Below are 57,671 nucleotides of genomic sequence, written 5' to 3' on the forward strand. Positions count from 1 at the left end.
TCAGCAAATTTACCTAAACCTGATCCCAATACCACACCTATGGTTGGCTTAAACGAAGGATATAATTTTTTAATATAATTTGCCGCTAAATGGGCATAACTCTGCTTGGGTGCAGTATCTGTCATACAAGTATTCCTTATTATTTAAGGGTTAAAATCAAATTTAAAAGCCAATGGCAGGAGTTCATCAATTTTAAAGCTATGTAATATTGAATTTTTATCACATAGATGGATCAGGGTATCAGGCGTTGAAAATTCATAAATTCTTTGCCTACATGCCCCACAAGGCGAACATAATAAATTTGTTCCTGCCAATACAACCATACTTTTAATACGTTGCTCACCTGCAGAAACCATGGCAGAAATTGCTGAGGTTTCGGCACACACAGCCAAACCATAAGAGCTGTTTTCTACATTAATACCTGTATATAAATTATCCTTATCGGTACAAATACAGCAGGCAACGCTAAATTTGGAGTAGGGTGAGTAAGAATGAGCAAGCGCCTTATGTGCGTTTGAAATCATTTTCGCAATTGTTTGATCCATAATAAAAGCTCAATTAAAACTGAAGGGAACCAATTATAAAAGAGTCTTGCTCTGAAGACTATGCTCTCCATGATTTTCTTTAATATCAGGCAATTCAATAGTATTCGAAGGGGAATATTTGTTTGTTGGCTTGGGAAATAAACAATTGAAGAAACCTGGTTCTGGTGAGTTAGAAGGCTCTTCAGAAATTGAGGGGCCTAAGCTCTCGCCTATCTCTGTGTAACTTTCTGGAGTCTGGTCTGGTTTATTATTTCCAAAAGTGCAATTTAGCCAAAATTCAAATGCCAATGCACCAAGTCCTGCACAAATAATCAGAGAAAAAATAGTAATTGGTATTGCCATGGGGGGAAAGAAAAATATAAGGGTAGCTGCAATCGCTGCAACGAGACTTATAGAGGCTGATGTTGCCGCATAAGACACATAATTTTTTTGTCGGGCCGAAGAGTAGTTGGGATCATCTTTCGGTGGATTTTTTAATTTATGATATTCTCCAATTGCCCATATTGCATTACCAATAAGGAATAGCCATGCTGCTGGAGGAAAGAGGACCGGTACAAAAACGGCAGCGACACTGAGTACCGTTGCAGTTAACCCTACAAATGAGGATAAAAGGAATTGTTCTTTAATTTGTGCAAAACCGTACCATTTGCGGTAGTTCACTGGATGATCTGGGTGGAGAAGAGATGCTGTAAGCCAACAAAGATAAGCAAGGGAATAGATACCCAATGAAATGAATCTGAAAATAGCCGATGCGAGCGGGAAAGGAATATACTGGAGCTTTGAAAGCAAAAAGCCAGCGAAGAAAAAGATGCCACTTGCTTTATCTAATTTCTGGGCTACGGTCATATAAAAGTAATCCTAATGCTCCTATTACCCGGCATATTGTACCTTAATTAGACAGAGAAAAACAGTTCCAATTTATGTGATTTACGTATCCATAACTGAATTCAATTCAGATGCTTCATTTTTGATTTTGGGCGTTGAATGAAGAATAATTCGTACGAGTAATCCTCCACCAGGATTATTTAAAGCCGTAATTTCACCATGATGTAATTGAATTGCACGAAAAGCGATTGCTAATCCTAAACCGTATCCACCTGTTTTTTTTGCTCTTGATGTGTCCACACGATAAAATGGATTAAATATTCGCTCTAGCTGGTCTTCAGGTACACCTGGACCTTTATCACAGATATCAATATATACATGTTCTTTAGTTTCATCATACGTTAATGAAACAATAACTTGTTCGCTTGCAGGTGAATAATGCAGTGCATTGCGAACTACATTTTCAATTGCTCTGTGAATCAGGCGTTCATCAATTAATAAACAACAAGACTCAATTACTCCTGCTTTGACTCGAGGCGTTTCTTCTCCAACTTCATAATTGGCATCTTTAATGACATTGAATAAAAGAGCAGAAAGATCAATTTCGTTTAAATTAAGATCAGTTGTTGATTTTTCCAAGCGAGCAAACTCTAGTATTTCAGTGATTAAAGCACTTAATCTGGAACATTCAAGTTCCATGCGATGAAATTCAGTATCTGCTAAATGAAGTGTTTTATTGCGTCCTAGTTCAATAGCAATTTGCAGGCGAGCAAGAGGAGAGCGCAATTCATGTGAAATATCTTGTAACAATCTTTCTTTTGAGCTGATTAGTGTTTCCAGTTGCTCCGCCATACGATCAAATTCATGACTTAATTGAGCTATTTCGTCATTATGATGTCCTCTTAAATGACCAACACGTGTATTTAACTTCCCAGTAGCAATTGATTTAGCTGCCATTCCCAAAGATCGTAATGGTTGTGTTAAATATCGTGATAATAAATAACAAATAAGACCGCTAATAAATGTTGCTAAGGTGAGACGAATAGCAAGGCCGGCCCAAGGAACACCGACAAAATGATAGATGGGTTGTTCACTCACTGCAGCAAGCCGGTAAAATTTTCCTGAAGTTGATAAAATTTCATGGCTAACAATGAGTTTCTCTGATTTTAAAATACCTTCACTTAGTTGATCCTGGAGTAGATTTTCTGCAACTTTTTTTACATTTTCTGGTGCAGCTTGTGTGCCAATAATTTCACCAGTACTGGTTAACAAATAAATTGACATATGGCGTGAAATACCAATTTTATTCAGCCATTTTAATAATGCAGTTTGTCTTCCTGATTCATAGGTTGCTACCGCCGCATTTGCGTAGCTATCCATAAATAATTGCTCTTGGGCAGGTAATGATGATTTTTGTACAATATGACTGATTACCCAGGCGGTAGTGAAAATAATAAGTATTGTGGCAAGCCAAAATGAAATAAAAATTTTCCAATACAAACTACGCATTAAACATATATCCAAATCCACGAACGGTCTTAACTATAGGTTCACCTTGAGGGTTATCACCTAATTTATTTCTTAAGTTACTGATGTGAACATCGATGCTACGATTATAGGCAGTGTATTTTCTGCCAAGAGCATATTCAGTAAGTTCTTCTTTTGAAAATGCTTGCCCGGGTGATTTGATAAGCATCTCTAAAATATTAAACTCAGCATTTGTGAGTTCAAGATAATTTCCCGCCATAGTTACATGGCGCTTGGAGCAGTCAACTACAATATTATGTTGCTCGATGATAGGTCTTGATGTGGGAATTTTTTGAGTACGTCTTAAAATTGCTCGTAAACGAGCCACCAGCTCACGTGGATTACATGGTTTGGGTAAATAATCGTCTGCGCCTATTTCCAGACCTACGATTCGATCTATATCATCGCCCCGAGCGGTTAACATGAGAACAGGAGTTTCCAAATGTTCACGAATAGCTTTTAATACCTCAAAACCGTTTAGCTTAGGTAACATAACATCGAGAATAATTGCATCAAAAGGCTGGTTTAAGGCTTTTTTTACCCCGCCTTCTCCATCATGAACACAAATAGCATGGAAACCCTCAGGTTCCAGATATTGGGTTAATAAATCCGTCAGTTCTATATCGTCATCAATTATGAGAATATTACCATTCATGCTTCATTATGCCTTGCGTTTATCAATACATTCCATCAACTTGATTCTTCTAGCATCTGCATTAATAATCCTAAACTCAAAAGAATCAATTGTAATGGTTTCCCCTCGTGAAGGTAAACGACCAAAACTATTCATTACAATACCACCTATTGTATCATAAAATTCGTCACTGAAATCTGCTTGAAGTTGCTCATTAAATTCATCAATAGGCATATGGGCTTTAACAATATAGTGTCCGTCTTCATGTACTTTAATGTAGGCATCTTCATCGATATCAAATTCATCTTCAATATCGCCAATTATCTGTTCGATAATGTCTTCAATAGTTACAAAGCCTGAAACTTCGCCATATTCATCTACAACAATAGCCATGTGATTTTTGTTACTGCGGAACTCGCTGAGTAAGCTGTCTAAGCGCCTACTTTCAGGAACAAAAGTAACCTGGCGACAAATATCCAGTAAATTAAAGGCATCAAGGTTCGTAGTAGATTGATGGCGTAATAAATCTTTTGCATGCAATATTCCAATGACTTCATCGGAATCCCCAGCAATTACCGGGAATCTTGAATGTCCAGTTTGGGTTACTTTTTTAATAATATCGCCGAATTCATCATCTTGTTCAATACAAACCATCTGATTTTTGGGCAGCATGATGTCTCGGACACGCATTTTGGAGAAAGATATAGCCCCTTCGATCATTGCTAAAGTTTCAGCACTAATAAGAGAGCGAATTTGAGCATCTCTTAATAAACTTACAAGTTCCTCTTGATTTTGTGGTTCTCCTTGCAAAAACTGTTTAAACCGAGCGAACCACGTACTGCTGTCTTCCTCTTTATTCAAGTTCATTACCCTCTGCGTCATAAGGATTAGAAAATCCAAGTTCAGCTAATAATTTAATTTCAATAGCTTGCATTATGACTGCTTCATCATCCTTAATATGATCATAGCCCAACAAATGCAAGATTCCATGAATCAAAATCAATGCCCAATGTGATTCCAACGTTTTTTTAAGTTGCTTGCTTTCTTCTAACAAGACTTGCGGACAAATAATAACATCACCTAATAGAGGGCATTCTAATTGAATTTCAGGTGGTAAAGTACTAGGAAATGCCAATACATTAGTCGTTTTATTTTGCTTTCTGTACGTATTGTTTAAGTGGAGCATCTCTTCTGCCGTAACCAAACGAACAGTGAGTTCAGCTTCTTTTTGATAATCCCTTAAAGCCAGTGATGCCAAACGTGTTAACGCTTCTTCACTGACAGGTAGCGGTTCATTAGTTGCGTTTTGAATATCGATATAATAACTCATTATTTTTTTCCTGTTGATGCATTGTCATAGCAATCAACAATTTTAGATACTAACGGATGTCTCACTACTTCACGACTTGTGAACGTATGAATACTAATTTCCGGTATTTTTTTGAATAATCCTACTGCATGGGCGAGTCCGGAATCAATACCCTTTGGTAAATCAACTTGGGTCATATCTCCGGTTACTACAGCTTTTGAGCCAAAACCTATACGAGTTAAAAACATTTTCATTTGCATAATGGTTGTATTTTGTGCTTCATCAAGAATGATAAATGACTCATTTAAAGTTCTGCCCCGCATGAATGCTAATGGTAACACTTCGATAATATCTGTTTGAATCAGTTTTTGTGTTTCTTTAAAACCTATCATTTCATATAATGCATCATAAATGGGTCTTAAATAAGGCAGTACTTTTTCTACTAAGTCTCCGGGAAGAAATCCTAATTTTTCTCCAGCTTCAACTGCTGGTCTTACAAAAATCAATCTTTGAACTTCACCTTTTTCAAAACATTGTATGGCTTTAGAAACAGCCAAATAAGTTTTCCCAGTTCCAGCAGGGCCAACAGCAAAAGTTATGTCAGATCGATCAATTGCGTCGAGAAAATCAGCTTGTTTGTTATTTCGTGCTGCAATTGATTTTCGACATAATTTAACATGATGAACATTATGAATCATTATTTTTTGGTTTTCCTCAATAAAGTTATATATATTATGAGTATAGTATTTATTATACTTTTCGACCGTGCAATGATGTATAGGCACACAAGAATAGTGCAGAAAGCTCATCTTCTGCAAGATTTATGCTACAATCATTTTTTTTTGTTATAACACTAATTCATGATCGACCTTCATTGCCATAGCAATTTTTCTGATGGAGCTTTAAGTCCAACAGAGTTAATACAAAAAGCACAAAATCAAAAAATTAGGTGTCTGTCGCTTACAGATCATGATACTGTCGCGGGCTATTCTGAGTTATTACAAGCCGCCTCTTCAACATCAATAAAAATAATTAATGGTATTGAGCTTAGTGTTCGATGGAAAAAGCATGAATTACACATTTTAGGTTACCAAATTAAGCATACTGCAGACCTTCTCAAACTGATTGAGCGACAAAATCAAAGCAGGGTAGCTCGTGCGCAACAAATTGGAGAAGTATTAGCCTCAGTTGGTATTGCAGATGCTTATTTAAAAGCATGCGAATTAGCAGGCCACGATCGAGTGGGAAGGCCTCATTTTGCGAGGCTACTTGTTAATGAAGGTAAAGCTCCTGATCTTGCTACTGCATTTAAACGGTTTCTAGGTAGAGGTAAATTTGCTTATGTTCCTACTCCCTGGATTAGCATTCAGGAAGCAGTAGAGGGTATTATTGCTGCAGATGGTCAGGCAGTTATCGCTCATCCGCTTAAATACGGATTGACGCGTTCCAAATTGCATGAGTTAATTAACGAATTTAAGGCTACTGGTGGAGTAGGAATAGAAGTGGTTTCAGGTGAAATGACAGTAACTGAAGTGAATGAAATGGCCGCTACATGCCTAAGATTCCATTTGTTGGCTTCTTCTGGTTCAGATTATCATGGTGATTTTGCTTCGCGTGTGAACCTTGGAAGTCAAAAACAGCTACCAGTAAACTGTACACCTATTTGGCATGAATGGAACATCTAACAGGGGACTTTATGAGTCAGTTTTTTGCATTACATCCTGATAATCCGCAAGCTCGTTTGTTGAGGAAGGCGGTTAATATTATTGAAGAAGGTGGGTTAATTGTTTATCCTACAGACTCGGGTTATGCCTTGGGTTGTGGATTAGGTAATAAAGCAGCACTTGAGCGTATTAGAAGATTGCGCCAATTGGACAAAAATCATAATATGACTCTTGTTTGTCGTGATTTATCTCAGCTTGGTACTTATGCCAGAGTATCTAATCCAATATTCCGATTATTGAAAGCATTCACACCAGGTTCATATACTTTTATTCTTAATGCAACACATGAAGTGCCTCGTTTAATGTTGCATCCAAAAAGAAAAACTCTGGGATTACGTATTCCAGATAATATGATTACACTTTCATTGTTGGAGTGTCTTGAGGCTCCTTTAATGAGCACTACTTTAATTCTTCCAGGTGCTAAGGCTCCATTGAGTGAACCTGAAGCGATCCGTGATATTTTGGGAGATCAAATCGATTTGGTTATTGATGGTGGTCATTGTGGGCAAGAGCCTACAACAGTAGTCGATTTAACGGGTGACTATCCAGTGATTATAAGGGAGGGTAAAGGTGATCCTGAACCCTTTAGATAGGACAGTTTTCATATCTACTATCTTGGCCAAACTGAGCTGATTTTCTGTGTTCCGATGCTCACATACTTTCGTGTATGCTGCGCTTCGATGCTTGAAAATCAACTTATTATGGATCAAGCTAGCGAAACGTAAGTTGTCCATAATTAATTAATCTTTTAAAAGAGGATATTGATGTCAGCATTATTTAGTTCCAATAAACGAGTTGTTTCTGGAATGAGAGTCAGTGGCAAATTACATCTTGGCCACTACCATGGTGTAATAAAAAATTGGATTAAATTACAACATCAATATGATTGCTTCTTTTTTGCAGCTGATTGGCATGGTTTAACAACACAATATGATGAGCCTGGCTTTATAGAGAAACATCTATGGGATATGATTGTTGATTGGCTGGCTTGTGGAGTAAATCCTGGCTTATCACGAATATTTATTCAGTCATGGGTTCCTGAACATGCGGAACTGCATTTACTTTTATCTATGATTACTCCTTTGGGATGGTTAGAACGAGTACCTAGTTTCAAAGATCAGCAAGAAAAGTTAAAGGAAAAAGACTTATCAACGTATGGTTTTTTAGGCTATCCCCTTTTACAAAGCGCTGATGTACTGATTTATCATGCCGATTATGTTCCTGTTGGTGAGGATCAGGTATCGCATATTGAGCTTACCAGAGAAATTGCACGCAGGTTTAATCATATCTATGGTAAGGAACCTAATTTTGAAGAATTAGCGGCTGAAGCAATTAAAAAAATGGGGAAAAAGAACAGTAGATATTATAGTGAATTACGTCGACAGTTTCAGGAGCATGGAAATCATGAAGCGATTAAAACAGCACAAGCTCTTTTAGAAGATCAACCGAACTTGTCTATTGGTGATAAAGAGCGTCTATTAGGTTATTTAGAGGGTAGTGGTAAAATTATTCTACCCGAACCTTATCCATTACTTACAGAAACTGCAAAAATGCCTGGCCTTGACGGACAAAAAATGTCCAAGTCTTATCATAATACAATTATGCTCAGAGAACCGCCTGCTCAGGTTGAGAAAAAGGTATTGACGATGCCAACTGATCCTGCTCGCGTCAAACGAACGGATCCTGGTGAGCCCGAAAAGTGTCCAGTTTGGCAATTCCATAAAATTTACTCAAATAATGAAGTAAAAGATTGGGTACAAAAAGGATGTCGCACTGCTGGAATTGGTTGCATCGAATGTAAAAGACCGGTTGTCGACGCGATTAACAAAGAGTTACAACCCATTCAGGAATCAATTGCTGAATATGAATCGGATTTAAGTTCAGTAAAACGAATTGTTTCTGAAGGAAGCGAGTCGGCGCGAGAAGTGGCTTGTAAAAATTTGAGTACAGTCCGAGAAGTTATGGGACTCGATTATTAATTTTTGGATGTTGTATAGGTATGAAGGTACATTTGGTAACTGTTCATGCAATGGCATCAGATTGTAGCCTGGGTGAAGCGAAGCGGAACCCGGGATTGAGATGTTTTGTTCAAGTCCAGTTCCCCGGTTCCGCTTTGCTTCACCCAGGCTACGTCATCCTATGTTCATGTAGAGCGTGATAAGAATGAGTTATTAGCATGGATATTGAATTATCAAGTCAATCGGAAGTAAAAGCAGTAGTTGATGGTAAGGAGCTTACAGAGTTTCCGGATGATTTATTCATTCCCCCAGATGCGCTAGAGGTACTCTTAGATTCCTTTAGTGGCCCACTTGATTTGCTTTTATATCTCATTCGCAAACAGAATATTGATATATTAGATATTCCGATTGTAAGCATTACCAAGCAATATTTGCACTACATTCAATTGATGGAATGTAGGCGTTTGGAATTAGCTGCTGATTATTTATTGATGGCGGCAATGCTCGCAGAAATTAAATCGCGTCTGCTATTACCGTCTCCCGCTGCAAATGAAGACGATGAGGAAGAGGATCCTCGTATGAGCCTCGTACGGAAACTTCAAGCTTATGAGCAAATTAAAATTGCAGCGGAATTGCTTGATGCGCTACCTCGACAAGAACGAGATCATTTTATTATTCAAGTAAATCCTTCTGAATTTGAGCGAATAATAGTTCATCCTGAAGTGACTCTTGAGGATTTAGTTGACGCCATGAAATCATTATTACAACGAGAAGAACACACAAGCCATCATCAGGTCTCGCGTGAAGCGCTGTCTGTACGTGAGCGCATGAGTAACATTTTGTTATTACTCCAGGAGCACAATGTTTTGGAATTTAATCAATTATTTTCTATTAAAGAGGGACGAATTGGGTTAGTTGTTTCTCTGCTGGCTATTTTAGAATTAGCAAGACAGTCACTCATTGTAATTACCCAAACTGAAGCATTTTCACCAATACATTTACGAGCGGCATAAGATGGATGAGAAAGAACTAAAGAATATAGTCGAGGCAATACTTTTAAGTTCTAGCGAACCCATCTCCTTAGATAGACTATTAGAAGTTTTTGATGAATGGGAAAGACCTACTAAAGAGTATTTAGGTATAATTATTAATGACTTAAAAGAGGACTTTGTATCTCGATCATTTGAAATTGTGCAAGTTGCGTCTGGTTTTATCATACAGACAAAAAAAGAGTATAGTAACTGGATTGCACGTATGCAAATTGAAAAACCAGCTAAATATTCTCGAGCTTTACTTGAAACTTTAGCTATTATTGCTTATAAGCAACCAGTTACACGAGCGGATATAGAAGAGATACGCGGTGTTGCAGTAAGCAGTCAAATGATAAAGACATTGTTGGAAAGAGAATGGATTCGTGTTTCTGGCTATAAAAATGTTGCGGGTAAGCCCGCTGTATATACAACTACTCGAGAATTTTTAAATTATTTTAATTTAAAGTACTTAAATGAACTTCCAACCTTACCCCAGGTTATGGAAGTATTGACCTTACATAATCCTAATGAAGAGTATATTACTGAATGAGCAGCGAAAGGTTACAAAAAATACTAAGCCAGGCAGGCCTAGGTTCCCGACGTGAAATGGAGCGTTGGATAGAAAATGGTTGGGTTCAAGTTAATGGGAAACCTGCAAAAATAGGCGATTCAGCAGATGCTGAAGATAAAATTACGGTAAAAGGAAAACTAATCCCAAATCCACTTAAAGTAAGACAAAATATCCGTATTCTGCTTTATCACAAACCCGTAGGTGAAATCTCAAGCCGACATGATCCTAAATTTGAAAAAACAGTTTTTGATCATTTACCTCATTTACGACAGGGGCGCTGGGTTCAGGTAGGGCGTTTGGATTTGAATACCTCAGGTTTACTTATCTTTACCAATAATGGTGATTTAGCCAATCAATTAATGCATCCTAAATATGGATTAGAAAGAGAGTATGCAGTTAGAGTTCACGGTCAAATTAGTCCTGAATCTTTAAATAATCTTCAAAAAGGGGTTGAGTTAGATGATGGAGTTGCTAAATTTACTCGTTTGGAGTTTCGTGGCGGAGAGGGAGCAAACTCTTGGTATCATGTAACTTTAAATGAGGGGCGTAATAGGGAAGTACGACGCTTATGGGAATCACAGGGTTTGGAAGTTAGTCGATTGATTCGTATTCGCTATGGCGCATTAACTATGCCAAGATATTTGTCACGTGGACAGTATCACGAATTAACGCCTAAAGAGGTTACTGAGTTTTTAGCTTCCTTGCCTAAAGAGTAATTGATATTCAAAATAGATCATAGACCGTAGCCTGGGTGCAGGCGAAGCCGTAACCCGGGTTTCTGGATAAACATTAGACGTCCATAACCTGGGTTACGCTTCGCTGCACCCAGGCTACATTGCTGATTATTAAGCTGTATATTTCTTCTTACCAAATGGTTTCAGTGACTCTGCAATGTGTTTATACAATTCAGGAAGCCATCTTGGTTGAGCAAAAGTAGAGGTAGAAGGCTTGCTCTTACGTAGATCATTAGGTGCGATAATTACCTGAATATGACTTAGGCCAACACGACGCGCTAAAATAAAAAGTTGATCTATAGCAAGATCACCTACAGCTAAACAGCCTACCGATAAATTTTTCCCATGAATAAAAATGTTATTACCTAAATTTCTTCTCCCATCCAGATAACCTTTTTGTCTATCGAAGTTGTTAGGATAATTAATCATCATGGATAAATGCATGCTGCTAAAAGGATTAAAATTAACCAACTTATAAACACCTTCAGGAATTTGTTTATCATTTTCACGCAACTTAGGTCCTAACCGACCACTAAATCCAGTTAAAGGATAGTCGTGGATATGTTTCCATCTTTGATTGGGGTTTTTAGCCCAGAGCTCCACCTTTCTTTCTGACTTAAAAGCGAGCAACGCGATATCCTGTGGAGGATAATTTACTCTTGCTTTGGAGAAATATGATTTAAGTCGTGGTTCAACGCGTAAGCCATATCGTTTTATTGCTTTATCAACTGCTTGATCCCAATTCAGCTTAGGGGCCATAGCATAGCAATTGAAACTTAAAATCATTATGACAAAGGCAAATAACTGTTTCATATAAATATTAGAGTGGTGAGTTGTTGAAATCTTATCAAATATTAATTCAAAGAACAATTTAACCTCAAAGCAATAATTAAACCAGGCTTATAAGCACCCAAGTAGTCCTTATTTATACCGTTTTAAAGAACGTATCAATACCTTTAATTCTTTTTTTGTTTCAATAAAATTTGTTTTTCATAGGTAATGATAATTGTGTTGTAATGAAATCCGGGCTTGCTGCTAAATGTCCTACAGAAGGTAATAAACCATAATGATTAGGACAGAGATAGGTTACTGAATTGTTTTGATCAATTTTATAAAAAATATACTTACTCTCACAATACTCAGGCTTGTCAATGAGAGCTATTTGCATTACTGGTATCCCCTCCATCTTATTCTCTATAAAAAAAGCATTAATCCAAAGATTACTAATTACAACACACGCTCCCACGACTAAAAATGCATTTATAAATGTGCTGGTGTACTTGAAGGCTGGACCATTAATACTCAAATGTGACATGACATGTATTAAGGCAAGGACCAATATGAGTAAATTAAATGAATATATTCCTGCATTAAGATAGCCAAAATACGTTCCAAAAATTTGATTTCCCGAGAACTGGAAATGTATGAGTGCAGCAATAAGGCTAAGCCAAAGCGATGAAATGATGTAATAAATAGCCCTTTTTTTAGTTCCAATAATAAAGAGTACTAGAGCAATTAATGGAAAAAGACATTGGATTAATTTTCCCAGTGCGTACATTAGAGTCATACTCTCAAAATTAAATGGTATTTACTTTAAAAGTAGCTAGTTATAACAGTATTTTTATATATGTATATATAATGGTTAACCTGAATATGGTTTGATAAGGTTTAAAATTTGTTACAGGTTCAATAAAAACGGGTTATTACTAGTTGCAATCGCCGCTTCTTATTTTTCTTTAATAAGGGTGAGGTAAGGCTGTGTTGGATATCTTGTTGTCTTAATCATAGTATCTGGAAGTTTGATCTGTTTGACTTCAAAAGGATGTTCCGTTTTAAACATGTAATCCAATGGGTTAATTAAATTTGGAAAATAACCCAAATTATTCTTTAGTTTGTTTGCGCGATTCGATGGATGAATACTGCCTATCCATAATGGTTTGTTTAAGTTTAACAAATTATAATTTGACTCCCAAACTCTTAATTCAAGTGTTAACTTAGTTTGTTGATCCGTATAAGTCATAATCAGAGTAGGCGCTTTATTTTCATATAATTGAGTAAATAATGGGAGCTTAACACTGTTGGGTTGTTGATTCATTCGCATAAGTAAGTTGGTAAAAAATGAATCTTCGTGTGAATGCCATCCATTTTCTTCCAAGATATTTTGTAATATGTCCAAATTACCGGCGAATTGAAGATTTAGGAAGCCGATTCTTTTTCCTATTCTGCTAAATTGATAAACTGGGAGAATGGGTTTTTCCTGTTCCCACCATGCTCTTTCGGACAAAGTAAATTTCTTATGGTAGGGAGTATGGCTATAAGATAAAGTTTTAAAATTAAAATATGTGGATATGAATGAAGATAAAAAGATACTGATAAAAAGCGGGAGAATCATTAATGATGAATGTGCCATTTTTTTGATAGGAATATTTGATTTTCTATAACTCAAGCAATGAATTAAACAAATTGTTGTACCTAAAAAGTAGGATGCTAAAATATCTGTGAACCAATGATCCCCTAAATAAACAGCTCCTAAACCACTAAAGCTAAGAATTGTAAATACAATAGATTTAAGCGTGCCTGTAAATAAGGTATAGGTACTGTTTATATAAAACAAAATAAATCCATACAACGCAGTAGCAATCAATAGGTTAACTGCAGGAAAAGAAGAGCCTGGCATATCAATCAATAGGCCGGGGGGCCTTGGGCTATAAACAAGATAAGTAAGTGATAGAGCTATAAAGCCACTAAAAAAAAGTAAGCTGCATAAATGTATAACCGCTATTCTATTTTTATTATAAATAAACCAGCAACAACACATAATAAAAAGAGTGAGTATCGTTATTGTAGATGTTAATTGAGTGCAACAGATAAAAAATATTCTTAGTATGGGGGTATTAAAACTTTGCAAAAGTAAATGAGTTGGAAGATTAATAAAGGTAAGGTATTGTGTCGCAACGGTTAATCCTAAAAGAATAAGGAAAAAAAACAGGCAAAATACAGCTATTAGTACAATAGAAGCAGTGCGATAATGATTTGCTTCATCTTGTGGTGTAAATGCCTCATATACATAAACCAAAAGTGAATTATTTTTTAGTTTTAACCAGAAATTATGTAAATATATTTTTAAAAAAGAGCTTAATAACCTGATTAGCCATTTTATAAATATGCTAAATAACCAAATTCCTGCAAGAAAAATCAGGATTAATAAGAACAAACGCGTCGCACTTTCTGTGGATAACTCATGACTGGCTGCTCCTATTACCACACCAGGCATTATATACAAAATAGACCAACCAATAGCAGATATAACATTTGCTACAAAAAAACGCCATTGTTTCATATGCATTATTCCAGCAATGACGGGAATAATTGAGCGTAAGGGACCAACAAAGCGACCAATTAATACACTTTTTCCACCATGGGTTTCAAAAAAATCTTTGCCATAATGTATCCATTTGGGATATTTACTAAACGGCCAAATTTCAAGTAATCGATCACTATAATAATAGCCTAGGAGGTAACTTAGACTATCACCAGCAACCGCACCTAAAATCGCTGCTAATAATGTAAGATCAATACGCATAATTCCTGATCCAGCAAGTATGCCTATAGCAGTCATTGTGACACTACCAGGTACAATACTTCCTACAATTGCCAGGGACTCAGTTAAGGAAATAAGAAATGTGATGAATAAAGACCAGTGAGGGTTTTGTTGCAACCAGTTAGTAAGTGGCTGTACATAGTCTACGAACAAGTTCATATTTTTCAGGGATAAAATTGTTGTAGAAAATATTGCACAAAATGTTGATTGACTGTATCCATTTGTACCGCAGGAACAAAATGGCTTATTTGAGTCATTTCCATTTTTTCAAACCCACAAGGATTTATTCCTGAGAAAGGTTTTAAGTCCATATCAACATTGAGAGCAATTCCATGATAAGTACAACCATTTTTTACTCTTAAGCCAATTGAAGCTATTTTTTGCTCATTTACATATACCCCAGGTGCACCACAGCGAATAGATCCTTCTATTTGATATAGTGCAAGAACGGATATTAATATCTGTTCCAATTTACCAACTAAGGATCTTATGCCTAAATTTTTTCTTTTAATATCCATTAAAACGTATGCAACGAGTTGGCCCGGTCCATGATAAGTTACTTGCCCTCCACGATCGGATTGTACCACGGGTATGGATGCAGGATTTAGTATGTGTTCGGGCTTTCCAGCTTGTCCTTGAGTATAAACTGGAAAATGTTCTAAAAGCCAAAGCTCATCTTGAGTAGTTGCTTCACGCTTTTGTGTAAATTCCTTCATTTGCAGCCAAACATCATCGTAGTTTTGAATACCTAGCTGTCGTATTTTCATTATAGAACCATTTTTACATCTGGATGCTGTGTAATGGCTCTATAAAATGCGTCAAGCATGTCTTGATTTTCAGCAAAAACAGTGACTGTTATTGCTAAATAATTAGAGTCTTTGCTCATTTTATGAGTCAGCGCATCTTCCTCGATATGAGGAAAGTGAGTGACGGTAATTTGTCGGATTTCCTCAAGAAAAACGGGCGAATTATTCCCTATTATTTTTACTGGAAAGTGACAGGGAAATTCGATTAAAGTCGTTTTTGTCATCCTTAAATCCTATTGAGTCTTAGGAGCCAAACCAGCGCTTAAAGGCCAAACGTATAGAGTCTTTGCTTCGTGTATAAAAGCCACCTGACTCAACATCTTGCAAGGCATATAATGGTCGGGTTGATACGACATTATTATCAAATTGAACTACTAAATCACCTATCTTATCACCTTTTTTAATTGGTGCTTCAAGGAAGGAAGGAACTTTAGTGGAAATATTAAGGCGTTGATATTGGCCAGTGGGAATAGTGATATATTGGTCTTCATTTAATCCCACATTTACTTTATCAACTTGTCCTTTATAAAGAGGAAGCTCGGAAATTGATTGGCCTGACTTGTAAAGTTGGTGGGTTTCAAAAAACCTGAAGCCATAATTTAGTAATTTTTCACTATCGTCTGCACGGGAAGAATCACTTGGTTCGCCGAGGACTACAGCAAGTAAGCGCATATTGTCACGTTTTGCAGAAGATACCAGACAGAATCCTGCTTCGTTAGTATGACCGGTTTTTATACCATCTACTTGATTATCACGCCACAGCAAGCGATTTCTGTTAGGTTGACGAATACCATTGTAGGTAAACCATTTTTGTTTATACCAATCATAGTATTGTGGAAAGTCAATAATTAATGCTCTACCAAGAATCGCTAAGTCTTTCGCTGTGGTATATAGATTTGGGTCGGGTAAACCAGTGCTATCAGTAAAATGACTGTTTTTCATTCCAAGATTCTGAGCTTGTTGATTCATAAGATCAGTGAATGAGTTTTCAGTTCCACCAACATGTTCTGCCATGGCAACACAGGCATCATTTCCTGAATCAACAATGATCCCTTTAAGCAAGTCTTCTACAGCAACTTGCTGGCCTTCTTTGATGAACATGCGTGAACCGCCTATTTTCCATGCATCACGGCTCACTCGTACATTATCAGCAAGGTGAATTTGTTCATGATGGAGCGCATTCGATATAACATATAAAGTCATCATTTTAGTTAGACTGGCAGGAGGCAAACGTTCTTCACTGTTTTTTTCTGCGATGATTTTGCCGCTATTTACATCAATCAATATGTACGCTTTTGCATTAAGAATTGGAGGTGCAGGAGTAACTAAAGGCTTATTTGTAACTGTTGGAGAAGGTCTCTCAAGGTCTGCAATAGGTTTATTAGGTAATGAACCTTCATCTGCCATAGAATTGGTTGATTGCACAAATAAAGTAATGATAAACAGTGTAGTTAATAAAATAGACGTTATTCTTGTCATGTTGTTACCTAGTCCAATTGCAAAAATGTGAATATAGTATCACAGCCTTTTGTCAGCAACAAAATAGCAGATGAAAAATAATGAAATTTTTTTCAAGTTAAAATAAATCTTCGAAATTATGTGATATTTCGGTATATTAACTAGAAAACAATTATTCAAACTGGAAACTATGCGAAAGATACTTATTGCTATGACAATTTTATTAACAGGATGCCAAACTACAAATCAGTCTTTTGATTCTTCAGCATCAGGAACAAAAAAGTCTACACGACAAGTAACTCAAAGTATGAATAGTTCAATATATAATCGCTATAAAAATAAAACAAACCGCTATACTCAGCATCAAGATGGTGCACCCGCTAAATTAAGGAACATTAGTTTTAAAGAGCCTGTGCCGTCCAAAGAGCCTTTAAGTCGATATGGTAATATATCAGAATATTCTGTTGATGGGCGCTCATATCAAGTGATGCGTAGCTCATCGGGGTATAAAGCAAGAGGTATTGCTTCTTGGTACGGAACAAAATTTCACAAACAAAGAACTTCCAGTGGTGAGCCTTACAACATGTATGTAATGTCTGCTGCACATAAAACGCTTCCTTTACCGACTTATGTGAAAGTTAAAAATTTGGACAACGGAAAGGTTGCAGTCGTTAAAGTAAACGATCGCGGTCCATTTCACTCCAATAGGATTATCGATCTATCCTATGCTGCAGCCTTAAAACTTGGTGTGTTTCCAAAAGGAACAGCCCGTGTTGAAATTGAAACGTTAATGGGGCCTGCTGGAAAAGCACATTATTATCTGCAGGCAGGTGCTTTTACAACGGAAGCCTCAGCAACACGTTTAAAAGAAAAATTAACTCATATTACTCCATCCCCAGTACATATTGAGCACTATAAACAACATTATGTAGTGAGAGTAGGGCCATTTGGTTCAAAAAATATGGCTGATGGTTTGAAACGTAAATTAGCTCTTAATGGAGTGAGAGGAGCTTTTTCCGTTTTAATTTAGGTTGTTATGGAATTATTAATAGCTAATTCGTGGATTAATGGATAAAATTATTGAGCCAAATTTTCAAAACATTAGAGTTAATAGGTTAAGATTTATTTACAGTTCACTATCTTTGGCCAAGAAAATAGAGTTGTAACTAGGTCCTAATAAAAATATAGCTTTATGAAGCACAATATAAGCTTGTTTTTTTGAATTCAAATTTCTTATTTTATTGCGCTTTATCAGAGCCACAATTTTCAAAATAAGGTTGGTTATATTTAATATTGAGGTACTCAATCAATGCATGAAAGCTCTGTATTTTATACAATATTCTTAATCTTCGCAGGCGCTGCATTTCTTTCAACCTTGGTTCTTTATACCAAACAATCTTTGCTCGTTGCTTATATTCTTCTTGGAGCCGTTTTTGGTCCATGGGGATTAAGGCTTGTGTCTGATGTGACTATTGTCAAGCAAATTGGTGATGTTGGGATAGCCTTCCTATTGTTTCTCCTCGGACTGCATTTGCAACCCCAAAATCTCGTCCATATGTTAAAGAAAGTTACATGGATTGCTTTGGTTAGTTCAGTTCTTTTTGCTGTAACCTCATATTGGATTAGCAGATTTTTTGGCTTAAGTGTGACTGAGTCATGGATTGTGGGTTGTGCCATGATGTTTTCAAGCACAATTATTGGATTGAAATTATTACCGACAACCATCTTGCACCATCAACATACTGGTGAAGTAATGATTAGCGTGTTATTGATGCAGGACGTTATTGCAATTATCGTACTGATCTTAATTCATGGAGCGCAACAAACAGGTGGCTTCTCGTTCGATGATATCATTTTAGTGGGTATTGATTTACCTGCATTAATTCTTTTTGCTTTTACTGTTGAGAAATATGTTTTGATCCGATTACTGGCTCGTTTTGATAGAACTCAGGAATATGTATTTCTGTTATCTATTGGTTGGTGCTTGGGGATGTCTGTTCTTGCACAAAAAATAGGTCTTTCAGAAGATATTGGTGCTTTCCTGGCTGGAGTAGCTCTGGCAGCAAGTCCTATTTCTCTTTTTATTGCTGAGAGCCTAAAACCTCTAAGGGATTTTTTCCTGGTGATGTTTTTCTTTTCAATCGGAGCGACTTTTAATTTTGGCTTAGCACAGCAAGTGCTTATTCCTGCGCTTATATTATCTCTTTTAGTTTTACTATTTAAACCGGTTCTATTTTACTTACTTCTTGGTAAATCCGGTGAAAAAAAACATGTTGCAAAAGAGGTGGGTATTCGTTTGGGGCAAGCAAGTGAGTTTTCATTACTTGTTGCCAGTATTGCTTTAAGCACCGAGCTTATTTCGGACAAAGCTTCTAATTTAATTCAAGCAACTACCATTTTAACATTTATTGTTTCATCATATTTTGTTGTATTGAAATACCCAACCCCCATTGCACTTTCTGATAAAATGCGTAAGGATTAAATAATGAAATTATTAGTTATATTATTGTGCTTATTGAGCGAACGCTTTTTGATTCACTCTGTTTCTTACCAACGTTTTTATTGGTTTTCTGATTACTGCCAAAAGATAAAGATGTTCACCAATAAACACGGTTCTAACCCCTGGGTGCTTTTGGCTTTAATAATAGTTCCTATTGTACTGCTTGTATCGATAATTTACTTATTGTTACATCATCTGCTATTTGGATTGATAGGTTTTCTTTTAAGTATCATAATTTTCTTTTATTGCCTAGGTCCTCAAAATGTCTTTTATCCAATAGTACAATCAGATACTAAGACGAATCAGGAACTCGTAGGAGACTATTTTATTTTAGTCAATAGACAATTATTTTCTCTTGTATTTTGGTATGTCATTGCTGGTCCTATTGGAGCCTTAGCTTATCGTTTGATCACTTTATGCCGTGATTTTACTTACATTAGTGAGCAGGCAAATGAAGTAACCGATTTGCTTGAGTGGATACCTGCTCGATTAACTGTGCTACTTTTTTTACTTGTAGGAAATTTTCAACGCGCTTTTTCCTCGTTTACCAGTTACTTTTTTGCAAAACCTGATATGAATAATGATATGTTACGTGTATGCGGGTTGTTAGCAGTTGGAACAAATGAAGCGGAAGAAACTCCTATGCCTGTAGCAGAAAGTTTGGTTGAACATGCAATCATTGTTATGTTGGTTTTTATTGCTTTATTTACATTAGTTACGTGGCTGTAGTTTTGATTTATGAGTTAAAATTTAGGGACTGTTGTCAATTTGCTTGATTGAGTCCAAAAATGGTGTGATTTTATAGCAGCGAATTGTAGCATACGTGAAGTATGTGTATCGCAGTTCATAGAATCGCATCATTTTGGTCAAGCTAGTAGAATTGTTTCTAGACCCTAGTATTGAACTGAAGCACATAATCTACACAATCTTTATTGCGGATACGACCTATATGAATTCTTTTTTACGTCTGATTTGTTGCACTATAATATTAGGACTTTGTGGTTGTCAGGGATTACAACAAAATGCCCTTAAAGGGCAGGCATTGGCGCAATGCAATATGACTTGTGTGAAGCATTTTGAGTTTTGTAAACAAAATTGCATTAATAATTGCCCCAATTGTTCTTATATATCACAACGGGTTGCAGAAAAAAACTTTGCAAAATATGTGCATGAAAAAAGAGTTGAGGGTAAAAAGGTGATGCGTGAGTTGAATTCTTACCGCGATCCACTACAATGCCGCAAAGTAACATGCGATTGCTTATCAGATTTCGCAATTTGTAAGAAAGGTTGCACGGGTGTAATTCCAAAAAAATTACAGGCTGTACCTTACTGTATTTAATAGATTTCGGGGAACACTTTCATGGCAAATGAAACTAATTTAGATTTGGATCCTATAGAAACGCGTGAATGGCTGGATGCCCTGCAAGCTGTATTAATCAATGATGGTCCACAGCGTGGCGCTTTTCTTTTAAAGCAGCTTCTTAATAAAGCAAATACAGAGGGGGTTAATTTAACCAGTTCAATTAATACACCTTATAGAAATACAATTAAGCTTCACGAAGAAAAGCAAATGCCACCGGATGAAGGTATGGGTAAGCGTATTAGCGCCTTAATTCGCTGGAATGCTGTGGCAATGGTGTTGCGGGCTGGAAAATATGCTCCTGAACTTGGGGGGCATATTGCATCTTATGCCTCTTCGTCTACTTTATATGAAACAGGGTTTAATTACTTTTTTAAAGGGCCAAAGGGTGAATATGGTGGGGATTTAATCTACATTCAAGGCCATTCTTCTCCTGGTATTTATGCACGTGCTTTCCTTGAGGGGCGACTTACTGAAGAGCAATTAAATAAATTCCGGCAAGAAGTAGAGGTGGATGGTCTATCTTCATATCCCCATCCTTGGTTAATGAGTGAGTTTTGGCAATTTCCTACTGTATCTATGGGGTTGGGGCCATTGCAAGCTATCTATCAAGCACGATTTTTAAAATATTTGGAAAATAGAGAACTCATCAAACTGGATGATAGAAAAGTATGGGCTTTTCTTGGGGATGGTGAGATGGATGAGGTTGAGTCAGTTGGTGCCTTAAGCATTGCTGCGCGAGAGAAGCTCGATAATCTTATTTTTGTTGTGAATTGTAATTTACAGAGACTCGATGGACCAGTTCGTGGTAATGGTAAAATCATTCAAGAACTTGAAGGTTTATTCCGTGGTGCCGGTTGGAATGTAATAAAAGTTATTTGGGGTGGTCGTTGGGATCCATTGCTTGCGCGCGATAAAGATGGTTGGTTACAAAAGCGTATGGAAGAGTGTGTTGACGGCGACTATCAAGCTTACAAAGCAAACGATGGCGCCTATGTGAGACAACATTTCTTTAATCAATATCCAGAATTAAAGAAAATGGTTGAAAACTATACAGATGAAGAAATCTGGAGATTGAATAGAGGCGGTCATGACCCTCAAAAAGTCTATGCAGCTTATGCTAAGGCCGTAGAGCATAAAGGTTCCCCAACGGTTATTTTAGCAAAAACAATTAAGGGTTATGGAATGGGAGCTGCTGGTGAAGGGCAAAATATTACACACCAGCAGAAGAAAATGACTGTGGAGCAATTGAAGGCATTTAGAGACCGATTCAGTATCCCTATCAGTGACGATCAAATTGCAGAGATCCCGTTTTATAAACCGGCAGATGATAGTCCCGAGATAAACTACATCAAAAAACAAAGAGAAATGTTGGGCGGTTATTTACCTGCGCGTTCTACAGAAACAGAACCTCTTAAAGTTCCTGCTTTGGCTGATTTCTCATCCGTTACTAAGGGACTAGGTGATCGTGAAATTTCAACTACAATGGCTTTTGTACGTATTCTTTCAGTGTTACTGAAAAATAAAGAGATCAGTTCACGTATTGTTCCAATTGTTCCTGATGAATGTAGGACGTTTGGAATGGAAGGCTTATTCAGACAAATTGGTATTTATTCTCCTGTAGGTCAGCTTTATACACCTGTAGATCATGAACAAATCATGTTTTATCGCGAAGCTAAAGATGGGCAAATCCTTGAGGAAGGAATTAATGAAGCAGGAGCTTTTTGTTCGTGGATTGCAGCAGCGACCTCATACAGTTCAAATAAATTAGCCATGATCCCATTTTATATTTATTATTCGATGTTTGGATTTCAGCGTATTGGTGATTTGGCATGGGCTGCAGGGGATATGCAAGCCAGAGGTTTCCTGTTAGGTGGAACTGCTGGACGCACGACCCTGGCTGGCGAAGGATTACAACATCAAGATGGTCATAGCCATTTATATGCGTCAACGATTCCAAATTGCATCTCTTATGATCCTACCTATGCTTATGAGCTTGCTGTGATCATTCAAAATGGTTTGTACCGTATGTATGAAAAACAGGAAAATGTTTTTTATTACATTACTGTAATGAATGAAAACTACACGCACCCGGATATGCCAAAAGGAGCTGAAGAAGGCATTATTAAAGGAATGTATTTATTGCAAGAAAGTAAGAAAAAATCCAAGCAACATGTCCAGCTAATGGGAAGTGGAACCATACTGCGTGAAGTAATCAAAGCAGCAGAAATGTTAAAAGAAGATTACTCGGTGACTGCAGATATTTGGAGCGTAACAAGCTTTAATGAATTAAGAAGGGATGGGTTGGCTGTAGAACGCTATAATGCAATGCATCCTCAAGAAAAAGAACAAAAAAGCTATGTAGCCACACAATTAAAAGGCAGACCTGGACCTGTAGTAGCTGCAACTGATTATTTACGAATATATGCAGATCAAATTAGACCTTTCGTACCGAATCATTTTGTAACTTTGGGTACTGATGGTTATGGAAGAAGTGACACGCGTGAACGTTTACGCCATTTCTTTGAAGTAGATGCTAAATTTATAGTTTTGGCGGCATTAAATGCTTTAGTTGCGGAAGGAAGTATTGATAAATCCAAAGTTGTGGATGCAATTAAGCGCTATAAAATTGATCCTGATAAACTGAATCCGGTTAATCATTAAAAAGTATATAGTAGGCTTGGTAATTCCAGCTGTGATTGTAGTGGAGCAAGCAACACGGATTTAAATGTGTTTCCATTACAGTCATCACTTGAATATACTGAGTAATCTTTTGAGGAAAGACATGTCAAACGAAATTGAAGTTAAGATTCCTGATATTGGTGGAGCGACTCAGGTTGATGTGATTGAAATAATGGTCCAGGTAGGGGACCAGATCGAAATCGATACACCACTCATTACTTTGGAATCAGATAAAGCCAGTATGGAGATTCCTTCCCCAGTTGCAGGGAAGATCACAAAGCTGAGGATTAAAATAGGGGATAAAGTATCCGAAGGCGATGTGATTCTTTTGGCCACGGTTGAAAAAAAATCAGATACCGAAAAAGAAAATAAAACTCAAGCGACTAAAAAAGAATCTGAAAACAAAGAGGTAAATAAGACTCAAGTTGCGCAAGAAAATAAATCAGAAAGTATAAAAGAGGTTAAAGTTCCTGATATTGGTGGTGCAACCCAAGTTGATGTGATTGAAGTTATGGTTCAGGTAGGGGACCAAATTGAACTGGATACACCACTTATTACTTTGGAATCAGATAAAGCCAGTATGGAAATTCCTTCTCCCATTGCAGGTAAAATCACTAAGCTGAACCTTAAAGTAGGTGATAAGGTATCTGAAGGAGATTTGATCCTTTTAGTTGCTGCAGAAAATGGAGCAAAAGCTGAAAGTACAACAACTCCAGCTGAGCAAGAGCCAGTAAGTGCTCCTGAACCTTCAAGCTCAGTAGAGCCGGCAAAAAAAAGCGAAGAGGTTTCACCGAAGCCTGTTTTTATTGATAGTGTATCCTCAAAGGTTATTGCTGCAGGTCCTGCTGTAAGACGCATGGCTCGAGAGTTAGGTGTAAACTTGACTGAGGTTAAAGGTACTGGTCGCAAAGATCGTGTTACTAAAGATGACGTGCAAACTTATGTGAAAACTCGTTTAAGTGAGCAACCGGGTCAAGGAACCTTCGGTATTCCGCCTAATCCAATGATTGATTTTACTCAGTTTGGTGAAATTGAAACCAAGCCTCTTAATAAAATTAAAAAGCTTACTGGTGTTAATGTCCACCGATCATGGATAACAATCCCTCATGTAACGCAATTTGATGCGGCAGATATTACTGATGTCGAGGCATTTAGAAAGTCTGAAGCAGAGCATGCAAAAGAAAAGGGATATAAGCTCACATTGCTTGCGTTTGTTTGTGCTGTAGTGAGTAAAGCGCTAAAAGTGTTCCCACAGTTTAATGCGTCCTTAGATGCTACCAGTACTAATCTTATTTATAAAAAATATTGCAATATAGGTATTGCAGTAGAAACACCTAACGGTTTGGTAGTTCCAGTAATTAGAAATGTTGATACGTTAAGTGTTGCTGAAATTGCAACTGAAATGACACGATTAAGTACTAAGGCTCGAGATAAAGGATTAATGCCCGCAGATATGGCAGGAGGATGTTTTACAATTTCCAGTTTAGGCGGTATTGGTGGCACTGCATTTACGCCAATAGTGAATAGTCCTGAAGTGGCAATCCTTGGATTATCTCGCTCGGAAATAAAACCTGTTTATGAAAATGGTACATTTCAACCGAGACTTATGTTGCCTTTATCCTTATCCTATGATCATCGTGTTATAGATGGAGCAGAGGCGGCACGTTTTACTCGTTTTATTTGTGAGTGTTTAAGTGATATAAGACGAATTTTACTCTAGTTTTTTATAATATCTAAAATGAAAGAGGCTTGTGTAATGGCTAATAAAATAAAGACAGATGTCGTTGTATTGGGAAGTGGCCCTGGTGGATACACAGCGGCATTTAGAGCAGCAGATTTGGGAAAAAAAGTTGTATTGGTAGAGCGTTATGATTCCCTAGGAGGTGTTTGCTTAAATGTAGGCTGCATTCCTTCTAAAGCATTATTGCACATAGCTAAAGTTGTAGAGGAAGCTCATGAAATGTCTGAGCAAGGTGTTAGCTTTGGTAAACCCAAGCTGGATAATAAAAAAATCGTTGCATGGAAAAACTCCGTTGTTTCCAAATTAACAGGCGGTTTGAAGGCTTTATCAAAGCAACGCAAAGTTGAAGTAGTTACAGGAAAAGGTAAGTTTTCTGGCACGCATCAAGTGACTGTGGCTACTAAAGATGGCTCTGTGGAAGTTGAATTTGAAAATGCAATTATTGCCGTAGGCTCTGAATCGATTAATTTACCTTTTATCCCTGAAGATAAACGTATTTTCAGCTCAACAGGTGCTTTAGAGCTTGCTGACATCAAAGGCAGTTTATTGGTTCTAGGTGGCGGAATTATTGGTTTAGAAATGGCCACTGTTTATTCGTCCTTAGGCGTCGATGTAACTGTTGTCGAATTTATGGATCAGCTGATTCCTGGTGCCGATTTTGATTTGGTAAATGTTTTGCAAAAGCGCATGCAGAAAAAAGGAGTCAAATTCCTTTTAAAAACTAAAGTAACTGCCGTTGAAGCAAAAAAAGAGGGTATCTATGTTTCTATGGAAGGCGAGCATGCAACAGATAAGCCTCTTTGCTTTCAACAAGTTCTTGTTTCAGTTGGAAGAAAACCTAATGGTGGTGAAATTGATGCAGAAAAAGCAGGAATAAAAGTTGATGATCGTGGTTTCATTAAAGTAGATAATCAACAAAGAACAAATGTATCACATATTTTTGCTATTGGTGACGTAGTTGGACAGCCAATGCTTGCGCATAAAGCAATTCCAGAGGGAAAAGTTGCTGCAGAAGTTATTGCGGGTAAAAAGCATTACTTTGATCCTAAATGTATTGCTAGTGTTGCCTATACTGATCCAGAGCTTGCTTGGACAGGTTTAACTGAAAAAGAATCAAAAGAGAAAAATATTCGTTATGAAAAAGCCACTTTCCCTTGGGCAGCCAGTGGTCGCGCACTCAGCATGGGACGGGAAGAAGGCATGACTAAATTACTGTTCTGCCCAGATACTAATCGAATATTGGGTGCAGGCATTGTAGGAGTTAATGCAGGTGATTTAATCGCTGAAACGTCATTGGCTATTGAAATGTGTTGTGATGTTGAAGATATTGCTTTGACAATACATCCTCACCCAACACTTTCTGAAACCATTGCTCAAGCAGCAGAGGCATTTGAAGGAACAATTACTGATCTTTATTTGCCAAAAAAGAAAAAAAGTACTGAATAACTGGTAATACGTAGCCTGGGTGCAGCGAAGCGGAACCCGGGAAATTAAATGCATATCTACCCGGGTTCCGCTTCGCTGCACCCAGGCTACGATTATTTATTTGGAGCAGCAGGGATGACTTTTAATATTCGGCGTATGACGGAATCAGATATTGATGCTGTTTATGCAATTGAGAAAGAAGTGCATATTGCCCCTTGGGATAGAGATATCTTAAGAGATTGTGTACGTGTAGGATATGATTGTCGAGTATTTGAAGTAAATTTAGAAAATAGCCTAATGATTTGTGGTTATATTATTTCTAGGCACAGTAATAATTGCTGTCATATTTTAAATTTCTGTATTGCTAAACCGTTCCAATCACAAGGTTATGGTCGGCAATTCTTGCAACAAGTACTTACCTCATTAACTGAGTCACAGTATATTGATCATGTGATTCTTGAAGTAAGACCCAGTAATAAAGCCGCCATACATCTATATCAGGGTATGGGCTTTGAGCAAATAGAAATTAAACCAGCATATTACATTGAAGAAAACAATATTGAAGATGCAATTGTGTTGAAAAAAAAATTGTCTATCTAAAATAAATCAATTTAAAAAAATTTTATAAAAGTATTCTGTCAAGACTGTTTTTTAAATTTTTCTTTGTTATTATATACGACCAATTCTGTAAATCCTCTAACTCCCTTTCCTGTGGATAACTTTTTTTATAAATTCTATCTTTATTTTTATTTTTACATAAAAAAATAATCTAGCCCTTACGCAGAGTGAGATAATTATTTTTACTTTGATGACGCAATAATCGTTGTTATCCACAAAATCTGTGGATAACATTGTGAATAGGACTATGAATTACTTGATAAATAAGCTCATTTTATAGATGCCACAAAATTAACCAAAATAACGATTATTATTTGAAGGCTGGGCTTGCAAATCATCAAAAATATTTAACCCAAAACACGTTATGAGTGCTTATATAATCACACAGTATTTTTGACAGCAGTTTTTCTCTTTTTCTTCCAGATTCTGATTGTTCTGATTTAGCGATTGGGTAGAGGGTTGGAAAAAACGATTGTTACTATTCATATCTGTATTTATTTTTTTATCAGTATCATTTATTAACTTTGGATTACGAGCATATCGTGATCTTGTCCCAACGGTTTCATAATGATCATCATTAACCTCAGTAGTTGTATATTTATTTACCTCTACTTCCTTGATAATAGAATGTGTGTTTTTTAAGAAATCAGAGACCAAGTGTTGTTGAACAATTCCTTCAATTGCACGGCAATGACTTTCATAAACTAGATTAATATTTTGGGATAAGCTAAGAAACTTACTTAACATATAGCGCATTTCTTCATCTGTGGGCATGTAGTGACCACTTTCATTGCTTACTTTAATTAACATTCCTTCCTGCAACTCTAGTTTGCCAGCAGCCAACACTTTTTTTCCATTGGCAAGAGCCGAATGAAAAAATTTTCCATTATCTTCCACAAAAATAATACGCTCGTCAGGTAAAACCACATACAGGAATAAACCACTAAGTCGCTCATTTTTTACATTATAAAAGAGTCCATTATCATCAACTTTAATTTGGGCTGCTTGTTGCTGCTCATAGGAAAAGTAATTGTAAAGAGTAGATCCTCTTTCTTGGAACATTCTTTCTGATTGACGTTCTTGTTTTGCCTTTGGTTTAAGAGGAATAAGTATTTTTGATTTCATGACTCATTAATTATTGACTGAAAATTCTATACCTATTTTAGAAAATGCAGATTAAGAATTTATTAGCTTTTTGCATAAAATTAATTAGGATCTATATAAAAAATTTTGGGTAAATTAAGAATAAGTTTTATAGAGTTTTGTATTATCCCATCCCTTATTTTAGTCTGTTTTAATGTTAAAATAGAGTGTTTCAAAGGATGGGATCTCCATTCTAGTAAAAAAATAGGGAGTTTATGTAGTTAATTTGTTCATCGTGGACATTGTCATGACAAATTACCTGACAAATATAAATCGCCTGTGGTACTCTCTAACATCTTGAAAAATGCAATCTTTCTCACAACGATTGCTACACTAATTTAGTTAATTAATGATTTATTTGTTGAGAATATGTTCATGAGAAGAGCAAAATCAAAACCAAATCCTGCGACGCAAACTGCTCAAATTGATAATTTAAGTCATGATGGAAAAGGTATTGCACGGATTCAGGGTAAAGCTACTTTTATTCAGGGTGCCTTACCTGGTGAAATAGTGGAATTTCAATATATCAGAGTAAAGAAAGATTTTGATGAAGGTCTTTTGCTTAACGTTCTTGAACCATCTTCTCTACGGGTTGAGCCTAAATGCCCTCACTATTCAATGTGTGGTGGCTGCTCATTACAACATGTAAGCGAAGAAGAACAAATTCATTTTAAACAGGATCAATTATTGGATTTATTGTTACGATATGGCCATACTCAACCGCAAGTCGTGTTGTCACCTTTAATTGCAGGGCACTGGAATTATAGGAATAAAGCTCGATTAAGTGTACGCTATGTGGAGAAAAAACAAAGTGCTATGGTTGGGTTTAGAGAGCGTAGTAATCCCCGCTACATTACTGAGATTACCCAATGTCCAGTTTTAAATGCAAAACTTGATGCTGATATTATTCCACTAAGGCAACTGATTGACTCAATGCAAGACAAACAGTGTATTGCACAAATTGAAGTTGCAGCGGGAGACGATGAGATTGCCCTTATTTTCAGAAACTTAGCTCCCTTGAGTCTTGACGATGAATTAAAAATCAAAGAATTTGCGGAAAAATATCAATATAAAATTTTTCTGCAACCAGGTTCTCCTGATACGGTATTTTGTTTTTACCCAGCCAAATCAAGTGAATACCTCACTTATAAATTGCCAGACTATCAAATTTCCTTTTTGTTTCATCCAACAGACTTCACCCAAGTTAATTCTGCATTGAATCGCTCTATGGTTTCACAAGCCATGCAGCTAATGGACTTAAAAAGTACAGATATAGTGCTAGACTTATTTTGTGGGCTTGGTAATTTCTCACTTCCAATGGCTAAGTTTTGCGCAAAAGTCCTTGGAGTGGAAGGCAGTAAAACTATGGTTGAACGAGCATATATGAATGCAAAACTGAATCATATTCAGAATGTAGATTTTTATGCTGCAAACTTGGATGATGTGAAAGAAGTAAAAAAGTTGGTTCAGCAATCTTGCAACAAAATATTAATTGATCCTCCTCGATCGGGTGCGCTGGAAATTGTGAAACAAATCGATGCACTAAACCCGGAACGTATTGTTTATGTATCATGTAATCCCATAACATTAGCTCGTGATACAGATATTTTGGTCAACCAAAAAGGCTATACATTGATAAAGGCGGGAGTAATGGATATGTTTCCCCACACTGCCCATGTTGAGTCGATTGCGTTGTTTGAAAAAGGATAAAACTCATGGTTCGAGTAAAAGATACTATTCCATTGTGTGAAGATGGAAGCATTGATGTTGATTTGTGGCTCCATCAGCTAGGCGCAAAGGGGTATTTAGATAATCTTGAACTCATTCGTGGTGCATGCACTTTAAGCCAGCTTGCAGGACAAGAACATGCTACAGAAACGGGGCAATCTTGTTTGCAACAAGGTTTGTCTATGGCTGATTTGCTTGCAGATCTTGAGGTTGATCAGGAAACACTTGCAGCAGCAATTATTTTTGAAAACGTACATTATGCTGATTTATCGATTGATGATGTTGCGGAGCAATTAGGCCCCAATATTGCAAAATTAGTCAAAGGCATAGAGCGCATGAGCGCGATGCATAGTTTTCAGGGATTAAATAAATACCCACAAAATAAACAACAAATTGATAATCTTCGTAAAATGTTGTTGGCTATGGTGGATGATGTTCGCGTTGTATTGATTAAACTTGCTGAACGGTTATGTGTTTTAAGAACTGCAGGGCATCTATCTGAAGAATTACGCAAGCAACTGGCTACCGAAGCGATGGAAATTTATGCTCCATTGGCTAATAGGCTGGGGATAGGGGCTATTAAATGGGAAATGGAAGATTTGGCTTTTCGGCATTTGCATCCTGAAGATTATAAAGCGATTGCCAAAGGCTTGAAAGCAAAACGTTTAGAGCGAGATAATTTTGTTAATGCGATTGTTGCTCAGTTGAATGAACAGATTAAAGCAAGCGGAATAGATCACTTTGCTGTTTATGGACGGTCAAAGCACATCCATAGCATCTATAAAAAAATGACCCGAAAAAATGTATCGCTCGATGAAATATATGATGCCACTGCGGTACGTGTTCTTGTTGATACCCAGCCTCAATGCTATGAAGTCTTAGGTATGGTGCATACACTTTGGAAACAAATCCCCGCTGAATTTGATGATTATATTATTAATCCCAAAGCGAATGGATATCAATCATTGCATACTGCAGTCAAAGGGCAGGAAGGTAGAGCTTTTGAGGTGCAAATTAGAACATTTCATATGCATGATTTGGCTGAAATGGGAGTTGCTGCCCATTGGAAATATAAGGAAGGCGGTTTCAAACAGAAACAAAGTCATGAACGTAAAATCGAATGGCTACGGGATGTATTGGCTTGGCATCGTGAAATGGCAAGTAATAAAGGTGTGCCTGAAAGCACTACTACCGAATTTCTCGAAGACAGAGTCTATGTTTTTACTCCAGATGGTGATGTCCTCGATTTACCCCATGGTGTAACTCCTTTGGATTTTGCTTATCACGTACATAGTGATCTAGGGCATCGATGTCGTGGTGCACGCATTAATGGTCACATCGTACCACTAACTTATCAACTAAAAACTGGGGATAGAGTAGAGGTTCTAGCTGGAAAGGAAAGTAAACCTTCCCGTGACTGGATTAATCCCCATTTAAATTATCTCAAAACGTCTCGCGCTAAAGCCAAAGTTTTACATTGGTTTAAAATGCAAGATTATGATCGGAACATTCAGGATGGTCGCGAGCTATTAGACAAAGAATTAAAATCTTTAGGGATAAAATCCGATAAACTTAATGAAGCTGCAGTCGCACTCCATTTCAAAAAACTTGATGATCTTTATGCAAATCTTGGCCGTGGTGATATTAAAATAGGTCAAATTATTAGCAAACTCACTCCACCAGCCACATCGGAACTTAATCTTGAGCGATTTGTCAGACCTCAGGCAAAACCAGAAATTACTGGGAGTGATTTACGTATTGAGGGAGTGGGTAATTTATTAACCTTTATGGCACGATGCTGTCAGCCTGTTCCTGGTGATTCTGTGATTGGTTATATTACTATAGGTCGTGGTGTATCCGTACATCGCCAAGATTGTCCTAATATCATTCATGCGAACGAAAGACAGAAACAACGTTTTCTACAAGTCACTTGGGGAAGTGCAACACGTGAAAATTATGTGGTAGATATTTTAATCAAGGCTTTTGACCGTTCTGAACTTCTAAAGGATGTAACCTCGTTACTTGCTAATGAAAAAGCACACGTGTATGCCTTGCAAACCCAGAGTAACAAACAGGAAAATATGGCTTATATTACTTTAACAGTAGATGTTGATGGCCTAAGCAGTCTTTCCCGATTACTAACGAAATTAGGGCAAATCCCTAATGTGCTTGAAGCGAGAAGACAACTTTAATTTACAGTTGTAGCCTGGGTGCAGGCGAAGCCGTAACCCGGGTTTCTGGATAAACATCACGCTTCCATAACCCGGGTTACGCTTCGCTTCACCCAGGCTACATTTTTATTTAAAGATAAATCCAGCAACAACAGCCCGATGTTCGTTCAATAAAACATTGTAAGTTCGACATGCCGCACCTATAGACATGCATTCTATACCTATGCGTTGCTCTGCAAGTACCTTCATAATTGACAGGGGTAGGAGTTTTCCGGTATGTTCATGACCAATGATGATAATTTCCGGTTTAAATTGCGTTAATAAGCTCATGTAGTGTTCGTCAATGTCATGAAGGTCTTTAATTGACAGATCACTAATGATTTCTGTTTTAGAAACAATTAAGCTGCTTTCATAAACAATGGAATTAATCTGAATTTTGTTATCACTATAAGCTTGCACTACATGTGGTTCTGCTGATTCTAAATTGATATTCATGGTTTAGAATGATTCAATGAATGATACGTAGATGTAAGTATACTACAGAGGTCGATATTATGAGTCAATTTCCGCGTATAGAACGTTTGCCCCCTTATGTTTTTAACACGTTAACCCAGTTAAAAACTGAAGCGCGAGCACGTGGAGAAGATATTATTGATTTCGGTATGGGAAATCCAGATCAACCAACACCACCACATATTGTCAATAAGCTGATTGAAACAGTTCAAAAACCAGGCACTCATCGATATTCTATGTCCAAAGGAATCCCAAGACTAAGAAGAGCTATGGCTTCCTGGTATCAACGTAACTATGATGTACAGTTAAATAGTGAAACCCAAATATTAGCGACCATAGGGTCTAAAGAAGGGTTGGCACATCTGGCATTAGCTATAAGCGGGCCTGGGGATACAATTTTAGTTCCCGATCCAGCTTATCCTATTCATACGTATGGATTTATTATTGCTGGCGCTAATGTAAAACAAATTCCCCTAATCAATGAAACTCAATTTTTAGCATCTGTAGAGGATACAATTAATCGAAGCTTGCCTAAACCGAAAGCATTGGTAATTAATTTTCCAGCAAATCCAAGTACTCATTGTGTAGATTATTCTTTTTTTGAACAAGTTGTCGAATTGGCAAAAAAACATCAAATTTGGGTTATTCATGACTTGGCATACGCTGATATTGTATTTGATGGATATAAGGCTCCTTCAATACTTCAAGTACCAGGAGCTACAGATATAGCAATTGAAACTTATTCGATGTCTAAATCTTATAATATGCCAGGTTGGCGTGTTGGTTTTGCTTGCGGCAATGAAGAGTTAGTTGCGGCGCTTACTCGGATTAAATCTTATTTAGATTACGGCACATTCACACCAATCCAAGTTGCAGCAATTGCTGCATTAGATGGTCCCGATGAATGTGTGCAAGAGATTAGAGCGCTTTATGAAAAAAGACGCAATATCCTTTGTGATGGTTTAAATGAGATTGGCTGGGAAGTTACTCGACCCAAAGCAACCATGTTCGTTTGGGCTGCTATTCCTTCTCATTATCAACACATGGGGTCACTTGAGTTCAGTAAATATTTATTAAAAGAAGCTCATGTAGCTGTATCGCCAGGAATAGGTTTCGGCCAACAAGGTGATGGTTATGTTCGTTTCGGTTTAATTGAAAATAAAGATCGCATACGTCAGGCATTAAGAAACTTAAAATCATTATTTCGCAGAGATGGATTGATTAAGGCCGAGCAAACATGCGTGTTGTGATTGATTCAGAGTGTAGTTCTATTCCTGAAAAGGCTAAGACACTGAATTCAGAAGGGAATGTACTGCTCAATTTTTTGCTGAGTCTTGGCTATAATCCAGAAAATCCGCCTGCTGCTGATTTATTAAAGGAGTATCACAATTTAGAGGGAGGATGGCTTGTGTTGACTCCCGTGCATTGGGAAGCAACACATAATGACGCAATGATCGTTGCTTTGGGCAAAGATCTGCAACTTGAACACCATGAGTCTAAATTATGGTTTAATTTATTTTCGCAGTATCTGGCAGAAGAGGGTACAGTCCTTTACTATCATGATGCGGGAACATGGTTATTAAATAATCATAAAAATTTATCCGTAAATGCAAAGCCTCCCTACCGCTTGCTGCATCAATCATTAATGCCTGAATTAACTCAACTCGATAAGACGATGCATTGGCAAAAATTTATTACCGAAAGCCAAATGCTTTTTGCATCCCAATCCCATCAATCCTTGGCTAATGGATTATGGGTTTGGGGTGATGCGAAACTGAAGGATAAAATACCAATCAAAATTTGTGTTGATGAGCATTTTTATTCATTAGCGCAAATATGCAGTACTCAAGTTACCTTATATAGCCCAGCAGTGATGCTTAAGGATTATCAGATTTTATTGCTCACTGAATTTTCTATGCTCAGTGAACAGCACCAAGAAGAATTAAAAAAAATGACTGTTCATTGGTATTGGAATAATTTGGCTTACTCTACGAGTGCTAATAGCTGGTATGCTCGTTTGTGGAGAAAACTAATACATGCTTATTAAACAACGCCCTCAACCAATACACACGCTCAACGTACCTAATATGCCTGATGTACTAAGGAGAATATTCGCAAGCAGAGGAATTACTGAGCCTTCCCAGTTGGATAAACAACTCCAAACTTTATTACCTTTTGATAGTTTAAAAGGAATAGATAAAGCATGCATCCGCTTAGAGACAGCATTGCGTGAGCAACATAGGATTTTGGTGGTTGGCGATTTTGATGCAGATGGTGCGACGTCAACAGCACTTGCTATAACCGCTTTACGCGCTATGGGGGCCCAATTTATCGACTATTTAGTTCCTAACCGTTTTGAGTTTGGTTATGGGTTAACACCACAAATAGTTGAAGTAGCCAGCAAATGGAAACCAGGGCTAATAATTACTGTAGATAACGGGATTGCTAGTATTGAAGGCGTGGAAAGGGCAAACCAATTAAATATCGATGTTTTAATCACTGATCATCACTTACCCGGCGAAACGCTTCCTAACGCTTATGCTATTGTGAATCCGAACCAATCGGACTGTAAATTCCCCAGTAAATCGATTGCTGGGGTTGGCGTGATTTTTTATGTCATGCTTGCTCTACGTAGACATTTGGTAAACATCAATTGGTTTGGCGAGATGAATATCGCTGAGCCCAATATGGCGAGTTTTTTGGATTTAGTTGCTTTGGGTACCGTAGCTGATGTTGTAGGACTGGATCAAAATAACCGCATTATGGTGAATCAAGGCTTGGCAAGAATACGACAAGGTCTTTGCCGCGTAGGTATTAAAGCTTTGGTTGAAGTATCCGGACGTGAGTGTGCACGACTAAGAGAGGCAGATTTGGGATTTGCTATTGCGCCAAGACTCAATGCTGCTGGACGATTGGACGATATGGCTTTGGGTATAGAATGTTTAATTACTTCAGATCAGCAACAAGCTAGAAATTTTTGTCAGCAATTAGATGAACTCAATGAAGAAAGAAAGCAAATTGAAACGGAAATGAAAGAGCAGGCAATGCTTGCATTGGAAAAACTTGCGCTTGGTACTGATTACAATAGCAATCACTTACCTATTGTATTATGTCTTTTTGATAAAACATGGCACCAAGGAGTCATTGGAATTTTAGCGGGGCGAATGAAAGAACGTTATCATCGACCTGTTATTGCTTTTGCTGAAGTGAGTGATGATGAATTAAAGGGGTCTGCCCGTTCGGTTCCAGATTTAAATATTCGAGATGTATTGGCAGCAATAGACAAGGATCATCCGGGACTTATCGACAAATTTGGTGGCCATGCTATGGCCGCGGGTCTGAGTATTCATCCAAGCGCTCTTGAAGCGTTCCGTGAAGCATTGGTTTTGGAAGTGAAGAAGCATATTGATTTTTCTCAATGTGAAGGAGAATTACTTACTGATGGTCCATTACTGCCTGAAGAGCTTAGCCTTGAAATTGCTCAGTTAATACAACAGGCAGGGCCATGGGGACAACAATTTGTTGAACCTGTTTTTGATAATGTTTTTGAAGTATTGGATCAACGCATAGTAGGAAAGAATCATTTAAAAATGACTTTGATGACAACACAAGGTAACCAGCAAGTGGATGCGATCGCTTTTAATGTCGATTTAAAATCTTGGCCAAACTATAGAGTTAAATACGTGCATGCGGCATATAAGTTGGATATCAATTTTTATCAAGGTCGAACACGCCTCCAATTGCTTATCCAAGCAATGAATGCTGTAAATCAAGAGTAATTTTGAATCACATTTCTGTCTACGCACCGTGGCTTGTCCGCGGGGCCAGCTGTATAGCCTGGGTGGAGGCGGCAGCCGTAACCCAGGTTCAATAACCCTATAATCCCGGGTTACGCTGCGCTCCACCCAGACTACATTTCTACCTTTTCTAGTCATATTTTTGTACATAATTTTTTAGTTCGGGTTATAATCGTCTTTTTCTTATTGAAACAATAATAGTGTCAAATATTCTGCTTTCACCTTTGTCCATTGCTCCCATGATTGATTGGACTTACAGTCATTTTCGAGTTTTTATGCGTATTTTGGCCCCCCATGCACTTGTATACACAGAAATGCAAACCACTGGGGCGATACAAAATAACCCATTGCGCTCTTTGCAATTTAATGTAAAAGAACATCCAATAGCACTCCAACTGGGAGGGTCTGATCCCGATGCATTAGCACATTGTGCACAACGTGCAGAACAAGAAGGATATGACGAGGTAAATATTAATCTTGGTTGTCCTAGTAATAAAGTCCAGGCAGGACGTTTTGGAGCATGTTTAATGAAAGAACCGAAGCAAGTTGCAGCATGTATTCACGCCATGCGACAAGGAGCGAGGATACCCATTACCGCAAAAACAAGAATAGGCATAGATCATCAAGACAGTTATAAGTTCTTTAGTGACTTTGTACATCAGTTGCTTGAAGCAGGGGCACAAAAAATTATTGTACATGCACGTAAAGCTTGGCTAAGCGGTTTAAACCCCAAACAAAATCGAACAATTCCACCTGTTAACTACGAATATGTTTATCGCCTTAAGGAAGAAATTCCTAATATTCCGGTAGTGATTAATGGTAATATATTGAATATAAAAGAAATTAAAGAACATCTGCACTATGTTGAAGGAGTGATGCTTGGCCGTTTGGCCTGTGATAATCCTTTTCAAATTGCAGTAATACATCAAGCACTTTTTCCTGAGGCTCAAATGAAAACTCGGAGCCAAGTATTTAATCTCTATTTGAATTATTTATTCGAAGAATATAATAAAGGGGTTTCCCTGAGTATACTAATTAAGCCTGTATTTAATTTGGCTTTTGGATTACCTGGTGCAAGTCAATGGAAAAAAAAGTTGATGGGTGTTTTGCAGACTAAAAATGTTTCTTTATTGCAGGAATTAAGTGAGTATTTGCGGGAGGTAGAATTATGTACAGAGACTTTATGAATTCCAGATTCAATAACCTTTTGTTGCTCCCTTGCACTTTTGCTATCAATATTTCGAAATCCAGGGGCTGTTGAAAATTCGCTAGATTGAGCCAAAATGGTGTGATTTTAGAGCACCGAAACGCAGCATACATGAAGTATGTGAGTATCGGAGCACATACAATCACGCCATTTTGGCCAAGATAATAGAATTGACAACAGCCCTGGAGATCTATTCAGCAACTCGCTTCCAAATATTGTATAATATGAGAGGAAATTGCGGAAAATAATATTTGAGTCGTCTGATTTGTCAGAAACCGCTCTCTTCACTAAGTTATAGCATGAAGATTCACTTAAATTAAAAGGTATTCATAGTATTTTTCCCCAAATTTTAGTACATTAACCAATTTGTTATTTGAAATCTCCAGAGGATTATGTAGGCCATGCTGAATACGTTGATTAAGAAAATGTTTGGAAGCCGAAATGAGCGCACTTTGCGGCGTATGGAAAAGGCAGTAGTGGCAATTAATGCATTTGAATCACAAATGCAAGCATTAACTGATGCAGAGTTAGCTGCAAAAACCCAGCATTTTAAAGCACGTTTTGCAGAAGGAGAAAGCCTTGATGAAATGTTAGCAGAGGCTTTTGCTACAGTAAGAGAAGTGTCCGTACGTACTTTGGGTATGCGTCATTTCGATGTGCAATTAATTGGTGGAATGGTTTTGCATGAAGGTAATATTGCTGAAATGCGCACAGGGGAAGGTAAAACATTGGTAGCAACTTTACCCGCATATTTGAATGCAATTACTGGACGTGGTGTACATGTTGTTACAGTGAATGATTATCTTGCAAAACGCGATAGTCAATGGATGAGTCCTATATTTGAATTTTTGGGATTGACTGTGGGTGTGATTTTTCCTGATATGTCACATGCTGCAAAACAAGAAGCTTATCGTTGTGATATCGTTTATGGAACAAACAACGAATATGGCTTTGACTATTTGCGCGATAATATGGCATTTAGTCTTGAAGATAAGGTACAAAGAGAGTTGAACTTTGCCATCGTGGACGAAGTGGATTCAATTCTCATTGATGAAGCACGTACTCCTCTGATTATTTCCGGGGCAGCAGAAGATAGCTCGGAACTTTACATTAAAATTAATTCATTGATTCCTCATTTGAAGAAACAAGAAGAAGAGGGTGGTGAAGGGGATTACACTATTGATGAAAAGCAAAAGCAGGCGCATCTTACTGATGCAGGTCATCAACATATAGAGGAGTTATTGGTTAAAGCAAAACTTCTAGATCATGGTGACAGTTTATATCATGCCAGCAATATTATGCTCATGCACCATGTCAATGCAGCATTAAAAGCTCATGCTATGTTTCATCGTGATGTGGATTATATTGTTAAGGATGGACAAGTTATTATAGTCGATGAACATACGGGTCGGACAATGCCTGGTCGAAGATGGTCTGAAGGCTTACATCAGGCAGTTGAGGCTAAGGAGGGTGCTTCCATTCAAAATGAGAACCAAACCCTTGCTTCAATTACATTCCAGAATTTCTTCCGAATGTATAATAAATTATCAGGAATGACCGGGACAGCGGATACAGAGGCTTATGAGTTGCAGCAAATTTATAATCTTGATGTTGTAGTAATTCCTACAAATAAACCTATGGTACGTAAAGATGAGGCTGATTTGGTTTATTTGACTCAAAAAGATAAATTTCAAGCAGTTATAGCAGATATTCGTGAGTGTACTGCTCGTAAGCAACCTGTTCTTGTGGGTACTGTTTCGATTGAAGCATCTGAGTTTTTAAGTCAGCTTCTTAAAAAAGAAAATATTAAACATCAAGTGCTTAATGCTAAATTCCATGAAAAAGAAGCACAAATTATTGCTGAAGCAGGTCGTCCGGGTGCGGTAACTATTGCTACAAATATGGCGGGTCGAGGAACTGATATCGTTTTGGGTGGAAGTTTATCTGCAGATTTGGCGCAACTCGGTGAAGATGCGCGTGCTGAAGAAATAGAAGCTGTGAAACAGTTATGGCAAAAACGTCATGATGAAGTAATTGCCGCCGGAGGATTGAGAATTATAGGTTCGGAGCGTCATGAATCCCGTCGAATTGATAATCAGTTGCGCGGCCGATCAGGTCGGCAGGGTGACGTAGGAAGCAGTCGTTTCTACTTATCTCTTGAAGATAATTTAATGCGCATATTTGCGTCTGAGCGTGTAGCATCGATGATGCGTCGTTTGGGAATGAAGCCTGGAGAGCCTATTGAGCATAGTCTTGTAACCAAAGCAATTGAGAATGCTCAACGTAAGCTTGAAGGACACCATTTTGATGTGAGAAAGCAGCTTTTGGATTATGACAACGTAGCAAATGATCAACGACAAGTCATTTATACCCAACGCGCTTCGATCATGGAAATGACCGATACTGAGGAAATGTTAAATATGATGCGAGAGGAAGTGATATCGAATCTTGTTGATACTTATATTCCTCCCCAAAGTTTGGAAGATCAATGGGATCCAAAATCTTTAAGTGATATTTTGGCTGATGAATTCAAACTTAAAGCTCCTGTACTCGAGTGGATTGAAGAAGATCATCATATTCAGCCCGAACAAATTAAAGAGAAAATTCTTGATCTTGCTGCACGAAAATATGATGAAAAAGTAAAGCAAGCGGGTCGAGCTACGATGTCGCAGTTTGAAAAATCCGTAGTTTTGCAAACTTTGGACAATCAATGGCGTGAACACTTGGCAGTAATGGATCAATTGCGTCAAGGAATCCATTTGCGTGGATATGCACAAAAAGATCCAAAGCAAGAGTATAAAAAAGAAGCGTTTACTTTGTTTACCACCATGCTTGATAGTTTAAAGTATGATGTTGTTCGTTTAGTTTCTTCAGTAGAAATTCAAACTGAAGAAGACGTTAATGCAGTTGAAGAGCAACGACGTGCTGAGCAGGTTAGTAAAATGAGCTTGCAACACGGAAATTATGCTGATGAACATGATGAGGAGGCTTCTTCATCTCAAACATACAGACGACAAGAGAAAAAAATTGGTCGAAATGATCCTTGTCCGTGTGGCTCAGGTAAAAAATATAAAGCGTGTCATGGAAGTTTGGCGTGAATATCTCAGTTGCCGTAGCAGTTATTGTCGATGAACAACAACGCATCTTAATTACCCAACGCCCTTTCCATCTTCCTCATGGAGGATGTTGGGAATTTCCTGGCGGAAAATTGGAAGTAAATGAGCCTCCAGAAGCTGCGTTGATTCGAGAAATCAAAGAAGAAATTGGCATAGAAGTTCAACATTACAAATTACTCGGTGAAGTAAAACATCAATACTCTGATAAATCAGTAAAATTAATTATTTTTCTTGTTAGTCAATATATCGGCGAACCTTTATGCTTGGAAGGACAATTGGCTATGAAATGGGTTTATCAGCATGAATTAATTTCTGAGCATTTCCCAGAAGCAAATCGTGAAGTAATCGCAATGGTACAAAATCATTTATTCTGCAAAGAACTTTTATAATGGAGTAGCCTGGGTGCAGCGCAGCAGAACCCGGGTTTTCCTTGGCACAAGCTTTCTCCAAATTACCGTTTTGCCTTCACCCCGCCTCCATTACATGATCATAAGAAATTTATTCAAATTCAGAATACCTGGGTTCCGCTGCGCTGCACCCAGGCTACATAGATTTGACTAATTAAAATCAAGATATAATGGAGTATGGTCTGAGACCTCGTCACTCAGGACAGTGAATTCATTAACAACAATATCTGGTGAAGTTAAAATATAATCCGCAAATTTTTCTTCTTTTTGATAGTAACGAGTTCTTGTTGAGCTGATGTGATTAATTTTTATTAAATTATTCATTCCTTGTTCAATGATGTGCATGCTTTGGGTATCAGGTCTTAAGTTAAAATCACCACATAATATTTTGGGAGTATTGATAGTATCCATAAAATGGCGGATACGTTGTGACTGATTGATTCGTTCCGGAGTGTCTTTTTTACCTTGCCCATTCCAGAGTCCATGCACATTAAGAATGGAATAAATTTTTTTATTAATCTCACACTCTACCCATTGTAAATCTCTAGGATGATTTAATCCTATTCCTGGATAATGTTGCTTTTGATGAATATTTATATCTCCTTCGCCTAAAATGTCGATATCATTTTTTAATAACATCGCAATTCCATACATATTTTCAACAGCAGGTTTAAAAATAGGGAAATGATTAGGAAGAAGTTGTTGTAGGTCAGAAAAAATATTCAGACTAAGAACTTTATCCTCTTCAGTTACAGCGCGATGAGCATTGTAATACACCTCTTGCAGGCAAAATATATCAATATCCCGATATTTGTCGATAAATTTTAATAAAGGCTCTCTTAAGTGGCCTCCCCATAAATTTAAGGTGATCAATTTCATTTATCGCTAAATTCCTTGTAGAAAGCTAAAGTGTTTCGTTCAACTGTTATGGAGTAAAAATGTCTATTATAAATTTTTTGATTCTCGAAGATATTTATAATGTAAATCATTTACTCTCCTGGTTAATTCAATAATATCCATATTATTAACAATTACATCATCTGCATTTTCTAAGCGCAGATGAGTATTAGGCTGAATAGATATAATAGCCTGGGCTTGTTCTTTACTGCATTGATCTCGTTGCATTAATCGTGATATTTGTAGTTCCATTGGCGCACAAACAAGCAAAATTTGATTGATATAAGGGTAGGCTTGTTTTGTAATCAGCAAAGGTATTTCTATCATGCAATAAGGAGTTGTACTCGCATCAACTCGTTTTTTAATCTCATTACGGATAGGTGGATGTAAGAGGCGTTCAAGCCAGTCTCGCTCCTCATGGTTCGAAAAGATTATTTCTCTTAGTTTGTTACGATCCAGTTCCCCATCTTCTTTAAGAATTTTAAAACCATAATGCGCAACAATTCTTCTATATGCGGCTTTATTTTTTTTAGTAATTTCTCTTGATATTTTATCGGCGTGAATGACTTCGACACCTAGCTCTGAAAAAAGTTCAGCAACTGTCGTTTTTCCACTTGCTATATCACCTGTTAATCCAACGCAATAAACCATATTTAAATCTCATTTTTATTCATGCACGTTACTACATTAATGGAGCACGTATAAGGAACAGGGCTTTTATGTTTACAAAATGCTAGGGCAGCCAATGCTGCATCTTCACGATTTGGATAGAGATTACTTCTCCAGGGCAATGCTTCTCTATCAAAAGCGGTACATCGCCACATGGGTGTAGTATTGATACCATTAACGAATTTGATACAACTTGCTTTGGACACTTTGCAGGTAGCTGGGGACTTACTGCCTTTTTTACATTCAGCATAAGAAAGATTTAAAGCTATTTTTTGATAAGCACTTTGTGCAGTCCATTTTGTATGGGTTATGTCACGTGTTGAACATTGCCAGTAATTACCCATATTTACTGGTGGCTGAGCAAAACTTGAAGACGAAATACCTAGAACAAGAAAAAAACAAGCTCCCATGTACTTATTCATTTTTTTTCCCCTTAAGCAATTCCAGTAATTGTTCAATATGTAGGGCTTTTGAAAAATACCAGCCCTGAAGAAATTGAACTTCGTTTTGTAATAAATAATTTACTTGCTCTTTTGTTTCTACACCTTCTGCAATAATAGTTAAATTAATTTTTTTTGCTAAATGAATGATTGCGTCGTTTAATGTTTCTGTGATTGCTTTTGTTCCTATAGCATGAATGAATATTTTGTCAATTTTAAGATAATTAAAAGGATAGTATTGCAAGTAGCTGATACTCGAATGCCCTGTTCCATAATCGTCTATAGCTAATGAATATCCCGCATCTCTGAGCTCTTGTAATCTGTTTATATAAATTTCATCATTCATATCGAGTAGATAACGTTCTGTTATTTCTAACAATATTTGTTTGGGTGAAATAGAATAATGTCGCATGATTTTATAAAAATGAGGGAAAAAATCATCGTCAGTAAAATGCAGTGCACAAATGTTAAATGATAAGTGGAAGCTAGGTTTAGACCTTAAGATATTTTTCGTTTCTTTAAATGCTGTTTCAATAATTTGCAATGTTATTGGAACAATTAAACCTGTGTTTTCTGCTTCTTCTATAAAAAGATCGGGCATAATAATTTCATCTTGATTATCTTGCCACCTTAAGAGAACCTCAGCACCAGAACAGGCATTACTTTTTGCATCAAATAAGGGTTGATAAACGGGGTAAAATTGTCCGCTCCTAATGGCTTGCTTCATTGCTCCATGCAAAGAATAATACCTGTTAAATTGATTCCTAATTAAAAAATATAAGAAAGTTGAAAGTACTAAAACATAAAGAGCAACTAAGATTTGTTTATGCCAAAGAGTATTAATTATGGTTTGATCGGGTTCTGTAACTGTAAGTAAAACACCATTAAGGCTGTTTAATTTTACTGTAGCGAATATTTTTTGAAATGGATAGGATGAATCAAGAAACAATTTATCTATCCAAGAAGCTCCTGTTATTTTTCCTATTTGGAAAATTTCCTTTTTCTGATTGATGTCATATAAGGTGATGATGCGCTGATTACTTTCTGGGACATTCAATATATTTTCAAGTGTTGATGTCATAATAATTATTTCTACCTGATAATCACCAATTTTTTTTTGAACTGCAAAAATTGGATGATTGAACATAGGTATTTTTAATGGCCCTATAATCGTCTGATGTATACCTTGGCCCAAGAGAAAAGTCTGATTATGAGGTAGGGTAGAACATATAATCTGATGTTTTTTATCGCGAATTGCCAATCCAGAAATTTGTGCATGATTGATAATCATGTATTGCAAAAAAGGAAGAAAATTATCGGTACATGTTAGGTTTTCCTTCTTGTAGGAAGGAATTTGATTTAAATCCTGAAGAATATCATTAATAAAGTCATCAAGGTTATCCGCGAGTTTATTACATACTTCAGTAACCAAAGTAAAAGAGACTTTAACGTTATTATGCCAATTGATATAAGAAAAAATAATAAGTAAAAGAATGGTGAAAAATATCCAGAATAATTTGAATTGCTTGTAGACAAAAAATGTCATGTTGCTGAATATTTTTCGCATGATTTTAAGGTATTACATAAGCTCCCTTTATAGAGTGTAGTGTTATTTCCGCTAATTTCCCAATTACCTCATAATCCGTATTTAATGGGGGAAGCCAATAAAGCGTATTCCCTATAGGTCTAATTAAAGCTCCATGCTCCAAGGCGTGTTGATAAACCTTATTACCTATTCGGTTTTGTCCTGTGTCCTCGAGATCAGCAGCTACAATCGCTCCAAGGCCTCGAATATTGCTTAATTTACCTGAAAGCTTTGCAACCTCAGTTAAAGCAGAAAGCATGTATTCGCCTAGATTTTTTGCTTGTTCAATTATTTTTTCTTGATGCATAGTGCGAATGGTTGCTAATGCAGCGCTGACTGCTAGTGGGTTCCCGCTATATGTATGTGAATGTAAGAAGGATTTACCCGCTGTATAATCTGCATAAAAAAGATCAAAAACAGAGTTGTCGATCATGACACAACTTAGAGGAATAGAGCCTGAGGTTAATCCTTTGGATAAACAAATAAGATCAGGTTCAACTTCTGCATGATTTGAAGCCAACCATTTACCCGTTCGCCCCATTCCAGTCATTATTTCATCGGCAATAAGGTAAATGTTTTTACTTTGAGCCCAGGATGATAACCTTTTTAGAAAATCAGGGCTGTAACACAACATTCCTCCTGCGCCTTGCAGCAAGGGTTCAACAATAATAGCGCAGACTTTATCACTAATTGCTTCTAATTCTTTTTCAACAGTGGACCAATATGAATCACAATTGTGCCATAAAGAATCTTCTTTACCGGAAATGTAAGGAATATTTTGTATGTAATGGCAAGTCAGACCAAATGATGTGTATGGCGCTTTATAAAGTCCCAAATCACTAACACTCATTGTGCCCAGTGTTTCCCCATGATATCCATTCTTTAGAGCAATAAACTGTTTTTTATCTGTAAAACCTTTAATCTGATTGGCATGAATTGCTAATTTCATCGCAATTTCAACAGCACTTGAACCATCACTGGCAAAAAAAACGTGTTGTTTTTTAGTAATTTTCGCTAACTCTTCTGCCAACTCAACAAGAGCTGGGTGCGTAGTATTTGCTGTAATGACATGTTCAAAACACTCCAACTGAGCGTTTATCGCTTCAATAACTGCAGGATGGCCATGACCTAATGATTTACACCACCAGCTGGAAATGGCATCAATTAAGGGGCCTTTATTGGTATAAAGATAACTTCCTTGAGCTTTTTCAATAATCAAGGGAGGGCATGTTTCAAAGTCTTTCATTTGGGAACAAGGGTGCCAAAAATGTTTCAAATCTCGACTGATTAATTGGTGTGTGTTGACCATTTTAAAAATTTTGGTTGACAAGCTTGGGGGGCACTTTATCATGTCCGCTAATCAAATAAAATTTGAATTTACAAAAGAGATCTAATTTTCTATAGGATAATTAGATTACTTTTAAAACTTTAATTAGGAGGTACTGTTGTGACTCAAGTTAAGAAACATTGGTCTGTTTCTGAAATTACAGCAATTTATGAACAACCTTTTAATGATTTATTGCATCAAGCCTCTACGGTGCATAGAGCAAATCATCAGCCAAACTCTTTACAATTTGCTTCTTTGCTTAGCATCAAAACAGGTGCTTGTCCTGAAGATTGTGGTTATTGTTCGCAAAGTGGTCATTATAAAACTCATGTTGAAAAAGAAAAATTAATGTCTGTAGAGGATGTTTTGAAATGTGCCAAGGAAGCCAAAGAGGGCGGAGCACAGCGATTTTGCATGGGCGCTGCGTGGCGTTGCCCACCAGATAAGGTTATGGGTGAGTTGAAAGAAATGATCCAAGGAGTTAAAGCATTAGGATTAGAAACCTGTATGACTTTAGGGATGCTGAATCAAGAACAAGCAGTTTCTTTAAAAGAAGCTGGCTTGGATTATTATAATCATAATATTGATACATCGCCTTCATATTATGAAAAAGTAGTTACAACACGCAAGTTCAGTGATCGTTTAGATACATTAAATCATGTTCGAGATGCCGGAATTAACGTATGTTGTGGTGGTATTCTAGGTTTGGGTGAGACACGTGAGGACCGGATTGAATTCTTGTTAACTTTGGCAAATATGGAATCCCCTCCAGAAAGTGTTCCTATTAATCGTCTAATCCCAGTTACAGGAACTCCTCTTGCAAAGGCAGCTGAAGTTGAAGGGATTGAATTAGTTAGAACCATTGCAACTGCACGAATATTAATGCCAAAAAGTATGATTCGACTATCAGCTGGAAGAGTCGGAATGAGTGATGAACTACAAGCTTTATGTTTCTATGCTGGAGCAAACTCTGCATGGTTAGGTGATAAACTTTTAACTGAAGAAAATCCACAGAGAACTAAGGATAAGGCTCTTTTTGATAAACTTGGTTTAACTGAGATGGCCTAAATGCCTCTAAGTAATAAAATTAGAGATTATACGAATCAGCTGACGCATGAAGGCCTGCTAAGGCATAGACTTGTGACAGCTGAAAATTCATCTTTAATTCATTTTGACAGCAATGATTATTTATCTTTAACTCGCGATAAACGTATTGCTGAAGGATATCAACGTGGATATGCCTTGTACCCTAGTGGCAGTGGTGCATCGATGTTGCTGAGTGGTTATCATGCCAATCATCGTGCTGTTGAAGAAGCGTTTGCCAATTTATTAGGTGCAGATGACTGTATTTTATTTTCTTCAGGTTACGCAGCAAATCTTGCAGTGACAGCCTTACTTGGTAAATTGAAAGTTCATTGTTTTATTGATAAAGAAATACATGCTTCAATTTATGATGGTTTGGCTTTGTCACAGGTAAACTATACACGTTATTTGCATAATAATTTAGATGACTTAAGTCGTAAGTTAACCAAACATTTTGAATGCTCGGCTCTAATAACTGAAGGTATTTTTAGTATGAGTGGCCAATTGGCTCCATTGGCAGAGCTATTTTCTCTTTGCAATGTGAGTCAAAATGCGCTGATTGTAGATGAGGCTCATTCTTTTGGTGTTTTAGGCAGTCAGGGGAAGGGAGCAACAGCCTATCATGGATTAACTCAAAATGAAGTGCCATTACGAATTATCCCGCTAGGAAAAGCTTATGCGGCTCAAGGTGCGCTTGTCGCTGGGAAAGCAGACTGGATTGATGCATTATTACAAGCAGGACGTTCTGTTATTTATTCGACTGCTGTAAGCCCTGCTTTAAGTTATGGCTTATTGAATACTTTGGAATTTGTAGTAAATGCGGAAGAGAGACGATTGAGATTAACGCAATTGGTTGATTTATTTAGATCTTATATTAAACAATCCCCACTAAATTGGACTGATTCGATTAGTCCAATTCAGCAACTACAATTAGGATGTCCGCATTTGGCTTTATACTATGCGCGCGAGTTAAAAAAACACGGTTTTAGTTGTTGTGCAATAAGAAAGCCTACGGTGAGCATCAAAGCATCTGGGTTGCGTGTCATTTTAAATTATAATCATACTCCTGAACAAATTCGGGGGTTATTTGATATGTTAAGTGTAATTTATGAACATAAACATCCATAATTATGGCAAAGGATTCCCTCTTGTTTTCTTTCATGGATGGGGATTTGATAGTCAGATTTGGTTACCATTGATACCCAAACTTTCCATGAATTATCAACTGATATTGGTAGATTTGCCGGGGTTTGGCCATAGCCCAGTTATGGATTGGGATTCATTTAAAGAGCGTTTAATCGCGCAATTACCTAATCAATTTGCGCTGATCGGTTGGTCTATGGGCGGGCTATATGCCATGCGTTTGGCAGTAGAGGAATATGGCAGGGTAGATTATCTTGTTAACGTAACTTCATCGCCGCGATTTTTAAATTCTGATTTGTGGTCAGGTATTTCTCAGGATGTTTTTAAAAGATTTTATAAAAATCTATCAGAAGAACCTCATGTAACTTTAAAAGAATTTTTAGAGCTTAATGGATTGACCAGTAATGATAAGCTGCATTATCTGCCTGATAAACTCCCATCACCAGAAGGCTTAGAGTTAGGCCTTAAAACTTTAGAAACCTGGGATTTACGGGAGGAATTAAAACAGTTTGATAAACCTTCATGTTTTATGTTTGGCCGGCTCGATCCCATTGTTCCGATTAAAACGATGAATTCCATGCAACTATCTTATCCAGAGTTTAAATATGTATTGTTTAAACGAGCTGCACACATGCCTTTTTTATCTCATATGGATTTATTTATTGAAGAGCTACGAGGATTCATCAGATGAAGCGTTTTTTTGTTACAGGTACCGATACTGATTGTGGTAAAACGTATATAACATCATGCTTAATAAATTACTTTTCATCGGCAGTTGCAATTAAACCTGTAGCAAGTGGATGCATGGAAATAGAAAATAAGCTGGTTAGTAGTGATGCACAAAATTTGCAAAAAAATAATATTAGTTTGGATGTAATAAATCCTTGGCGATTTAAGCTGCCTGTGTCACCTCATATTGCTGCGCATAGGGAAGGAGTCTGTTTATCCATTACCGAAATTGCAGATTATTGCCTTAATTTACAATTAGATGGTATAGAAAAATTGTTTATTGAAGGTGCTGGTGGATTAATGGTTCCATTGAATGACCATGAAACCTGGATTGATTTTCTGCAGATTACCAAGATACCTGTTATTCTTGTGGTTGGAATGAAATTAGGTTGTATTAATCATGCCTTGCTGACAGAAACGGCTTTGCGTGCAAATAACATTCATTGTGTAGGATGGATTGCCAATTGTATTGATCCAAACATGTACGAATTATCAGCTAATATTGCTACATTATGCCAGAAACTTACTTCTCCTCTTTTGGCAAAAGTACCCTTTGCAAGTGATCTTTCAGCGATTGATTTTTTCTTTGAGTAAGCATTAATATGGCTTTTTAACCTTTCACTTGTTGTTTTAGTAACACTATTGTATTTTAAAGAAGAATTCATTTAATGTAAGGGAAAACAATGTTTACACGCGATAAGTTGATACAATCAGTAATGACTGCTTTTTTTGTTCTTGTTGCAACTGGTAGTTCAGCAGCAGACAACGATACGGCTGCTGCAACTGAAAAGTGTTATGGAATTTCTAAAAAAGGTATGAATGACTGCGCTACTGCTACTGCTTCGTGCGCGTCTTCTGCTACGAAAGACAAGCAAAAAGATGCCTTTATTTTGTTACCTAAAGGACTGTGTGATCGGATTGTCGGTGGTAGTCTCAAGCCTGAGTAAAAATTTAATATTAAAATTGATGTAAACTGATATTAAAAATAAAGGAAATTAATTATGAAGCAAATTTTAGGAAGCTGGCTCTCATCATTGTTTATTGCAATTACTTTTTCTGCTCCAATTTACGCAGCACCTGACACATATACTTTGGATAAAAATCATACTTATGTATTATGGAGTGCTGAGCACTTGGGCTTCTCAACTCAATATGGCAAATGGTATGCAACGGGACAGTTGGTTCTTGATAAAGATAATCCAAGTCAAAGTAAAGTCAATGTGACAATTGATGTCAAGGACATGATTACGGGTATTCCTGAGTTGGATAAGCATCTGAAAAGTAATTTGTTTTTTGATGCCGAGCGTTACCCTACAGCAACTTTTGTGAGCAATAAAGTAACCCCACAAGGTGATAATAAAGCAACAGTTGAGGGTACCTTAACATTACGCGGAGTAAGTAAGCCAGTGGTGTTGCAAGTTACCTTAAATAAAGTGGGAATGAATCTGATTAGTAATAAAATGTCCGTTGGTTTTACCGCTACATCTGCCATAAATCGTTCTGATTTCGGAATCAATGCATTCTTGCCCTCAGTGAGTGATAAAGTAAACCTTTCTATTGGAGCTGAAGCGTATCTGGATCAGAATAAAAAACAAGATCAAGGTAAAGGACAGGGTAAAGAATAGGATATCTTATGCAAATCAAAAACAGCTCGACTCATTTTGGTATCGTTACCATAGTATTTCATTGGGTGATCGCTTTATTAATTATAGGATTATTGGCACTTGGTTTGTATATGGTTTCTATACCCTGGAATGCCCAAAGGCTGAAATACTATGGCTGGCATAAAGAGTACGGTTTTTTAGTTCTGTTTTTAGCTATTTTAAGAATCGTTTGGCGATTAGCTAATGAAAATCCTGAACTGGCTTTACCTTGGCTGGAAAAAATTGCTGCACGCAGTATGCACTGGGCATTTTATTTATTTATGTTTGCCATGCCAATTACGGGTTGGTTAATTACATCAGCTGCAGGATTGCCTGCATCATTTTTTGGATTGTTTACTTTACCTGATCTTATAGCACCTGATGAAAGTAAACGGGTTTTATTTGAATGGGTCCATAAATGGTTAGGCTATGCTCTTATTGCAGCAATCTGTCTGCATGTGGCTGCTGCTCTTAAACATCATTTTATTAATAAGGACGATATATTACGGAGAATTTTCCCATGAAAATAATAAAGTATTTTTTCTTTCTATTTTTCTTGAATAGTATCTGTGCAAACGCGGCTTCTTTACCTGAATGGACGCTAGTACCTAATGAAAGCAGCATAAGCTTTACAGCAACACAAAATAATGCGCCTGTTACTGGTACTTTTAAAGAATTTACCGCCAACATTGCTGCAGATCCCGAACAGTATCAAAGCAGTACTGTTGATGTAGTCGTGAACATGAGTTCACTTACTACCTCATATGCGGAAATAAGTTCCATACTACTTGGTCCAGACTGGTTTAATGCTAAGGAGTTCCCAAAAGCTGAGTTTAAGTCGACTAAATTCACCAAAAAAGATGATAAAAATTATGAAGCTGCTGGAACATTAACCATAAAAAATAAGTCAGTGCCCGTAACACTTACCTTCACTGCAGTAGAATCACCTAAAAATCATCTGGTTGTTGAAGGACATACTACAGTAAAACGGTTGGATTTTGGCATCGGACAAGGTGACTGGTCGAGTACGAGTGAAATAAAAGATGAGGTAACTATAAATTTTAAAGCAGTTGCCACACGTAAGTAATAAGGTCATTCAGTTGTTAATGAAAACTTTATTATAGTCTGGTGTTTTTGTACACCAGACTATATGTCACCTGCATCTGCCTGTTTTAAAGACAGGCATTGATGTTGGTCTAACTATTGCTGATCCATAAACCATTTTTCCTTTAATTCAAGAAATTTAGCTTTTTGTTTATCATTTAAAAGTGTAAGCATTTGATGCTGTATTATTATTCTTGTTTTTAGTATAGAACCCCTTATTTTATTTACTTTTTCAACTAAAACATCAAGTTTTGCTTCATCAAGTTTCTCAGCTTTGATTAAAGAATTGATTTGATTGCGCAGTAATCTAAGTTGAGCATAGTTTTCTTTGAGAGAAGCTCTAGCTTTTTCTCGATATGCTTTAAGTTTGGCTTTTTGATCTGCATTGAGATTGAGTTCTTGTGCTAACCTATCAAATCGATGATGGGAATCACAATTTTTTGAGCCGCCGATACAAGCGAAACTTGGTTGACCAAAGATTAGTACTAATGCAATTGTTGAAAACCAGAGAAGTTTTTTACTCATTATCCATTCCTCATAATATTAAACCAACTTTCCTGTCACATGTCATCGTTACTGAACACATCTAGTATATACTAAGGAATAAATAAACGCAGTATTACGTCATCAATTAGTGCCAATTTTATTCAATTATGATATAATTTTACCAATTTAATGGTAAAGAAGATATAAACTATGTACATTAAACGCGAAGAAAGAAAAGATAAACAAGCAAGCTCATCACCCGCCAATCAATTCTTCGAAATTGATTTTATTAAAAATATCGTAAATTCAAATTCTGGATATGTCCCCTCTACTCAACTAACAACCATGCGAGAAGTGACAAGAAAAGTAGATCGGCGAAAATTATTAGAGGATGCTAGCAGAGCATTTGATAGCAAAGACGCGCTGATTTTAAGAGCGAATTTTTTATTTGAGGCAGTGCTTCTTGGAGATTTTTATCAGCTTTCCTTAGGTAAAAGTAGTGTGAGTGTACATGAAAGCTTTAGTCGCTCCAACTTAATTAATTACTTGAAACCCTATCATATATTAAATACAAATGATTTAAATGTATTAGAAGAAATTATTAATGATGTGAAGAACATAAAGATTGAAAAGATCGTAAGTACCGATACCGGCGTATCAGCACACTATGTGTTATCTATCCAATGCCCAGATAAAAAAAATTATAAATTTAAAATTAACGATATAAGTTTATTGGGGCAAATGATTACACAAATAGTTACACCACATATATATGCTCCTTATATTGATGAGGAAGAGACTGACACTCCGAAATTTCTAGGAAATTTTTTAACAAAATACGCTCACAGCGGATTTGAAAACATTTTTAACGGTCATTTCTCTCTGAATTCTGGCTCTGTGCCGTTTTATAAAATTTATAAAGAAAATAGTGATAAAGAGAATGAAAATCTTCTTTCCGCATACGGCTATCTTGAAATAGCCTATTATTTGCTCACTCAAGAAAATGTGAGTAACAAGGACTATAATGAAGCAAAACATTTTTTTGCTAAAGCAGTTTTTTCATTTAATAAATTCTATTTTTCCCGTGGCAATATGAGTACTCATTTGGCATACATTGTATCTCCAATGTTGGCAACGATGAATTTATTGGCTAACAAAGAAAAAAATATGGATATAGCCGAGTGCATTAAAATTTTAGAAGCCGCGAGTATTTTTCGTGATGTTTTTTCAGACAAAATGAAAGACATTTATCAAGATAAATTAGAGCAAGTTAGCTTTGAGTTTTTAAGTGAATCAGCCAAATTAGAGCAATTATGCCGAGACGTTGTGAATCAGATCAAAAATTCTCAATCAATGCCATTGGCTAATTTGTTTTTCAACGCAAAAAATATACCCCTAGAAATTAAAAGTGATCTTTTAGATGGGTTAAAGCTAACAAATGAAGAAAAAAAGAGCATGTTGCGCAATTTAGTTATGCAAGCTGATACATTATGGTATCAAGCGGACATAAAAGAAAAATATAGGATGATTTCAAAGATTTATCAACCGTTCATCGAGCTAATGGATACCAAAGAACTAGAGTTTTTACTTCAATCGTCAAATACTTCAACCGAAATTAAGGCAATGATTTGCCGAGATTTAATCCATAGAACGAATATGGCTGACGTTAATGCAGTAGATTATTTAATAAATCTTATTAATGATTTTCGTTGTACTCTTAAAGAAGTGAAATTAGATGAATACAGTTTAAAAGATAAAGATGAACTGTACGGAAGTTTATACAAGTTACTAGGGTTGCAGATGAATTTTGCTATGGAATTCGATGAGCCAGTTTTAACTGATGAATATTTAGATAAATTAATTGTTCAATGGAGGCAATTTCCAAACGAAAAGAAACAAGAACAAGTGCAAGAAAAACTCATTGAGAAAGCAGTACAAAGGCCTGGTCTGTTTTCACAAACAGAATATCAGAGGATGCAGCTCCGACAAGTTCAAAAAGAGAAAGCAATTAAATATTATTTGGAAGCTGTGCCGCATGTTTTACATCAATTATCTGGTGAGGTAGACCAGGCAGAAGGTTTACTTGCAAAATTAAAAGAGTCACTGTCTCATGTAAGAGACAAGGAAGAATTTCATTCGAGTTTTTTTCCAGATAAGGCGGATACAGACCAATTAGAATCACCATTAATAGCAAACGTTAATTCATCTCTTGTCCTGATGAAGGAATTAGAAGGCAAATTTAAAAAAATTAATGATACTATTGCGGACCTAAAAGCAAAAAGCCATCCTCAAGCAGCTGAGCAATATGATCCTTTGAAGGAAAATGTACAACAAAAAATTTCCGCAGCAAAGGCAAGCACGGCTTATAAACTTGATGTTCAAATTATAAGAGTTGAAAAACTGCTTGCTGAGACGAATAATAAATTTAGCCAATTGTCTACTCAGCTAATTCTTAAAAATAGCTCCCTCAAAGACATCTACAATGATTTTTTGAAACCAGCAGAAAAAACTTATGTTGAAATGGAAAAACTCGCTGAAAAATATTTAGAATTAGCTAGGGCATTAGATGATATCATGGAGGATAGTATAAAAAGAGAAAATAATCAGGAATATTATCCTATACAATCTCCGTCATAGATAATGTTTAAACCTTAGTAATTAACATTTGAACAATGGTCTTAACGCCAGGTACAGCGGAGCCCGTATGTATAAGGTTACGCTGTACTGGTGACAATTTTTAACTTGTATTTTGTGAGCTAGACTGCTCCCTCAATGATCTTTACCATAACTCCTGTATTGAATAATCAATCTGATTCTTGTGTCCAAATGGGGTGATGGGATTGAGACAATGGATAGGAGGGGAGACCTAGTTTTACTTTTTTATCTTTTGCAAGGCTGAAAATGATTGCTTCATGGCAGAGATTTTCGAGATCTTCGATTAATTTTTGTGTGTATACATCGTGAGGATGAATGCTAAGTAAGATCTTTTTAAATTGGAGAATATTAAATTCATTTTTTTGATTAAAACAGCTCAGTATAAGTTCAAGATCTTCTGTTAGTTCATGTTTTTCCTCGCTTGAAAAAGATTGATGAGGAATTTTTGTCATTTTTTGGATGCATTTTTCCAAATCATTTTTTATTGTGGAAAAAGAAAGAGGCAAGCTTATCGCAAGTTCCCTTTGACGTGTAGCAAGTTGTTTTGTCCGTGTAGCTTGCAATTTTTTCCCGGAATCCAACCATGAAGAATCATTTAATTCACCCTCATTAACACCAAGAAATTTGAGCATTCCCAAAACATTCTCATGTAAAGGAATAGAGTTTTGTGACCGAAAAGCATTTTGCAATCCATAATGATTAAATGAGAGGGGCTGAATTTCTCTAATAAATTTATCCGTATCTACCACATAGCCATTGAATAATGCATTCGATATTTGTATTGGACCTGTAGTGCATACAACGATTGATTTAAGATAAAGATCACATTCTTTTTTCATTAAATAGGTTAAAAATCTATCATCATTTTTTTCTAGTATACGTTTAATAAACGCATATTCCTTGCTAAAAAAAAGATACTTTACCAAGTTTAGTTGCGCATGGAGGTCTTTTCTCAATCTCTTTATTACCTCCTCATGAGTTTCATGAGGAGTGATTTTGTTAAAATTTAAAAACTTGTTTTTATCAGTCATTACCTCGATAAGATATGCTCTGATTTTTAATGAGGAATCCGATGTATCCGGAGGAATAATTTCTTTGGATTTTGCTATATAAAGCGATTCAGAACGATTCTTCATAAATTTTAAAAGATGACGATTGATAAAGCTGTCTTCATTTAATTCAGTTTCAGTTCGTTCAATAAAATCGGTGTCATAATGAGTTAGTCTGGCGATAAGCCCGCTTTGTACCCGCTCGATTTCCTTTTTGGCTGCGATGGCGTCTATAATCGCGACAAAATCATTATTTGCCAGTATGAATTCTTTTCTACCCATTTTTAAACTACCAATGTTAAGTAATATAGGCATTTCAGTAGTAATAGATTTGGGGAGAAAAGATGTATCAATTGGAAAATCAAAGTCTGTATAAGTACCTTTTTTAAATATTGGTGAAAGCCATCTTAAAATATCACTGGCCACAGCCAGATTCCCACCTGCTTTTAAATTGTAAATTTCTTCTTTATAAAATTTGTATAATTTTCTCTCATTGTCTGATTGGAGTAATGTATCAATTGTGTGTGCATCAATGGAAATAATTTGATGCTCTTTGCAAAATTCATGCAGTGCATTTACTGAGGTCTGTATAAGTAATTTAGAGTCATATACCAAATGAATCGTGTCATTAGGGTTTTTTTCACGCATTTCAATAAGGCGAATTTGATTTTCCAAATTCATAAATACATTTGGATTATTGCTTAACCAGATTTTTACATGTAATTTTGGATTATATTGATACATTTTTTTTTCTTTGTTTTGGTTTCAATAAATTACCGCACATAAAAAGCCAGTTCTTGTAGCACCTAACCGATTAATTGGAGGCGCTTATAAAAGTTTAGCACAATATAAAAAAAACGATTTGATACTAAATTTGATTGATGAATTTCATCTAATATGGTATAAAGGTCGCGCTTTAAATACACACACGTTTCGGCACATACGATAGGGTCCCTGAAGGGTTTCGTATGGGAGACGTGGAGGAATAACCCTGGAGACAAATTATGAATATAAGTATGCGTGAATTACTCGAAGCAGGTGCTCATTTTGGACACAGAACACGTTTTTGGAATCCTGAAATGGGTGAGTATATATTTGGATCTCGTAACAAAATCCATATTATCAATCTTGAAAGAACGATGGTGATGCTGAATGACGTAGTGAACTATGTTGGCAGACTGGCATCAAACAAAGCAAAAATTCTATTTGTAGGTACCAAAAGGGCAGCACAAGACAGTATTCGTGAACATGCGAAACGTTGTGGCATGCCTTATGTTGATCATCGTTGGTTAGGTGGAATGTTAACCAACTATAAAACAGTACGTCAGTCTATTTTTCGCTTAAAAGAATTGAAAGAAATGCAAGAAAAAGGACTGTTTAATGGCATGATTAAAAAAGAAGCACTGATGCTGACGCGTGAACTAGAGAAATTGGAAAGAGGTTTAGGCGGTATCGAACACATGGGTGGTTTGCCTGATGCTCTGTTTGTTGTTGATGTTGGCTTCGAGCACATTGCTGTTGAAGAAGCACATCGATTAAGAATTCCTGTTATTGGTGTTGTTGATACCAATAATAGCCCAAGAAACATTGATTACATTATTCCTGGTAATGATGACTCTATGAGAGCAGTTGATATTTATGTTCGTTGTATTGCTGATGCAATTTTGGATGCCAAAGGCAGTAACACGGTTGGAGTAGGTTCATCTGATGCTGAATTTGTAGAAGTAGTT

Annotated in this window: 54 protein-coding genes (2 of these 54 cut by a window edge); 31 read left to right on the forward strand and 23 right to left on the reverse strand. The window is 36.7% G+C overall.

The genetic code is table 11. The features are described from left to right. The 8 genes from Lani_RS07555 to Lani_RS07590 all read right to left on the reverse strand — a co-directional run. Positions 1-125 carry the beginning of a purine-nucleoside phosphorylase gene (locus tag Lani_RS07555; RefSeq protein WP_019232201.1) on the reverse strand. The gene continues 715 nt to the left of window position 1, outside the view, so 125 of the gene's 840 nt are visible here — the first part of the coding sequence; it begins with the start codon at positions 123-125; the stop codon falls past the left edge of the window. An 18-nt stretch (positions 126-143) separates the two neighbouring features. Beyond that, positions 144-545, reverse strand: a complete 402-nt coding sequence (gene cdd, locus Lani_RS07560; RefSeq protein ID WP_019232202.1) for a cytidine deaminase — start codon at positions 543-545, stop codon at positions 144-146. Between the two features lie 33 nt (positions 546-578). Then, a complete protein-coding gene (locus Lani_RS07565) occupies positions 579-1,391 on the reverse strand; it encodes a hypothetical protein (RefSeq protein WP_019232203.1) in 813 nt (270 codons plus the stop codon). An 81-nt stretch (positions 1,392-1,472) separates the two neighbouring features. After that, the gene (cpxA, locus tag Lani_RS07570) at positions 1,473-2,879 is read right to left on the reverse strand and encodes a two-component system sensor histidine kinase CpxA (RefSeq protein WP_019232204.1); all 1,407 of its coding nucleotides are present in this window, start codon (positions 2,877-2,879) and stop codon (positions 1,473-1,475) included. Next, positions 2,872-3,552 carry a two-component system response regulator CpxR gene (gene cpxR, locus Lani_RS07575; RefSeq protein ID WP_058388495.1) on the reverse strand — a complete coding sequence of 227 codons (681 nt, stop codon included), beginning with the start codon at positions 3,550-3,552 and terminating at the stop codon, positions 2,872-2,874. The genes cpxA and cpxR overlap by 8 nt, the downstream gene beginning before the upstream one ends. Positions 3,553-3,558: 6 nt before the next feature. Then, the gene (locus Lani_RS07580; RefSeq protein ID WP_019232206.1) at positions 3,559-4,398 is read right to left on the reverse strand and encodes an HlyC/CorC family transporter; all 840 of its coding nucleotides are present in this window, start codon (positions 4,396-4,398) and stop codon (positions 3,559-3,561) included. Continuing rightward, complete coding sequence (ybeY, locus tag Lani_RS07585) at positions 4,385-4,861, reverse strand: rRNA maturation RNase YbeY (protein WP_019232207.1); 477 nt, start codon at positions 4,859-4,861, stop codon at positions 4,385-4,387. Before ybeY ends, Lani_RS07580 begins: the two co-directional genes overlap by 14 nt. Then, positions 4,861-5,538, reverse strand: coding sequence for a PhoH family protein (locus tag Lani_RS07590; protein WP_019232208.1), 678 nt, complete (start codon positions 5,536-5,538; stop codon positions 4,861-4,863). The genes ybeY and Lani_RS07590 overlap by 1 nt, the downstream gene beginning before the upstream one ends. 162 nt (positions 5,539-5,700) lie before the next feature. Here Lani_RS07590 and Lani_RS07595 point away from each other — a divergent pair, with 162 nt between their 5' ends. From Lani_RS07595 to rluB, 6 genes are all read left to right on the forward strand, one after another. After that, complete coding sequence (locus Lani_RS07595; RefSeq protein ID WP_019232209.1) at positions 5,701-6,525, forward strand: PHP domain-containing protein; 825 nt, start codon at positions 5,701-5,703, stop codon at positions 6,523-6,525. 11 nt (positions 6,526-6,536) lie between these two features. Continuing rightward, positions 6,537-7,157: an L-threonylcarbamoyladenylate synthase gene (locus Lani_RS07600; RefSeq protein WP_019232210.1), complete on the forward strand. Its 621-nt coding sequence runs from the start codon at positions 6,537-6,539 to the stop codon at positions 7,155-7,157. A 171-nt stretch (positions 7,158-7,328) separates the two neighbouring features. Further along, positions 7,329-8,543 (forward strand): tryptophan--tRNA ligase, encoded by a 1,215-nt coding sequence (locus Lani_RS07605; protein WP_019232211.1) that lies wholly within the window; start codon positions 7,329-7,331, stop codon positions 8,541-8,543. Between the two features lie 197 nt (positions 8,544-8,740). Further along, entirely contained in the window at positions 8,741-9,535 is a 795-nt protein-coding gene (locus tag Lani_RS07610) for a segregation and condensation protein A (protein WP_019232212.1), read from the forward strand. Between the two features lies 1 nt (position 9,536). Further along, complete coding sequence (gene scpB, locus Lani_RS07615) at positions 9,537-10,103, forward strand: SMC-Scp complex subunit ScpB (protein WP_019232213.1); 567 nt, start codon at positions 9,537-9,539, stop codon at positions 10,101-10,103. After that, positions 10,100-10,840 carry a 23S rRNA pseudouridine(2605) synthase RluB gene (gene rluB, locus Lani_RS07620; protein ID WP_019232214.1) on the forward strand — a complete coding sequence of 247 codons (741 nt, stop codon included), beginning with the start codon at positions 10,100-10,102 and terminating at the stop codon, positions 10,838-10,840. Before scpB ends, rluB begins: the two co-directional genes overlap by 4 nt. A 129-nt stretch (positions 10,841-10,969) precedes the next feature. Here the strand turns inward: rluB and Lani_RS07625 are convergent, their stop codons facing one another. The 6 genes from Lani_RS07625 to Lani_RS07650 form a co-directional block, all read right to left on the reverse strand. Beyond that, positions 10,970-11,617 carry a L,D-transpeptidase family protein gene (locus Lani_RS07625; RefSeq protein ID WP_040521949.1) on the reverse strand — a complete coding sequence of 216 codons (648 nt, stop codon included), beginning with the start codon at positions 11,615-11,617 and terminating at the stop codon, positions 10,970-10,972. A gap of 214 nt (positions 11,618-11,831) precedes the next feature. Continuing rightward, positions 11,832-12,425: a type I secretion system protein LssZ gene (locus Lani_RS07630; RefSeq protein ID WP_396426820.1), complete on the reverse strand. Its 594-nt coding sequence runs from the start codon at positions 12,423-12,425 to the stop codon at positions 11,832-11,834. Between the two features lie 159 nt (positions 12,426-12,584). Then, a complete protein-coding gene (locus tag Lani_RS07635; RefSeq protein WP_040521907.1) occupies positions 12,585-14,618 on the reverse strand; it encodes a bifunctional DedA family/phosphatase PAP2 family protein in 2,034 nt (677 codons plus the stop codon). A 5-nt stretch (positions 14,619-14,623) separates the two neighbouring features. After that, positions 14,624-15,226, reverse strand: a complete 603-nt coding sequence (gene lipB / locus Lani_RS07640; protein WP_019232218.1) for a lipoyl(octanoyl) transferase LipB — start codon at positions 15,224-15,226, stop codon at positions 14,624-14,626. Then, positions 15,226-15,489, reverse strand: a complete 264-nt coding sequence (locus Lani_RS07645) for an HP0495 family protein (RefSeq protein WP_019232219.1) — start codon at positions 15,487-15,489, stop codon at positions 15,226-15,228. The genes lipB and Lani_RS07645 overlap by 1 nt, the downstream gene beginning before the upstream one ends. A 19-nt stretch (positions 15,490-15,508) precedes the next feature. After that, positions 15,509-16,744 (reverse strand): D-alanyl-D-alanine carboxypeptidase family protein, encoded by a 1,236-nt coding sequence (locus Lani_RS07650; RefSeq protein WP_019232220.1) that lies wholly within the window; start codon positions 16,742-16,744, stop codon positions 15,509-15,511. 169 nt (positions 16,745-16,913) lie between these two features. Between Lani_RS07650 and Lani_RS07655 the strand changes: the two genes are divergently transcribed. The 7 genes from Lani_RS07655 (at position 16,914) to rimI (ending at position 27,031) form a co-directional block, all read left to right on the forward strand. Continuing rightward, positions 16,914-17,753: a septal ring lytic transglycosylase RlpA family protein gene (locus Lani_RS07655; RefSeq protein WP_019232221.1), complete on the forward strand. Its 840-nt coding sequence runs from the start codon at positions 16,914-16,916 to the stop codon at positions 17,751-17,753. Positions 17,754-18,032: 279 nt separating this feature from the next. Next, positions 18,033-19,205 carry a cation:proton antiporter gene (locus Lani_RS07660; protein WP_058388496.1) on the forward strand — a complete coding sequence of 391 codons (1,173 nt, stop codon included), beginning with the start codon at positions 18,033-18,035 and terminating at the stop codon, positions 19,203-19,205. A 3-nt stretch (positions 19,206-19,208) separates the two neighbouring features. Then, entirely contained in the window at positions 19,209-19,952 is a 744-nt protein-coding gene (gene ampE / locus Lani_RS07665; protein ID WP_019232223.1) for a regulatory signaling modulator protein AmpE, read from the forward strand. A 631-nt stretch (positions 19,953-20,583) separates the two neighbouring features. Continuing rightward, positions 20,584-23,247, forward strand: coding sequence for a pyruvate dehydrogenase (acetyl-transferring), homodimeric type (aceE, locus tag Lani_RS07675; RefSeq protein WP_019232225.1), 2,664 nt, complete (start codon positions 20,584-20,586; stop codon positions 23,245-23,247). Between the two features lie 121 nt (positions 23,248-23,368). Continuing rightward, positions 23,369-24,985 (forward strand): dihydrolipoyllysine-residue acetyltransferase, encoded by a 1,617-nt coding sequence (aceF, locus tag Lani_RS07680; RefSeq protein WP_019232226.1) that lies wholly within the window; start codon positions 23,369-23,371, stop codon positions 24,983-24,985. 36 nt (positions 24,986-25,021) lie between these two features. Beyond that, a complete protein-coding gene (gene lpdA, locus Lani_RS07685; RefSeq protein ID WP_019232227.1) occupies positions 25,022-26,452 on the forward strand; it encodes a dihydrolipoyl dehydrogenase in 1,431 nt (476 codons plus the stop codon). Positions 26,453-26,566: 114 nt separating this feature from the next. Continuing rightward, positions 26,567-27,031, forward strand: a complete 465-nt coding sequence (gene rimI / locus Lani_RS07690) for a ribosomal protein S18-alanine N-acetyltransferase (RefSeq protein ID WP_040521951.1) — start codon at positions 26,567-26,569, stop codon at positions 27,029-27,031. Positions 27,032-27,421: 390 nt separating this feature from the next. Here the strand turns inward: rimI and Lani_RS07695 are convergent, their stop codons facing one another. Next, on the reverse strand, positions 27,422-28,174 hold the full coding sequence (locus Lani_RS07695; RefSeq protein WP_019232229.1) for a hypothetical protein: 753 nt from the start codon (positions 28,172-28,174) through the stop codon (positions 27,422-27,424). A gap of 393 nt (positions 28,175-28,567) precedes the next feature. On the opposite strand from Lani_RS07695, the gene rlmD reads away from it, so the two are divergent. Then, positions 28,568-29,902: a 23S rRNA (uracil(1939)-C(5))-methyltransferase RlmD gene (gene rlmD, locus Lani_RS07700; RefSeq protein WP_019232230.1), complete on the forward strand. Its 1,335-nt coding sequence runs from the start codon at positions 28,568-28,570 to the stop codon at positions 29,900-29,902. 5 nt (positions 29,903-29,907) lie between these two features. Further along, positions 29,908-32,112 (forward strand): GTP diphosphokinase, encoded by a 2,205-nt coding sequence (gene relA / locus Lani_RS07705; RefSeq protein ID WP_019232231.1) that lies wholly within the window; start codon positions 29,908-29,910, stop codon positions 32,110-32,112. A 105-nt stretch (positions 32,113-32,217) separates the two neighbouring features. Here relA and Lani_RS07710 read toward each other — a convergent pair whose 3' ends face one another. Then, positions 32,218-32,586 carry an Mth938-like domain-containing protein gene (locus Lani_RS07710; protein ID WP_019232232.1) on the reverse strand — a complete coding sequence of 123 codons (369 nt, stop codon included), beginning with the start codon at positions 32,584-32,586 and terminating at the stop codon, positions 32,218-32,220. 59 nt (positions 32,587-32,645) lie between these two features. On the opposite strand from Lani_RS07710, the gene alaC reads away from it, so the two are divergent. The 6 genes from alaC to mutT all read left to right on the forward strand — a co-directional run bounded on the left by alaC (position 32,646) and on the right by mutT (position 41,113). Further along, positions 32,646-33,854 (forward strand): alanine transaminase, encoded by a 1,209-nt coding sequence (gene alaC, locus Lani_RS07715; protein WP_019232233.1) that lies wholly within the window; start codon positions 32,646-32,648, stop codon positions 33,852-33,854. Beyond that, positions 33,842-34,651: a hypothetical protein gene (locus Lani_RS07720; RefSeq protein WP_019232234.1), complete on the forward strand. Its 810-nt coding sequence runs from the start codon at positions 33,842-33,844 to the stop codon at positions 34,649-34,651. The genes alaC and Lani_RS07720 overlap by 13 nt, the downstream gene beginning before the upstream one ends. Further along, entirely contained in the window at positions 34,641-36,383 is a 1,743-nt protein-coding gene (gene recJ / locus Lani_RS07725; protein WP_019232235.1) for a single-stranded-DNA-specific exonuclease RecJ, read from the forward strand. The genes Lani_RS07720 and recJ overlap by 11 nt, the downstream gene beginning before the upstream one ends. Positions 36,384-36,601: 218 nt before the next feature. Continuing rightward, positions 36,602-37,588, forward strand: coding sequence for a tRNA dihydrouridine(20/20a) synthase DusA (gene dusA / locus Lani_RS07730; RefSeq protein ID WP_019232236.1), 987 nt, complete (start codon positions 36,602-36,604; stop codon positions 37,586-37,588). A gap of 421 nt (positions 37,589-38,009) precedes the next feature. After that, positions 38,010-40,706 carry a preprotein translocase subunit SecA gene (gene secA, locus Lani_RS07735; RefSeq protein WP_019232237.1) on the forward strand — a complete coding sequence of 899 codons (2,697 nt, stop codon included), beginning with the start codon at positions 38,010-38,012 and terminating at the stop codon, positions 40,704-40,706. Continuing rightward, positions 40,703-41,113, forward strand: coding sequence for an 8-oxo-dGTP diphosphatase MutT (gene mutT / locus Lani_RS07740; RefSeq protein ID WP_019232238.1), 411 nt, complete (start codon positions 40,703-40,705; stop codon positions 41,111-41,113). Before secA ends, mutT begins: the two co-directional genes overlap by 4 nt. Positions 41,114-41,281: 168 nt before the next feature. Here mutT and Lani_RS07745 read toward each other — a convergent pair whose 3' ends face one another. The 5 genes from Lani_RS07745 to bioA all read right to left on the reverse strand — a co-directional run bounded on the left by Lani_RS07745 (position 41,282) and on the right by bioA (position 46,031). Next, on the reverse strand, positions 41,282-42,010 hold the full coding sequence (locus tag Lani_RS07745; protein ID WP_019232239.1) for an endonuclease/exonuclease/phosphatase family protein: 729 nt from the start codon (positions 42,008-42,010) through the stop codon (positions 41,282-41,284). A gap of 66 nt (positions 42,011-42,076) precedes the next feature. Beyond that, the gene (coaE, locus tag Lani_RS07750) at positions 42,077-42,679 is read right to left on the reverse strand and encodes a dephospho-CoA kinase (RefSeq protein ID WP_019232240.1); all 603 of its coding nucleotides are present in this window, start codon (positions 42,677-42,679) and stop codon (positions 42,077-42,079) included. Positions 42,680-42,681: 2 nt separating this feature from the next. Then, positions 42,682-43,119, reverse strand: a complete 438-nt coding sequence (locus Lani_RS07755) for a hypothetical protein (RefSeq protein WP_019232241.1) — start codon at positions 43,117-43,119, stop codon at positions 42,682-42,684. Then, positions 43,112-44,683 carry an EAL domain-containing protein gene (locus Lani_RS07760; RefSeq protein WP_223499441.1) on the reverse strand — a complete coding sequence of 524 codons (1,572 nt, stop codon included), beginning with the start codon at positions 44,681-44,683 and terminating at the stop codon, positions 43,112-43,114. Before Lani_RS07760 ends, Lani_RS07755 begins: the two co-directional genes overlap by 8 nt. A 25-nt stretch (positions 44,684-44,708) precedes the next feature. Continuing rightward, on the reverse strand, positions 44,709-46,031 hold the full coding sequence (gene bioA, locus Lani_RS07765) for an adenosylmethionine--8-amino-7-oxononanoate transaminase (protein WP_040521957.1): 1,323 nt from the start codon (positions 46,029-46,031) through the stop codon (positions 44,709-44,711). A gap of 138 nt (positions 46,032-46,169) precedes the next feature. Between bioA and bioB the strand changes: the two genes are divergently transcribed. The 8 genes from bioB to Lani_RS07805 all read left to right on the forward strand — a co-directional run bounded on the left by bioB (position 46,170) and on the right by Lani_RS07805 (position 51,734). Further along, positions 46,170-47,117 (forward strand): biotin synthase BioB, encoded by a 948-nt coding sequence (gene bioB, locus Lani_RS07770; RefSeq protein ID WP_019232244.1) that lies wholly within the window; start codon positions 46,170-46,172, stop codon positions 47,115-47,117. Then, a complete protein-coding gene (locus Lani_RS07775; RefSeq protein WP_019232245.1) occupies positions 47,118-48,260 on the forward strand; it encodes an aminotransferase class I/II-fold pyridoxal phosphate-dependent enzyme in 1,143 nt (380 codons plus the stop codon). It begins immediately after the preceding gene. Further along, positions 48,241-48,966: an alpha/beta fold hydrolase gene (locus Lani_RS07780; protein WP_019232246.1), complete on the forward strand. Its 726-nt coding sequence runs from the start codon at positions 48,241-48,243 to the stop codon at positions 48,964-48,966. Before Lani_RS07775 ends, Lani_RS07780 begins: the two co-directional genes overlap by 20 nt. Further along, positions 48,963-49,598, forward strand: a complete 636-nt coding sequence (bioD, locus tag Lani_RS07785) for a dethiobiotin synthase (protein ID WP_019232247.1) — start codon at positions 48,963-48,965, stop codon at positions 49,596-49,598. Before Lani_RS07780 ends, bioD begins: the two co-directional genes overlap by 4 nt. Before the next feature lie 89 nt (positions 49,599-49,687). Next, entirely contained in the window at positions 49,688-49,951 is a 264-nt protein-coding gene (locus Lani_RS07790) for a BufA1 family periplasmic bufferin-type metallophore (RefSeq protein ID WP_019232248.1), read from the forward strand. 54 nt (positions 49,952-50,005) lie between these two features. Further along, on the forward strand, positions 50,006-50,629 hold the full coding sequence (locus tag Lani_RS07795; protein WP_019232249.1) for a YceI family protein: 624 nt from the start codon (positions 50,006-50,008) through the stop codon (positions 50,627-50,629). Between the two features lie 8 nt (positions 50,630-50,637). Then, positions 50,638-51,171 (forward strand): cytochrome b, encoded by a 534-nt coding sequence (locus Lani_RS07800; protein ID WP_019232250.1) that lies wholly within the window; start codon positions 50,638-50,640, stop codon positions 51,169-51,171. Continuing rightward, positions 51,168-51,734, forward strand: a complete 567-nt coding sequence (locus Lani_RS07805; RefSeq protein WP_019232251.1) for a YceI family protein — start codon at positions 51,168-51,170, stop codon at positions 51,732-51,734. The genes Lani_RS07800 and Lani_RS07805 overlap by 4 nt, the downstream gene beginning before the upstream one ends. 113 nt (positions 51,735-51,847) lie before the next feature. On the opposite strand, the gene Lani_RS07810 is transcribed toward Lani_RS07805, so the two are convergent. Next, complete coding sequence (locus tag Lani_RS07810; RefSeq protein WP_019232252.1) at positions 51,848-52,276, reverse strand: Spy/CpxP family protein refolding chaperone; 429 nt, start codon at positions 52,274-52,276, stop codon at positions 51,848-51,850. Between the two features lie 171 nt (positions 52,277-52,447). On the opposite strand from Lani_RS07810, the gene Lani_RS07815 reads away from it, so the two are divergent. Next, a complete protein-coding gene (locus tag Lani_RS07815) occupies positions 52,448-54,874 on the forward strand; it encodes a hypothetical protein (protein WP_019232253.1) in 2,427 nt (808 codons plus the stop codon). 167 nt (positions 54,875-55,041) lie between these two features. Here the strand turns inward: Lani_RS07815 and Lani_RS07820 are convergent, their stop codons facing one another. Further along, positions 55,042-56,685: a glycosyltransferase family 88 protein gene (locus Lani_RS07820; RefSeq protein WP_040521959.1), complete on the reverse strand. Its 1,644-nt coding sequence runs from the start codon at positions 56,683-56,685 to the stop codon at positions 55,042-55,044. 257 nt (positions 56,686-56,942) lie between these two features. Here Lani_RS07820 and rpsB point away from each other — a divergent pair, with 257 nt between their 5' ends. Then, a protein-coding gene (gene rpsB / locus Lani_RS07825) for a 30S ribosomal protein S2 (protein WP_040521909.1) crosses the window boundary here: on the forward strand, positions 56,943-57,671 show its 5' portion. The gene runs 36 nt beyond the window's last position; the window shows 729 of its 765 coding nt (coding positions 1-729); its start codon is at positions 56,943-56,945; the stop codon falls past the right edge of the window.

It is taken from the genome of Legionella anisa (assembly GCF_001467525.1).
GTDB classification, from domain to species: Bacteria; Pseudomonadota; Gammaproteobacteria; order Legionellales; family Legionellaceae; genus Legionella; species Legionella anisa.

Coding starts and splice junctions, on each gene's coding strand:
- coaE (WP_019232240.1), bottom strand. CDS start 42,679: ATGGTTTATTGCGTTGGATTAACAGGTGATATAGCAAGTGGAAAAACG.
- Lani_RS07795 (WP_019232249.1), top strand. CDS start 50,006: ATGAAGCAAATTTTAGGAAGCTGGCTCTCATCATTGTTTATTGCAATT.
- Lani_RS07790 (WP_019232248.1), top strand. CDS start 49,688: ATGTTTACACGCGATAAGTTGATACAATCAGTAATGACTGCTTTTTTT.
- rlmD (WP_019232230.1), top strand. CDS start 28,568: ATGAGAAGAGCAAAATCAAAACCAAATCCTGCGACGCAAACTGCTCAA.
- Lani_RS07595 (WP_019232209.1), top strand. CDS start 5,701: ATGATCGACCTTCATTGCCATAGCAATTTTTCTGATGGAGCTTTAAGT.
- alaC (WP_019232233.1), top strand. CDS start 32,646: ATGAGTCAATTTCCGCGTATAGAACGTTTGCCCCCTTATGTTTTTAAC.
- Lani_RS07605 (WP_019232211.1), top strand. CDS start 7,329: ATGTCAGCATTATTTAGTTCCAATAAACGAGTTGTTTCTGGAATGAGA.
- relA (WP_019232231.1), top strand. CDS start 29,908: ATGGTTCGAGTAAAAGATACTATTCCATTGTGTGAAGATGGAAGCATT.
- secA (WP_019232237.1), top strand. CDS start 38,010: ATGCTGAATACGTTGATTAAGAAAATGTTTGGAAGCCGAAATGAGCGC.
- recJ (WP_019232235.1), top strand. CDS start 34,641: ATGCTTATTAAACAACGCCCTCAACCAATACACACGCTCAACGTACCT.
- Lani_RS07815 (WP_019232253.1), top strand. CDS start 52,448: ATGTACATTAAACGCGAAGAAAGAAAAGATAAACAAGCAAGCTCATCA.
- Lani_RS07805 (WP_019232251.1), top strand. CDS start 51,168: ATGAAAATAATAAAGTATTTTTTCTTTCTATTTTTCTTGAATAGTATC.
- aceE (WP_019232225.1), top strand. CDS start 20,584: ATGGCAAATGAAACTAATTTAGATTTGGATCCTATAGAAACGCGTGAA.
- ampE (WP_019232223.1), top strand. CDS start 19,209: ATGAAATTATTAGTTATATTATTGTGCTTATTGAGCGAACGCTTTTTG.
- cpxR (WP_058388495.1), bottom strand. CDS start 3,552: ATGAATGGTAATATTCTCATAATTGATGACGATATAGAACTGACGGAT.
- bioA (WP_040521957.1), bottom strand. CDS start 46,031: ATGGTCAACACACACCAATTAATCAGTCGAGATTTGAAACATTTTTGG.
- Lani_RS07760 (WP_223499441.1), bottom strand. CDS start 44,683: ATGACATTTTTTGTCTACAAGCAATTCAAATTATTCTGGATATTTTTC.
- ybeY (WP_019232207.1), bottom strand. CDS start 4,861: ATGAGTTATTATATCGATATTCAAAACGCAACTAATGAACCGCTACCT.
- Lani_RS07780 (WP_019232246.1), top strand. CDS start 48,241: ATGAACATAAACATCCATAATTATGGCAAAGGATTCCCTCTTGTTTTC.
- lpdA (WP_019232227.1), top strand. CDS start 25,022: ATGGCTAATAAAATAAAGACAGATGTCGTTGTATTGGGAAGTGGCCCT.
- lipB (WP_019232218.1), bottom strand. CDS start 15,226: ATGAAAATACGACAGCTAGGTATTCAAAACTACGATGATGTTTGGCTG.
- scpB (WP_019232213.1), top strand. CDS start 9,537: ATGGATGAGAAAGAACTAAAGAATATAGTCGAGGCAATACTTTTAAGT.
- Lani_RS07800 (WP_019232250.1), top strand. CDS start 50,638: ATGCAAATCAAAAACAGCTCGACTCATTTTGGTATCGTTACCATAGTA.
- cpxA (WP_019232204.1), bottom strand. CDS start 2,879: ATGCGTAGTTTGTATTGGAAAATTTTTATTTCATTTTGGCTTGCCACA.
- Lani_RS07625 (WP_040521949.1), bottom strand. CDS start 11,617: ATGGCCCCTAAGCTGAATTGGGATCAAGCAGTTGATAAAGCAATAAAA.
- Lani_RS07820 (WP_040521959.1), bottom strand. CDS start 56,685: ATGTATCAATATAATCCAAAATTACATGTAAAAATCTGGTTAAGCAAT.
- Lani_RS07600 (WP_019232210.1), top strand. CDS start 6,537: ATGAGTCAGTTTTTTGCATTACATCCTGATAATCCGCAAGCTCGTTTG.
- Lani_RS07710 (WP_019232232.1), bottom strand. CDS start 32,586: ATGAATATCAATTTAGAATCAGCAGAACCACATGTAGTGCAAGCTTAT.
- rluB (WP_019232214.1), top strand. CDS start 10,100: ATGAGCAGCGAAAGGTTACAAAAAATACTAAGCCAGGCAGGCCTAGGT.
- Lani_RS07695 (WP_019232229.1), bottom strand. CDS start 28,174: ATGAAATCAAAAATACTTATTCCTCTTAAACCAAAGGCAAAACAAGAA.
- Lani_RS07645 (WP_019232219.1), bottom strand. CDS start 15,489: ATGACAAAAACGACTTTAATCGAATTTCCCTGTCACTTTCCAGTAAAA.
- Lani_RS07755 (WP_019232241.1), bottom strand. CDS start 43,119: ATGAATAAGTACATGGGAGCTTGTTTTTTTCTTGTTCTAGGTATTTCG.
- Lani_RS07635 (WP_040521907.1), bottom strand. CDS start 14,618: ATGAACTTGTTCGTAGACTATGTACAGCCACTTACTAACTGGTTGCAA.
- Lani_RS07810 (WP_019232252.1), bottom strand. CDS start 52,276: ATGAGTAAAAAACTTCTCTGGTTTTCAACAATTGCATTAGTACTAATC.
- Lani_RS07745 (WP_019232239.1), bottom strand. CDS start 42,010: ATGAAATTGATCACCTTAAATTTATGGGGAGGCCACTTAAGAGAGCCT.
- Lani_RS07580 (WP_019232206.1), bottom strand. CDS start 4,398: ATGAACTTGAATAAAGAGGAAGACAGCAGTACGTGGTTCGCTCGGTTT.
- Lani_RS07720 (WP_019232234.1), top strand. CDS start 33,842: ATGCGTGTTGTGATTGATTCAGAGTGTAGTTCTATTCCTGAAAAGGCT.
- Lani_RS07590 (WP_019232208.1), bottom strand. CDS start 5,538: ATGATTCATAATGTTCATCATGTTAAATTATGTCGAAAATCAATTGCA.
- Lani_RS07655 (WP_019232221.1), top strand. CDS start 16,914: ATGCGAAAGATACTTATTGCTATGACAATTTTATTAACAGGATGCCAA.
- aceF (WP_019232226.1), top strand. CDS start 23,369: ATGTCAAACGAAATTGAAGTTAAGATTCCTGATATTGGTGGAGCGACT.
- Lani_RS07565 (WP_019232203.1), bottom strand. CDS start 1,391: ATGACCGTAGCCCAGAAATTAGATAAAGCAAGTGGCATCTTTTTCTTC.
- cdd (WP_019232202.1), bottom strand. CDS start 545: ATGGATCAAACAATTGCGAAAATGATTTCAAACGCACATAAGGCGCTT.
- rimI (WP_040521951.1), top strand. CDS start 26,567: ATGACTTTTAATATTCGGCGTATGACGGAATCAGATATTGATGCTGTT.
- Lani_RS07660 (WP_058388496.1), top strand. CDS start 18,033: ATGCATGAAAGCTCTGTATTTTATACAATATTCTTAATCTTCGCAGGC.
- bioD (WP_019232247.1), top strand. CDS start 48,963: ATGAAGCGTTTTTTTGTTACAGGTACCGATACTGATTGTGGTAAAACG.
- Lani_RS07650 (WP_019232220.1), bottom strand. CDS start 16,744: ATGACAAGAATAACGTCTATTTTATTAACTACACTGTTTATCATTACT.
- Lani_RS07630 (WP_396426820.1), bottom strand. CDS start 12,425: ATGACTCTAATGTACGCACTGGGAAAATTAATCCAATGTCTTTTTCCA.
- Lani_RS07610 (WP_019232212.1), top strand. CDS start 8,741: ATGGATATTGAATTATCAAGTCAATCGGAAGTAAAAGCAGTAGTTGAT.
- Lani_RS07775 (WP_019232245.1), top strand. CDS start 47,118: ATGCCTCTAAGTAATAAAATTAGAGATTATACGAATCAGCTGACGCAT.